53 protein-coding genes, 4 pseudogenes and 1 riboswitch (2 of these 58 running past the window's edge) are annotated in these 57,671 nt (G+C 41.5%); of the genes and pseudogenes, 44 read left to right on the top strand and 13 right to left on the bottom strand.

The window, feature by feature from the left end; genetic code table 11:
* Together J2Z20_RS05565 and J2Z20_RS05560 are read right to left on the bottom strand one after the other, a co-directional pair.
* A protein-coding gene (locus J2Z20_RS05565; RefSeq protein WP_209846237.1) for an NAD-dependent epimerase/dehydratase family protein crosses the window boundary here: on the bottom strand, positions 1-502 show its 5' portion. It extends 422 nt beyond the left edge of the window; only the first 502 of its 924 coding nucleotides appear in the window; the start codon lies at positions 500-502; its stop codon lies beyond the left edge, outside the window.
* On the bottom strand, positions 499-1,434 hold the full coding sequence (locus J2Z20_RS05560; RefSeq protein ID WP_209846234.1) for a glycosyltransferase family protein: 936 nt from the start codon (positions 1,432-1,434) through the stop codon (positions 499-501). Before J2Z20_RS05560 ends, J2Z20_RS05565 begins: the two co-directional genes overlap by 4 nt.
* A 156-nt stretch (positions 1,435-1,590) precedes the next feature.
* Between J2Z20_RS05560 and galE the strand changes: the two genes are divergently transcribed.
* The 5 genes from galE (at position 1,591) to J2Z20_RS05535 (ending at position 7,062) form a co-directional block, all read left to right on the top strand.
* The gene (galE, locus tag J2Z20_RS05555; RefSeq protein ID WP_209846231.1) at positions 1,591-2,583 is read left to right on the top strand and encodes a UDP-glucose 4-epimerase GalE; all 993 of its coding nucleotides are present in this window, start codon (positions 1,591-1,593) and stop codon (positions 2,581-2,583) included.
* A gap of 87 nt (positions 2,584-2,670) precedes the next feature.
* The gene (galU, locus tag J2Z20_RS05550; RefSeq protein WP_245251870.1) at positions 2,671-3,567 is read left to right on the top strand and encodes a UTP--glucose-1-phosphate uridylyltransferase GalU; all 897 of its coding nucleotides are present in this window, start codon (positions 2,671-2,673) and stop codon (positions 3,565-3,567) included.
* On the top strand, positions 3,552-4,520 hold the full coding sequence (locus J2Z20_RS05545; RefSeq protein WP_209846229.1) for a GDP-mannose 4,6-dehydratase: 969 nt from the start codon (positions 3,552-3,554) through the stop codon (positions 4,518-4,520). Before galU ends, J2Z20_RS05545 begins: the two co-directional genes overlap by 16 nt.
* 2 nt (positions 4,521-4,522) lie before the next feature.
* On the top strand, positions 4,523-5,893 hold the full coding sequence (locus J2Z20_RS05540; RefSeq protein WP_209846224.1) for a UDP-glucose dehydrogenase family protein: 1,371 nt from the start codon (positions 4,523-4,525) through the stop codon (positions 5,891-5,893).
* A gap of 683 nt (positions 5,894-6,576) precedes the next feature.
* On the top strand, positions 6,577-7,062 hold the full coding sequence (locus J2Z20_RS05535; protein WP_209846220.1) for a nitroreductase family protein: 486 nt from the start codon (positions 6,577-6,579) through the stop codon (positions 7,060-7,062).
* A gap of 87 nt (positions 7,063-7,149) precedes the next feature.
* Here the strand turns inward: J2Z20_RS05535 and J2Z20_RS05530 are convergent, their stop codons facing one another.
* Complete coding sequence (locus J2Z20_RS05530) at positions 7,150-8,253, bottom strand: MBL fold metallo-hydrolase (protein WP_209846218.1); 1,104 nt, start codon at positions 8,251-8,253, stop codon at positions 7,150-7,152.
* A 326-nt stretch (positions 8,254-8,579) separates the two neighbouring features.
* On the opposite strand from J2Z20_RS05530, the gene J2Z20_RS05525 reads away from it, so the two are divergent.
* The 10 genes and pseudogenes from J2Z20_RS05525 to J2Z20_RS05480 form a co-directional block, all read left to right on the top strand.
* On the top strand, positions 8,580-9,956 hold the full coding sequence (locus J2Z20_RS05525; RefSeq protein ID WP_415640002.1) for a sugar porter family MFS transporter: 1,377 nt from the start codon (positions 8,580-8,582) through the stop codon (positions 9,954-9,956).
* 311 nt (positions 9,957-10,267) lie between these two features.
* A pseudogene (locus tag J2Z20_RS05520) lies at positions 10,268-11,227 on the top strand (ABC transporter substrate-binding protein); the annotation flags it as partial.
* Between the two features lie 84 nt (positions 11,228-11,311).
* Positions 11,312-12,307 (top strand): ABC transporter permease, encoded by a 996-nt coding sequence (locus J2Z20_RS05515; protein WP_209846211.1) that lies wholly within the window; start codon positions 11,312-11,314, stop codon positions 12,305-12,307.
* On the top strand, positions 12,297-13,271 hold the full coding sequence (locus J2Z20_RS05510) for an ABC transporter permease (RefSeq protein ID WP_245251868.1): 975 nt from the start codon (positions 12,297-12,299) through the stop codon (positions 13,269-13,271). Before J2Z20_RS05515 ends, J2Z20_RS05510 begins: the two co-directional genes overlap by 11 nt.
* On the top strand, positions 13,231-14,229 hold the full coding sequence (locus J2Z20_RS05505; protein WP_342454259.1) for an ABC transporter ATP-binding protein: 999 nt from the start codon (positions 13,231-13,233) through the stop codon (positions 14,227-14,229). The genes J2Z20_RS05510 and J2Z20_RS05505 overlap by 41 nt, the downstream gene beginning before the upstream one ends.
* Positions 14,230-15,225 carry an ABC transporter ATP-binding protein gene (locus tag J2Z20_RS05500; RefSeq protein ID WP_245251867.1) on the top strand — a complete coding sequence of 332 codons (996 nt, stop codon included), beginning with the start codon at positions 14,230-14,232 and terminating at the stop codon, positions 15,223-15,225. It begins immediately after the preceding gene.
* A gap of 339 nt (positions 15,226-15,564) precedes the next feature.
* Positions 15,565-16,596 (top strand): ATP-binding cassette domain-containing protein, encoded by a 1,032-nt coding sequence (locus J2Z20_RS05495; RefSeq protein WP_209846208.1) that lies wholly within the window; start codon positions 15,565-15,567, stop codon positions 16,594-16,596.
* Positions 16,593-17,408, top strand: coding sequence for an ABC transporter permease (locus tag J2Z20_RS05490; protein WP_209846205.1), 816 nt, complete (start codon positions 16,593-16,595; stop codon positions 17,406-17,408). Before J2Z20_RS05495 ends, J2Z20_RS05490 begins: the two co-directional genes overlap by 4 nt.
* Before the next feature lie 259 nt (positions 17,409-17,667).
* Positions 17,668-18,096: a VOC family protein gene (locus tag J2Z20_RS05485; RefSeq protein WP_209846202.1), complete on the top strand. Its 429-nt coding sequence runs from the start codon at positions 17,668-17,670 to the stop codon at positions 18,094-18,096.
* Positions 18,097-18,155: 59 nt separating this feature from the next.
* Positions 18,156-18,365: pseudogene (locus tag J2Z20_RS05480) on the top strand (DUF255 domain-containing protein); the annotation flags it as partial.
* 36 nt (positions 18,366-18,401) lie between these two features.
* Here the strand turns inward: J2Z20_RS05480 and J2Z20_RS05475 are convergent.
* From J2Z20_RS05475 to J2Z20_RS05460, 5 genes and pseudogenes are all read right to left on the bottom strand, one after another.
* Positions 18,402-19,064: a recombinase zinc ribbon domain-containing protein gene (locus J2Z20_RS05475; RefSeq protein ID WP_280921737.1), complete on the bottom strand. Its 663-nt coding sequence runs from the start codon at positions 19,062-19,064 to the stop codon at positions 18,402-18,404.
* Between the two features lie 9 nt (positions 19,065-19,073).
* Positions 19,074-19,376, bottom strand: a pseudogene (locus tag J2Z20_RS18115) (recombinase family protein); the annotation flags it as partial.
* A 166-nt stretch (positions 19,377-19,542) separates the two neighbouring features.
* Positions 19,543-20,526, bottom strand: coding sequence for a S8 family serine peptidase (locus J2Z20_RS05470; RefSeq protein WP_209846197.1), 984 nt, complete (start codon positions 20,524-20,526; stop codon positions 19,543-19,545).
* A gap of 8 nt (positions 20,527-20,534) precedes the next feature.
* Positions 20,535-22,364, bottom strand: coding sequence for a hypothetical protein (locus J2Z20_RS05465; protein WP_209846194.1), 1,830 nt, complete (start codon positions 22,362-22,364; stop codon positions 20,535-20,537).
* A gap of 76 nt (positions 22,365-22,440) precedes the next feature.
* Positions 22,441-23,325 carry a hypothetical protein gene (locus J2Z20_RS05460; RefSeq protein WP_209846192.1) on the bottom strand — a complete coding sequence of 295 codons (885 nt, stop codon included), beginning with the start codon at positions 23,323-23,325 and terminating at the stop codon, positions 22,441-22,443.
* A gap of 167 nt (positions 23,326-23,492) precedes the next feature.
* Between J2Z20_RS05460 and J2Z20_RS05455 the strand changes: the two genes are divergently transcribed.
* The 7 genes and pseudogenes from J2Z20_RS05455 (at position 23,493) to J2Z20_RS05425 (ending at position 29,927) form a co-directional block, all read left to right on the top strand.
* Complete coding sequence (locus J2Z20_RS05455) at positions 23,493-23,897, top strand: putative periplasmic lipoprotein (RefSeq protein WP_209846189.1); 405 nt, start codon at positions 23,493-23,495, stop codon at positions 23,895-23,897.
* 613 nt (positions 23,898-24,510) lie between these two features.
* On the top strand, positions 24,511-24,663 hold the full coding sequence (locus tag J2Z20_RS05450) for a hypothetical protein (RefSeq protein WP_209846186.1): 153 nt from the start codon (positions 24,511-24,513) through the stop codon (positions 24,661-24,663).
* Between the two features lie 918 nt (positions 24,664-25,581).
* Entirely contained in the window at positions 25,582-25,842 is a 261-nt protein-coding gene (locus J2Z20_RS05445; RefSeq protein ID WP_209846184.1) for a hypothetical protein, read from the top strand.
* 102 nt (positions 25,843-25,944) lie between these two features.
* A pseudogene (locus tag J2Z20_RS18110) lies at positions 25,945-26,118 on the top strand (DUF255 domain-containing protein); the annotation flags it as partial.
* A gap of 53 nt (positions 26,119-26,171) precedes the next feature.
* Positions 26,172-28,061 carry a thioredoxin domain-containing protein gene (locus tag J2Z20_RS05435; RefSeq protein ID WP_209846181.1) on the top strand — a complete coding sequence of 630 codons (1,890 nt, stop codon included), beginning with the start codon at positions 26,172-26,174 and terminating at the stop codon, positions 28,059-28,061.
* 120 nt (positions 28,062-28,181) lie between these two features.
* Positions 28,182-29,378 carry a chromate transporter gene (locus tag J2Z20_RS05430; protein ID WP_209846180.1) on the top strand — a complete coding sequence of 399 codons (1,197 nt, stop codon included), beginning with the start codon at positions 28,182-28,184 and terminating at the stop codon, positions 29,376-29,378.
* Between the two features lie 84 nt (positions 29,379-29,462).
* Positions 29,463-29,927 (top strand): DinB family protein, encoded by a 465-nt coding sequence (locus tag J2Z20_RS05425; RefSeq protein WP_209846179.1) that lies wholly within the window; start codon positions 29,463-29,465, stop codon positions 29,925-29,927.
* Positions 29,928-29,991: 64 nt separating this feature from the next.
* On the opposite strand, the gene J2Z20_RS05420 is transcribed toward J2Z20_RS05425, so the two are convergent.
* A complete protein-coding gene (locus J2Z20_RS05420; RefSeq protein ID WP_209846178.1) occupies positions 29,992-31,047 on the bottom strand; it encodes an LCP family protein in 1,056 nt (351 codons plus the stop codon).
* Between the two features lie 168 nt (positions 31,048-31,215).
* Between J2Z20_RS05420 and J2Z20_RS05415 the strand changes: the two genes are divergently transcribed.
* The 16 genes from J2Z20_RS05415 (at position 31,216) to rbsB (ending at position 47,420) form a co-directional block, all read left to right on the top strand.
* Positions 31,216-32,463, top strand: a complete 1,248-nt coding sequence (locus J2Z20_RS05415; RefSeq protein ID WP_209846177.1) for an MFS transporter — start codon at positions 31,216-31,218, stop codon at positions 32,461-32,463.
* A complete protein-coding gene (locus tag J2Z20_RS05410) occupies positions 32,450-32,941 on the top strand; it encodes a GNAT family N-acetyltransferase (RefSeq protein WP_209846176.1) in 492 nt (163 codons plus the stop codon). The genes J2Z20_RS05415 and J2Z20_RS05410 overlap by 14 nt, the downstream gene beginning before the upstream one ends.
* A 165-nt stretch (positions 32,942-33,106) precedes the next feature.
* Positions 33,107-34,030, top strand: coding sequence for an ArsR/SmtB family transcription factor (locus J2Z20_RS05405; RefSeq protein WP_209846173.1), 924 nt, complete (start codon positions 33,107-33,109; stop codon positions 34,028-34,030).
* The gene (locus tag J2Z20_RS05400) at positions 34,030-35,256 is read left to right on the top strand and encodes an MDR family MFS transporter (RefSeq protein WP_209846169.1); all 1,227 of its coding nucleotides are present in this window, start codon (positions 34,030-34,032) and stop codon (positions 35,254-35,256) included. Before J2Z20_RS05405 ends, J2Z20_RS05400 begins: the two co-directional genes overlap by 1 nt.
* Positions 35,240-35,416, top strand: coding sequence for a hypothetical protein (locus tag J2Z20_RS05395; protein ID WP_209846167.1), 177 nt, complete (start codon positions 35,240-35,242; stop codon positions 35,414-35,416). The genes J2Z20_RS05400 and J2Z20_RS05395 overlap by 17 nt, the downstream gene beginning before the upstream one ends.
* 30 nt (positions 35,417-35,446) lie before the next feature.
* Positions 35,447-36,199, top strand: a complete 753-nt coding sequence (locus J2Z20_RS05390) for an MBL fold metallo-hydrolase (RefSeq protein WP_209846164.1) — start codon at positions 35,447-35,449, stop codon at positions 36,197-36,199.
* Between the two features lie 18 nt (positions 36,200-36,217).
* The gene (locus J2Z20_RS05385; protein ID WP_209846161.1) at positions 36,218-37,126 is read left to right on the top strand and encodes a DMT family transporter; all 909 of its coding nucleotides are present in this window, start codon (positions 36,218-36,220) and stop codon (positions 37,124-37,126) included.
* A 97-nt stretch (positions 37,127-37,223) separates the two neighbouring features.
* Positions 37,224-37,886, top strand: a complete 663-nt coding sequence (locus J2Z20_RS05380; RefSeq protein WP_209846157.1) for an SGNH/GDSL hydrolase family protein — start codon at positions 37,224-37,226, stop codon at positions 37,884-37,886.
* A gap of 232 nt (positions 37,887-38,118) precedes the next feature.
* A riboswitch (cyclic di-AMP (ydaO/yuaA leader) is annotated at positions 38,119-38,279 on the top strand.
* Between the two features lie 176 nt (positions 38,280-38,455).
* Positions 38,456-40,273, top strand: coding sequence for an APC family permease (locus J2Z20_RS05375; RefSeq protein ID WP_209846154.1), 1,818 nt, complete (start codon positions 38,456-38,458; stop codon positions 40,271-40,273).
* Between the two features lie 50 nt (positions 40,274-40,323).
* Positions 40,324-41,565 (top strand): DUF445 domain-containing protein, encoded by a 1,242-nt coding sequence (locus tag J2Z20_RS05370; RefSeq protein ID WP_209846151.1) that lies wholly within the window; start codon positions 40,324-40,326, stop codon positions 41,563-41,565.
* A gap of 195 nt (positions 41,566-41,760) precedes the next feature.
* Complete coding sequence (locus J2Z20_RS05365) at positions 41,761-42,741, top strand: LacI family DNA-binding transcriptional regulator (protein WP_209846148.1); 981 nt, start codon at positions 41,761-41,763, stop codon at positions 42,739-42,741.
* Position 42,742: 1 nt separating this feature from the next.
* Positions 42,743-43,621, top strand: coding sequence for a ribokinase (gene rbsK / locus J2Z20_RS05360; RefSeq protein ID WP_209846144.1), 879 nt, complete (start codon positions 42,743-42,745; stop codon positions 43,619-43,621).
* A 1-nt stretch (position 43,622) separates the two neighbouring features.
* On the top strand, positions 43,623-44,021 hold the full coding sequence (gene rbsD, locus J2Z20_RS05355) for a D-ribose pyranase (RefSeq protein ID WP_209846141.1): 399 nt from the start codon (positions 43,623-43,625) through the stop codon (positions 44,019-44,021).
* A 14-nt stretch (positions 44,022-44,035) separates the two neighbouring features.
* The gene (locus tag J2Z20_RS05350) at positions 44,036-45,517 is read left to right on the top strand and encodes a sugar ABC transporter ATP-binding protein (protein WP_209846138.1); all 1,482 of its coding nucleotides are present in this window, start codon (positions 44,036-44,038) and stop codon (positions 45,515-45,517) included.
* A gap of 1 nt (position 45,518) precedes the next feature.
* The gene (gene rbsC / locus J2Z20_RS05345) at positions 45,519-46,487 is read left to right on the top strand and encodes a ribose ABC transporter permease (protein WP_209846135.1); all 969 of its coding nucleotides are present in this window, start codon (positions 45,519-45,521) and stop codon (positions 46,485-46,487) included.
* A 15-nt stretch (positions 46,488-46,502) separates the two neighbouring features.
* Positions 46,503-47,420 carry a ribose ABC transporter substrate-binding protein RbsB gene (gene rbsB, locus J2Z20_RS05340; RefSeq protein ID WP_209846132.1) on the top strand — a complete coding sequence of 306 codons (918 nt, stop codon included), beginning with the start codon at positions 46,503-46,505 and terminating at the stop codon, positions 47,418-47,420.
* Positions 47,421-47,469: 49 nt separating this feature from the next.
* Here rbsB and J2Z20_RS05335 read toward each other — a convergent pair whose 3' ends face one another.
* Both J2Z20_RS05335 and J2Z20_RS05330 read right to left on the bottom strand, forming a co-directional pair.
* The gene (locus tag J2Z20_RS05335; RefSeq protein WP_209846129.1) at positions 47,470-47,835 is read right to left on the bottom strand and encodes an ArsR/SmtB family transcription factor; all 366 of its coding nucleotides are present in this window, start codon (positions 47,833-47,835) and stop codon (positions 47,470-47,472) included.
* 3 nt (positions 47,836-47,838) lie between these two features.
* Positions 47,839-48,264, bottom strand: coding sequence for an SRPBCC family protein (locus J2Z20_RS05330; RefSeq protein WP_209846126.1), 426 nt, complete (start codon positions 48,262-48,264; stop codon positions 47,839-47,841).
* 201 nt (positions 48,265-48,465) lie between these two features.
* Here J2Z20_RS05330 and J2Z20_RS05325 point away from each other — a divergent pair, with 201 nt between their 5' ends.
* The 5 genes from J2Z20_RS05325 (at position 48,466) to J2Z20_RS05305 (ending at position 54,769) form a co-directional block, all read left to right on the top strand.
* Entirely contained in the window at positions 48,466-49,476 is a 1,011-nt protein-coding gene (locus J2Z20_RS05325; protein ID WP_209846123.1) for a LacI family DNA-binding transcriptional regulator, read from the top strand.
* Positions 49,477-49,706: 230 nt separating this feature from the next.
* On the top strand, positions 49,707-50,702 hold the full coding sequence (locus J2Z20_RS05320; RefSeq protein ID WP_209846120.1) for an ABC transporter permease: 996 nt from the start codon (positions 49,707-49,709) through the stop codon (positions 50,700-50,702).
* Positions 50,703-50,779: 77 nt separating this feature from the next.
* Positions 50,780-51,667 carry a carbohydrate ABC transporter permease gene (locus J2Z20_RS05315; protein WP_209846117.1) on the top strand — a complete coding sequence of 296 codons (888 nt, stop codon included), beginning with the start codon at positions 50,780-50,782 and terminating at the stop codon, positions 51,665-51,667.
* Between the two features lie 84 nt (positions 51,668-51,751).
* Positions 51,752-53,392 carry a type 2 periplasmic-binding domain-containing protein gene (locus tag J2Z20_RS05310; RefSeq protein ID WP_209846114.1) on the top strand — a complete coding sequence of 547 codons (1,641 nt, stop codon included), beginning with the start codon at positions 51,752-51,754 and terminating at the stop codon, positions 53,390-53,392.
* A 21-nt stretch (positions 53,393-53,413) separates the two neighbouring features.
* Positions 53,414-54,769, top strand: coding sequence for a glycoside hydrolase family 30 protein (locus tag J2Z20_RS05305; RefSeq protein ID WP_209846111.1), 1,356 nt, complete (start codon positions 53,414-53,416; stop codon positions 54,767-54,769).
* Between the two features lie 237 nt (positions 54,770-55,006).
* Here J2Z20_RS05305 and J2Z20_RS05300 read toward each other — a convergent pair whose 3' ends face one another.
* On the bottom strand, positions 55,007-56,365 hold the full coding sequence (locus J2Z20_RS05300) for an Nramp family divalent metal transporter (protein WP_209846108.1): 1,359 nt from the start codon (positions 56,363-56,365) through the stop codon (positions 55,007-55,009).
* 225 nt (positions 56,366-56,590) lie between these two features.
* Positions 56,591-56,797 (bottom strand): DUF1657 domain-containing protein, encoded by a 207-nt coding sequence (locus J2Z20_RS05295; protein ID WP_209846106.1) that lies wholly within the window; start codon positions 56,795-56,797, stop codon positions 56,591-56,593.
* A gap of 192 nt (positions 56,798-56,989) precedes the next feature.
* On the opposite strand from J2Z20_RS05295, the gene J2Z20_RS05290 reads away from it, so the two are divergent.
* Positions 56,990-57,671, top strand: the 5' portion of a protein-coding gene (locus tag J2Z20_RS05290) for a DUF421 domain-containing protein (protein ID WP_209847322.1). 179 nt of this gene lie beyond the right edge of the window; only the first 682 of its 861 coding nucleotides appear in the window; its start codon is at positions 56,990-56,992; its stop codon lies beyond the right edge, outside the window.

The raw sequence follows: 57,671 nt of genomic DNA, 5'->3' as shown, positions 1-57,671 counted from the left end.
AATATCTAAGGATGGTATAGGAGAGATCAAAGAGCTCATGAAAGAGACGAATGTAAGCTTCTGAAGTATATTTGGATAGACCGTAAAATGATAGCGGTTGTATTGGAAAGGACTCCAAAATACTGCAGTCGCCAACTTCTCCATAGACTGCGCATGATGAGGCGTAGATGATTTTTTTGACAGCAAACTTACGGCAGCAGATGAGCAGACGAATCGTTCCCATAATGTTACTGGCGGCATCGGTAAACGGATCATTAAGGGACAAGGCTACCTTGACTTGTGCGGCTTGATGGATAACATAATTCGGAGATTCTATTTTAAAAATCTGTTCCAACTGGGGTGAGTCCAGATCGACTGCGTACATTTTTACGCCTGCAGGTATGTGCTTGCGGTCTCCAGAGGAGAAATTATCGCAGACCACTGTCTCGTATCCTTGTTCCAGCAGCAAATTTACAATATGGGATCCAATAAAACCGGCTCCGCCAGTGACAAGAACCTTCATGACGGTACCCCCCGCATAAATTGCTTCATTAAATATTCTTCATAATCGAAATTTTTGTAGCTCCACGGGATATTTATATATTTGTAATAACCCATTCTGATATATTCGGTGATAAAATCCTCTACCAGCGTGTAAATATAGTCGGATTTGTTAGGTGCATGTAATCTCATACTATTGTCTAACCACTTTCCTAATCCCGAAAAATGGAAAAAGACTAGAGGCTTACCGTTAACCATATATTGATTTGTTTCGTTGCGAGTTAATTTCCTTTGTGAGAGATTCCAACTCGCCATGTTGTACCCGGGATCCTGCAAAATATGCACTCCATCAAAAAAGCAAGGCACAAGATCCAGCCACTTCTGATCGAGGAACAATCCTTCGTCAGGATCGGCATAGCAAAAATCGTAGCTGCGCTCAGCCCACCATTTGAGAAACATTATAGATTCCTCCGTTTTTCGTAATCCTAGAAATCCGGCCTGATATACACCGTCCTTCAAGTTTACGATCTCTTCGTCAATAGAATTAAGAATATCTTGCGGTTCCAGACGATGAGGGGTAAGCAGGATGGAATGTTTACTCAATTGCTCTTCAAGTCGATCTAATGGACTGTACACATATAAATCGGAATCTAAATAAAGATAATTCTTTTCGCTTCTAAAAACTTCAATTGCGTATAGAAGAAGGTACGGTTTTAGTGCACAAGCTGCTTCGTACAGGTTATACTTTGAAACAAATTTATAAAAGTTCGGTACATTCAAATCTTTCGCACGTACAACATGATCAAAATAAGGGAAATTCAGCGCATCCGGATGGATCTCCTCTTCAACCAAACATAATACGAATTTGCAATGATTCGAATGAACTTTTACGGATTTCGCCAAAGCTTTGGCCATGGAAAGATGATTACCGCCTGCAACGGAACAGATAATCATGTAATTCACCTCTTTTATATTTAATGATTCAGCTTCTTATATACTTTATTCAGTCTATTTTCATAATGAAAGGGTATTTACTGGTGTCGAACAAAAATAGATTCAATATGATATACCAACCAGCTTTCATAGGGAGAGAAATAGAGGAGGGATACGATGATTTTAGTTACCGGAGGAGCGGGGTATATTGGTAGTCATGTGGTAAAACAGCTTCTGGATCAAAATATTGAGGTTGTGGTTCTAGACAATCTATCGACCGGTCATCGTCAAGCGGTAGACGATAGAGTTGTGTTTTGGGAAGGCGATGTCAAGGATGAACAAACGTTAGAACAACTATTCAAGACTTATTCGATCGAGGGGGTGATCCATTTTGCATCCAGCTGCTTGGTTGGCGAATCTGTCCTTCAGCCTCTGAAATATTATGAAAATAATGTAAGTGCGACGACCATACTGCTGAAAGTGATGCTTCGGCAACAAATCAAAAAATTGATATTCTCTTCTACTTGTGCAACTTACGGCATTCCGGATACTGACATTCTTCATGAAGGGAGTCCGACGAATCCGGTTAATCCGTACGGACGATCGAAATTAATGGTTGAACAAATTTTAAGCGATTGTTCCAAAGCATACGATCTTTCTTTTATTTCGCTTAGATATTTCAACGCTGCTGGAGCGCATTCGTCTGGAATGATTGGTGAATGTCATGAACATGAAACACACCTGATTCCAAACGTCCTTCTTCACTTATTAGGGAAGCAGGACAAAGTTTCAATCTTTGGGACTGACTATGATACGCCAGACGGTACTTGCATTCGCGACTACATTCATGTCAATGATTTGGCAGACGCTCATATCCGGGCTCTACAACGATTGCTTGGCGGAGAGAAGATGACAGCAGTTTACAATCTGGGAACTGGTTCAGGGTTTTCTGTAAAAGAAATCATAGAAATGTGTGAACAAATAACAGGCAAAAAAGCGAATGTGGTCTATGCGGCTCGACGTCCTGGGGATCCTGGGCGCTTAGTTGCTTCTTATGAAAAAGTAAACCGTGAGATGGGCTGGAAACCTCAATATACACTAGAAGATATTATTCGTACCGCATGGAAATGGCATCTGCATCATCCATACGGCTACTTGAAGGAAGAATAGTTGCATCTATCATATCGGCGTGAACTCTCTATTAACAGCGGTGGAATCAGATCCAACCATAATTCAGAACGAAGGAGAAGAGAGACTTTGAGAAACAACAATATCAAGAAAGCGGTTATTCCTGCAGCTGGTCTCGGAACTAGATTTCTCCCCGCAACCAAAGCGTTACCAAAGGAAATGCTGCCCATCGTGGATAAACCAGCTATCCAGTACATCGTGGAGGAAGCAATTGAATCAGGAATTGAGGATATTATTATTGTAATCAGCAGCAGTAAACAGGCGATTAAAGATCATTTTGAAAGAAACGACAAGTTGGAACTCAATTTATTTAAACAAAACAAGCATGAACTCTTGAAAATTGCAAAGGATATTTCCAGTTTTGATATCAAATATGTGAGGCAGAACCAGGCACTTGGACTAGGTCATGCGGTATGGTGTGCCCGGAATTTTGTCGGTAAAGAGCCGTTTGCCGTGCTTTTGGGAGATGTCATCACGGTGGACAATTCCCCATGTCTTAAACAGTTAATCCAAACCTATGAACAACTGCAGTCTTCGGTAATTGCAGTACAGACGGTTGATTGGGCAAATGTCTCAGGCTATGGCGTCATTGATGGGGAAATCGTAAAAGATGAGCTTTATAAGGTTAATAGATTAGTAGAAAAACCGAAAATCGATCCCCCATCTAATCTGGCGATCATTGGTAGGTATATTTTAGAACCGGAGATTTTTGACATATTGGAACAGTTTTCGCCTGGGCAGGGTGGAGAAATCCAGCTTACAGACGCATTACAAGAACTTCTAAAGCAGAAGGATTTATACTCACAAACATTTCAAGGGAAGCTGTATGATGTCGGGGATAAGCTGGGTTATTTAAAGGCTATCGTGGATTTTGGACTGAAACATGACACGCTGCAAAAAGGTTTTTACGAATATCTCAAGCAAACCGTGCTGGAAAGGGATGGTTCCCAATGCGTAAAGCACTAATTACTGGTTCTGCAGGATTTCTCGGTTCTCATTTAGCGAGTCAGTTGATTCACAAGGGGAATCAGGTCATTGGGATTGATAATTTGTCAACAGGAAAAATGGAGAACATCAAGCCATTAATAGAATCAGGTCAATTCGAATTCATAAATTCGGACATCACCTCAAGCGACGTGTTAACTTTGGACGCCTTGACGGGGATCGGAGAAATCTATCACCTGGCTTCTCCTGCTTCTCCACGATTTTATCAAAAGGATCCTTTCAAAACGATAGCGGTGAATACCATTGGTACGAATTATTTGTTGGAATTAGCCAGAAGAAATAATGCAAAAATCGTATATACAAGTACAAGCGAAGCATATGGTGACCCGGAGGTGCATCCTCAGCATGAAGAATATCATGGAAACGTAAATACGTGGGGGCCTAGAGCCTGTTACGATGAGTCGAAAAGACTAGGGGAAGTATACTGTTACGAATATTATCACCGCTACCAGCTACCAGTGAAAGTGGCACGCATTTTTAACACATATTCGGCTGGCTTGCGAAATGATGACGGCAGAGTGATTTCGAATTTTGTAATGCAAGCTCTTCAGCAAAGAGATATTACCGTTTATGGTGATGGATCACAAACCCGTTCATTTTGTTATGTGGATGATACTATACAAGCCTTGCTGCTTATGATGGAATCGGACAAAGCAAACGGTGAGATCATTAACATCGGTAATCCTATAGAATATTCCATTCTCGAGCTAGCGAATTTAGTTAAAAAATTAACACATTCATCGTGTAAAATCACCTTCCGTCAGCTTCCAAAGGACGATCCTAGGATGCGCCGTCCTGTAATAGAAAAAGCAAAAAAATTGTTGGGTTGGGAGCCAAAAATCAGTTTAGAGGAAGGATTATTGCGCACGATCACAGTATACCGATCGCAAATTGAGAAACAGAAAGGAGGATGAACATGAATATCGTTTGTATCGGATCAGGCTATGTCGGTACAGTGACCGGGGCTGCCTTCGCCGCTTTAGGCCAGCATACTACGGTCATAGACATCGACTCTGAGAAGGTCCAGATGATTAATAGCGGAAAAAGCCCCATCTTCGAACCGGGATTGGATGCATTACTCAAGCATGTCATAGACCGGAAGCTATTAAATGCATCGACTTCTTATAATGAAGTTTCTAACGCTCATATCGTGTTTATTACAGTCGGCACTCCGGCGGAGGCAGACGGGACGGCAGGGTTGAAGTATGTAAAGGAGGCAGCGCGATCTATCGGCGAACATTTGAATCCGGAGCATTTCACTGTGATTGTCAATAAATCTACCGTTCCAGTCGGTACTTCCGATCTTGTAGCGTCGATCATTGAAGAAGCTTCGACATTAAGTAACAACAAACAATTTACCGTTGTCAGCAATCCTGAATTTCTACGGGAAGGTTACGCGCTAGAAGATGTGTTTTTCCCGGACCGAATTGTAATCGGCACAAATCATCCCGAAGCAAGAACCGTCATGAGGAAATTGTACCATGACCTGTTTGAAAATATAAATTACAGTGAACTGTCTAAGATAGTTGCTGTTAAGAGGAATCCTAAATCCCCGAAGGCAGTATATTTTGAGACTGATGCAAAAAGTGCTGAAATGATTAAATATGTATCGAACGCATTTTTGGCCATTAAAATCAGTTATATCAATGAGGTCGCAAGACTTTGTGAAACGCTTGGGGCAAATGTTCTGGATGTAGCCAAAGGCATGGGCTTGGATTCTCGTATTGGCGAAAAGTTTCTTCAAGTATCCAGCGGATGGGGTGGCAGTTGCTTTCCCAAAGATACGTCAGAATTACTGGAAACGAGCCGGAAATACGGAACAGATCTAACATTAGTGGAAGCCGCTATTGAGTCTAATTTGAAAATGCATGAAAGCTGCATCATCAAGCTTAGACGCCAGTTAAAAACGTTACATGGAAAAAACATCGGCATTCTTGGACTTACATTTAAACCGAATACGGATGATGCGCGTCATACGCAGTCTTCTTACATTATCAGCAAATTAATCGCAATGGGAGCAAACATCTCGGCTCATGACCCAAAAGGAATGGCCATGTTTCGTAAGTTAAACGAACATTTACCGATCCGCTATTGCTACAGGGCTGAAGATGTAGCTGAGCGAGCGGACGCGATTGTTTTAATTACGCATTGGAACGAATACGCTGCGCTGGATTGGAATCTAGTACATCAGAAAATGAGGTCTCCGTACCTATTGGATACCCGTAATTTTTTGGTCGGACATCGATTAAACGAAGCGGGATTTATTTATGAAGGTGTAGGGATATGACTTCAAAACATGTGGAAACACAGATAACACTATCCGTCTTGATCATGCGTCGAACCGAAAAGACGGTCACGCTAGCATTTCCAAGCTGATTGGTGAAAGGTATCAAATCATTTACTAAAAGAGGCTTGTTATTTGCGTGCAAAAAAAAGCTGATAATTAGTATTAGACCATTTGTAATATCTAATCCCCGCTTATATTTCCTAACGAGCTACCTGATGTGATGGGGGTTCGGATGAAATCATTGTTGAATTCAAGGAAATCGAAAACGTGAATAAGTTATACTCATTCTAAAGGATGGCTAATGTTTTTCAGGAGATGCTCCCACTGATTGGAACAATATATCGTGATTGAGTAGCGATATATACGAAAAGAAAGATTCAAGGAATTCATTACCGATTACCAGCCAATTCGTTTTTCTGAAAATTTTGATATAACAACAAAAATGGCATGCCAAATTGATTGTTAATTTGCAGGCCATTTTGCGTGTCAATATTAATTTTGTACCTCAAAAGAGAACCTGTTAATATATTCATTCAGTCAAAGAATATTTATTTTGCATATGATATGAGAAGTGGATTGAAAAGCAGAAATCGGTATACATCATTGGTGACATGGCTATATTTGATTGAGAGGGTATATCTAAAGCTGAATATGAATAAGGAAATAGAAGGAGAGAGCCAAAATTGGAAATACAACAATTAATTGAGAGTCGTCGGAACATCAAGAAATTTAAACCGGACAAGGTAGATTTAGAGCAGATAAAATCTTGGCTGCACTCGGCAAGTATGGCTCCGAACCATAGACTTACAGAGCCGTGGGAAATTTTATTTGTAGGAACAGAGGCAAGGGAAAAATTAAATCATAAACGCAATTTTGGAGATGCTCCTGTTGTATTAGCGATTTTGTCCAAGCGCGGCTCCTCAAAAGTAGAAACCGATGAGAATATGGTTGCTGTTTCGTGTTTTATTCAAAATTTTAATCTTATAGCGTGGTCATCAGGAATTGGTACGTCTTGGTCTTCTTTAGGCATCACTCCGACAGCTAGACAAATATTAGGAATTACAGAGGAATACGATGTAGTCGCTTTATTGGGAGTAGGCTATCCAGAAGAGGTACCTATTGCTAAAGAACGGACACCAATTGATAGGAAAATACATTTTGTAAAATAATACAAGTTACACAATTTTCTGCAGTATACAAAACAGGCGATCTCTCTCGAATAAATATCGGAAAGGATCGCCTGTTGTTTTCAAAGCTTAATCAGCTAATCTCCACCAAGTAGAGGTAGGATATTCAGATGAGCCTACAATCACTTTCTCACCAATTTTCGGGGTAGAGATGGCCACGCCCCGTTCCTTGGCTGCTTTCAGGACACGTTCAATCGGGTCTGTCCAGTCATGGAAGGATAGTGTAAAAGCCGCCCAGTGAACTGGAATCATGACTTTCCCCTTTACATCAAGGTGTGCTTGAACTGTCTGTTCAGGAAACATATGTATATTTGCCCAACGTTTATCGTATTGTCCGCATTCCATGAGTGTCATATCGAAAGGTCCGTATTTCTGTCCAATCTGTTTAAAGTGCGGGCCATATCCGCTATCCGCACTGTAATAGATTTTCGTATGTTGTCCAATAATGACCCATGAACACCACAACGTTGAGTTCCGATCCAATAAACTTCTTCCTGAAAAATGTCTAGCCGGCGTGCTGACAAAAGTAAGACCAGAAAATTCAAATTCATCCCACCAATTGCATTCTTTAATTCGGGTAGATTCAATGCCCCATCTCTCAAGATGACTGCCAACGCCGAGTGGCACGATGAATTGATTAACCTTATCTTTTAGCTTGAGCACAGATTCATAATCCAAATGATCGTAATGGTCGTGAGAATAAATGACGGCATCGATCAGAGGCAGTTCTTCAATTTCAATAGGCAGTACTTTACTGTATCGACCGCTTCCTACGAATGGGAACGGAGAAGGGGATTTGCCGAGCATCGGATCTAATAATAAAATTTTTCCTTCCATTTCGAGCAGGAGAGCAGAATGACCAAACCAAGTTATTTTGGTTTTATCATCTTTATGAAATGCTGTTCCCGGACGTTCAATTGGAATAGAGCCATGCGGTTTGGAATTTGGATTGCCTTTAATATATTCCTTCAATAAAGAGAGCGTTGTACTAAAATTGTTATCCATCGAAGATGTAGTTATTTGATTTACAAATTTACCGTTAGCGAAGTTTTCAAGTTTGTTGTATGTTTTTACCTTTTCTTTTGATGGTTTTTGCCCGAAAGTCGGATACAACTTCATAAATAGAACAGCTGCGATGATAACGCCAACGATTACACTGATTAAAACCAACATACGAACTCATCCCTTTCTACAATCCCAGCCGCAATCAATGCAAATATTGGCAAATATTGTCCGATTTTGCCGAATTGTTATGCGTCAATTATATATGATCCTGGAGTGTCGTATCAAATGGACATCAGCAATGTTTTTTATCGATAGCAAATAATTTTGGCTTTATTGGGAATGTTTAGAATATGGGCGATAATTTCGTTAAAACTTTTGACAAAAATAACGGTTGCAACTATTATTAATAAATGTCTTTTAATAGACCGCAACCGCGACTGCAAGGGCTTGCAGTACCAGATCTCACCAAATTCATACTATTAAAAGGAGCAAGGATTTTGAATACTACGAAGTCAAAAAGAAAATCGTTTTCCCAAATTGCGACTTTTTACGCTGTTGTAGCTGCCATCGGCGGTTTTCTATTCGGTTATGATACCGCTGTTATTTCCGGCGCAATGGGCTTTATTCGAGACCGGTTTGACCTAAGTGCCGGTATGCTCGGATGGATGGTTTCAAGCCTAATCGTCGGCGCTACAATTGGTGCCGCATCTTCTGGGGTATTAAGTGATAAATTCGGTCGTAAGAAAATGCTAATCGTTTCGGCTATTTTGTTCGTCATTGGTTCTGTTGGTTCAGCTATTCCGACTAGTGTGACAGGTTTGGTTGTTGCCAGAATGATCGGGGGGCTTGGAGTTGGTATGGCTTCCACGTTATCCCCACTATATATTGCTGAAATTGCTCCTGCCCGAAATCGTGGCCGGTTAGTGTCCATTTACCAATTCGCCGTAGTTACCGGCATATTTGTTACATTTTTTATTAATGCGGCAATTGCAGGATACGGCGATGATGCGTGGGATATCTCTTCAGCTTGGCGCTATATGTTAGGTTTTGGAATTGCTCCAGGACTGATCTACATTCTGCTTCTTTTGTTTATCCCAGAAACTCCACGCTGGCTTATGAAACAAAAACAAGAAGTCCGCGCACTGGATATCCTTGAAAGAATGAATGGTAAAGAAGCTGCCAAATCAGAGCTTCATGAAATTATGAATTTGAAGGAAGAAGAAGCGGCTTCCATTAAAGAAGTATTTAAACCGGCTCTTAGACTGCCGCTCTTGGTGGGTGTCATTCTCGCTATTCTTCAGCAGATTACGGGAATTAATGCGATCATGTACTATGCTCCTGAAATTTTCAAACAAACAGGTGCCGGTACAAATGCAGCGCTAACTCAGACGATACTAGTAGGCGTTGTCAATTTTGTGTTTACGCTGGTTGCGCTTTGGCTTATCGACATCATTGGCAGAAAGGCTCTGCTTCTGATTGGATCCGTATCCATGACGATTTGTTTGTTTGCTGTTGGTTATGGCTTCCATTCCGGGAATATGTCCGGATACCTAATCTTATTCTTTATTCTTTTATACGTAGCATCGTTTGCCATTTCCTTCGGTCCTGTCGTGTGGGTTATGATCTCAGAATTATTCCCAACTCGTATTAGAGGCCGTGCAACAGCGATTGCATCGTTCTGTTTGTGGCTGGCTGATTTTGTAGTTTCACAGACATTCCCTATGCTTTTGGAGGGAATCGGTACATCCGCAACGTTCTGGATGTTTGCTGTGATATCTTTCATTGCCGTTATCTTTTGCATCAAATTCGTCCCTGAGACGAAAGGTAAATCACTTGAACAAATCGAACGTCTTTGGGAAAGCAAACGATAATATCGCAGAGATCAGGTAATCATCGCGGTTGATATAATCCCCTTAAGGTAGATAGTAATGAGTTACAAAATTACTGATCGCCTGAGGGGATTTTTTTCATGCAAATCTAACTAAAAGCAAGTGAATGAAGTGATTTGATTTAAGCTGACACCAAAATAATTCCAGAATCTCCCGGTCCATCTAAACCCTGAAACAGATGTGCGTCCTACAAAGACCGGATAGAACCAGAAGCGTTGACCATTCCTTAGCCATATAAAAGTATTTCGATATAAACATCTTCTAATCGCTTCGATGCCGCAAACTATAAAGTTCCAGAAATTATATTCAATGCTTACAACTCAAACGAAAGTGCTCAATTAGCTTTGGTAAATGGGGAGCTTGATTGGGCAGGAATGTTTATACCAGACGTTGACAAAGTTTATGCATCTAAGGACCCAGACTTCCACTATTGGTTCCCAGCAGGTTCAGCTATTCAGCTGTATCCTAACTTAAAGAATCCAATTCTTAAAGATGTTAATGTCCGAAAAGCTATAAACATGGCAATTGACCGTGACAAGATTGGCAAACAAGCTGAGTACGGCTATACTGAGCCTCTTAACCCAACTGGCGTACAACCTCGTGATAAAGATCTCATCGATCCTAAATATGCAAATCTTACGTTTAAACAGGATTTAACAGGTGCTGAAAAGCTGCTGCAGGATGCTGGTTATAAAAAGGGCAAGGATGGTATCTATGTTTCACCAGCAGGCCAAAAATTAAGCTTTACTCTTCAAGTGGTTTCAGGATGGTCAGACTGGGTTCAAGCTTGTATGTTGATCTCTCAAGATCTGAAGCAAATCGGAATGGATGTAAAAGTTCAACAACCGCAATTTGGAGCTTATCAAAGCAATCTTCAAAATAAAAAGTTTGACCTAGCCATTGGCTGGACGAATACAGGAGCAACATCTTACAAAACATTCAAAGATATGCTTAGTAAAAATGGTGGCTGGAATCCTGAAGGTTGGGATGACCCAGCGACAGAACAAGCTTTAAATGATTATAAATCAACTACGGATCTAGCTAAACAAAAAGAAGCGATGGCCAAAATTGAAGACATTATGATAAATCAAGTTCCAGTCATGCCTTTATTCTATGGTGAGACTTGGTACGAATATACAACGAAAAACTACACAGGCTGGCCAAATGCAGATAATCCATATAATTCACCAGCTGTATTCACTTGGCCGCAAGCAGCCATTAACCTTTCTAAATTAACACCAGTAACCAAATAATTTTAGCCCAAAAGGGGAAGAGCTTTTCTTCCTCTTTTTTTAAAATCTGATTGAAATCGTTTTCTGAGAAGGAGGGGAGCCCCCATGCGCTTCATTTTGAACCGACTTGGTTTTTTTGTTCTGTCTCTTTGGGCTGCCATCACTATTAACTTTATACTTCCACGCCTGATGCCTGGGAACCCAGCCGATATTATTTTTGCAAAGTTTCAAGGTCAGTTAGATCCCGCCTCAATTGCAGCCATGAAAAAAGCGTTCGGTCTTACCGATAAACCTATGATTATCCAGTATTTTGAATATTTAAGAGGACTACTCACAGGGAACTGGGGTCTATCCTTTGGCTATTATCCAACTCCTGTAATTGATATCATCAAACATAGCTTGCCTTGGACTATTGGTCTTGTCGGTCTAGCCACAGTATTAGCAGTGTTCATCGGAACCTCGGCAGGAATTTATATTTCTTGGAAGCGTCAAGGCTTTTTGGACAACACACTTCCACTCCTGACAATGGGTATTCAAGCCTTGCCTTATTTCTGGGTTGCCCTCTTATTTTTATTCGTGTTTGGCTTTAAGCTAAACTGGTTTCCTATGAATCACGGGTATGATAATGGTCTAACACCTGAATTCAGTTGGACATTTTTTTCAAGCGTCCTTTATCATGGATTCCTCCCAGGCATCACGATTTTGCTTGGTTCACTAAGTGGTTGGTTAGTAGGTATGCGTAATAACATGATAAATACACTTGGGGAAGATTATGTAGTATTTGCTGAAGCCAAAGGAGTAAGCCCTTCACGCCTTATGTTTACTTATGCTGCTCGCAACGCCATTCTTCCACAGCTTACAAGTTTTGCGATTGCGATTGGCAACGTGGTTAGCGGATCGATTTTAACGGAGCAGGTGTTCTCTTATCCAGGCATCGGGGGGCAATTAACTAACGCAGTTCTTCTAGAGGATTTTCCATTAATCCAATCATCGTTTCTGTTAATTGCAGTCGCTGTTCTAGTTGCAAACCTAATCGTAGACTTGCTCTACAGCCGGTTAGATCCACGTGTAAGGACGGGAGGAATCACTAATGGGTCATAATCCAGAAACTGTTCAACAGATGAATGAAACTCCGCCCATTTATACGAATGCAAAGAAAAGATGGGTAGATCGAATGGTCTTTTTAACTCCATTTTTAAAAAATAGGAAAGCCTTAACGGGGTTAATCCTGTTTTTCGTTTTTATTTTTGTCGCCATCTTTGCTCATTGGATTGCTCCTTACAGTCCTGCCAATACGAATTTTATGATGAGCTTGGGACCGACTTCAAAGCATTTATTTGGAACAACCAACACGGGTCAGGATATCTTTTCAGAATTTATTTTTGGTGCAAGAACGACCATTGTAGTCGGGTTTGGAGCAGGTCTGATTGCTACCTTTCTTGGTCTGCTTATCGGGATAACTGCTGGATACAGAGGGGGCTGGATAGATTCAATTCTGACGTTTTTAATGAATTTGTTCCTCGTTCTTCCTGGGCTAGCTCTATTGATAGTTATTGAATCCTATGTGAAAAATTCATCACCTTATACCAATGGGATTATTATTGGACTTACCGGCTGGGCATGGGGAGCGCGTGTCTTTCGAGCTCAGACCATGTCATTAGTCAATCGGGATTTTGTTGTTGCGGCAAAGATGTCGGGAAAATCTGATTTAAACATCATGTTTACTGAAATTTCTCCCAACATGATGTCCATTATTGCCGCCAACGTGATTTATGCGACATTAGGAGCCGTGCTTGCTGAATCAGGTCTTGCATTTTTAGGTATTGAAGATATCAACTCCATTAGCTGGGGGACGATGCTATATTGGGCAAGTCAGAGCGGAGCGATGTTAACAGGAGCATGGTGGTGGATCATACCACCTGGCCTTGGCATTGGATTAGTTGGTTTGAGTCTTGTATTAATGAATTTTGCGATTGATAGCATTACAAACCCGCGGTTAAGCTCGCAGAAGAGGAGGAGACATCGTGTCAAACAACAATCAACAACAACCAGCACCAGTGCTTGAGCTGAGAAATGTCTCTGTTGGCTATGAATCGGCGCACGGAATGGTTCAAGCCGTTCGAAATGTTTCATTAAAAATTTATCCAAACCAAATTGTAGGTCTGGTTGGCGAGTCGGGATCAGGTAAAAGCACATTGGGCAATGCGATCATGGCTCTTTTAAAAAATAATGCGGTTCTCTTAGGCGGAGAAGTACTTGTTCAGGGTCAGGATGTTTACAAGCTGAACAAAAAGGAACTTCGAAAATTTCGTTGGAATCGAATGTCGATGGTTTTCCAAAGTGCAATGAACGCGCTTAACCCTGTATTAACCGTAGAAGAACAGATTGCAGACGTGTTCACCTATCATCGTCCAGCTATGTCTAAAAAGGAAATATATGATAAGGCAGTTGCGTTAATGAAAATGGTAAGTATTGATCCAAAGCATTTGAAAAGTTATCCTCACGAATTATCTGGGGGAATGAGGCAGCGAGTAGTTATAGCTATTGCCCTTGCCCTAGAGCCAGATCTTGTCATTATGGATGAACCAACTACAGCTCTTGACGTTGTCGTTCAAAAATCAATTTTAGACAAAATAAAAGAACTGCAGCGCGAGAAAGGGTTTGCTGTGTTATTTGTTAGTCATGATTTTAGTTTGGTTGCTGAACTAGCAGAAAAAGTAGCCATTATGTACGCCGGACGCTTTATCGAGATTACGGATAGTAAGAAGTTGAACCTTTTGGAACGTCATCACCCGTATACCGAAGGGCTTCTCGGTGCTATTCCAGAATTAACTGCTGAAACAGTAATGATTGAGGGAATCCCAGGGAATCCACCTGACCTTATTAATCTACCAACAGGATGCGCTTATCATCCTCGCTGCAAATATGCATTTGAGTCCTGTAAAACGATTCATCCAGTAGAAAAGAATGTTGATGGACGTCTGATTGCTTGTCATCTGTACGAAGAAGAGGTGGTGAGATAGATGGCAATGAAGCAACCCAAGCCCCAATATGAACGGGATTTGATTGTTGAAGTAGATGATCTCGTCGTCAAATTTCAAGTACGAGGTGTGTCGGGGCAACAAACGATTATTCCGGTAGACCATGTTCATTTTTCGATTCGAAAAGGGGAGGTTCTATCTCTCGTTGGTGAATCAGGAAGTGGCAAAAGCACGATTGGCCGCTCATTAGTTAGAATTTTGCGTCCAAGCGGGGGTACGATCCGTATCAACGGAAATGACATAACATCTATACGGGGAAAGGAACTAAAGGGATATCGAAAGGATGCTCAAATGATATTCCAAGATCCATTCAGTTCGTTAAATCCGGTCAAAACGGTTGAAAAGCATTTAACTTTTCCATTAAAAAAACACCAGGGTTTTAAAGGGAAGGAACTATCACAAAAAGTAGGGGAGCTCCTTCAGAAGGTTGGCTTGACACCTGTTAATGAAATACGAACGAAGTTTCCGCATGAACTTTCGGGCGGACAGCGTCAACGATTGGCTATCGCTCGTGCCCTTGCTGTAAATCCAAAATTTGTCGTGGCTGATGAGCCTATCTCGATGTTGGATGTATCCATTCGTGCCGGGATTTTGCAACTAATGAACGAGCTCAAGAACGATTTTGGACTTTCCTATCTATATATCACTCATGATTTGGCATCTGCAAGATATTTCGGAGATCGAATCATGGTGATGTATGGTGGAAAGGTAATGGAACTGGCGGATTCTAAAGAATTGATAAAACTGCCGCTCCATCCATATACAAGACTGTTGCTAGCAGCAACCCCTGGGAGTCATATTGACATGAATTTGACAGACCAATCCAACGAACCCCCAAATCTAGCTATTGACAGGAAAGGCTGCCCGTTTGCTTTCAGATGTCCATCGGCGACAGATATTTGCCGTGAAGAAATGCCTAGCCTTCAAAATAAAAGCCAAACGGGAGAGCATTTCGTGGCGTGTCATCACAGTTTATAGTTTCTATGATGCAACGTTTCGATGACGAATGGAAGAGCATACACAGTACCTTGCAAGCTTTCGCTGACACCTCCTGCGCTATGCATCTAGGTCTTTCGATCACGGTTAGATCGATTTTACCAATCTATTGTGAATTGTAGTGAAGACAACGCCCGATTCCGCGCGAAGCGGGCTTTTTTGTGGTCTTTCTCCTTCTAGAGACCGAGATATAAACCGTTCTTCGGTAGGTTTAACGGATGTTAGCAATTAATTACAATGCAAATAGAGTACAGTTTAAATTCAGTTTATATTTGTGAGTTACTATTTCAAAGAATTAGTTATATTCAAGGAGGAATCGTAATGAATCATATACTCAAAAGGGGAACAGGTCCAGGTAATGGCGATTGGGCCGTAGAAGCAAGCGGACTCGTTAAAGCTTTTGGAGATAATCGTGCGGTGGACGGTGTGAATCTGAACGTACAAACCGGTACGATCTACGGCGTACTTGGTCCAAATGGAGCAGGCAAGACTACAACAATTCGAATGCTGGCAACATTATTGCGACCGGATGCAGGTTCGGCACGCATTTTCGGGCACGATGTAGTAAAAGAGTCGCAGGTCGTACGTCAATTGATCGGGGTGACAGGTCAGTATGCATCGGTCGACGAGTCACTGAGCGCAACAGAGAATCTGATCATCTTCTCCAGGCTGCTTGGGCTGGGGCGTGCTGAGGCGCGGCGCAAGGCTGCAGATTTATTAGAGGAATTCGGTTTAACGGAGGCAGCGAAGCGCCCCTTGAAAAATTTCTCCGGAGGTATGCGTCGCCGGTTGGATCTAGCGGCAAGTCTCATTGCACAGCCTCCGCTCATTTTCTTGGATGAACCGACTACAGGACTGGATCCTCGTACGCGCACACAGATGTGGGATACGATTCGCAGGTTGGTGAAGACGGGGTCAACCGTGCTTCTAACAACGCAATACCTCGATGAGGCTGATCAATTGGCTGACCGGATCGCTGTTATCGATCGTGGACGAGTCGTCGCAGAGGGTACGGTGGATGAACTGAAGGCATCCGTCGGCACTTCCTCGCTGCAATTGAGAGTCCAAAATCAACAGGCCATCAAGGAAGCCCGTCAGATCGTAGAGCAGGTGCTTAAAGTCCGCTCCAATGTGTCGGCGGAAGCTGGAAAGATCACTGCTCCGATGGCGGACGCCGACCTTGTTACCGATCTGCTCGTCGCTCTCCGCGCGGCGGGAATCCACTTGGCCGAGATGAGCGTCCAGAAGCCTACCCTTGATGAGGTGTTCCTGACCATTACTGGCCACGGTGTAAAAGAAAACGAGTCAATGAAGTCTCAAAAATCGAACGTAGTGGAGGAGGTAAGAGTATGAGCAGTACATCATTGAAGAGGGAAACCAGTCAACAACTGAAAAATTATGCGGGTTTTAGCCAGACCGTTCGCAACTCATTGACGATGGCCTATCGGGGGCTGCTGAAGATTCGGCGCACCCCTGAGCAATTGTTCGACGTTACTCTGCAGCCAATTCTTTTTACTCTGATGTTCACTTATATCTTTGGCGGGGCGATCTCCGGAAACGTACACAATTATTTACCGGTCATCATTCCCGGGATTCTAGTGCAGACCGTAATCACCACCTCAATTGTCACTGGCGTTCAACTGCGTGAAGATATGGATAAGGGTGTATTCGACCGGTTCAAGTCACTGCCCATAGCTCGTATAGCCCCTTTGGCAGGAGCCTTGCTTGCAGATACGATTCGATATGCAATAGCAACAGTACTAACCTTTGTCATGGGGTATATAATGGGATATCGACCTGACGGAGGATTGGGTAACGTCGCCATCGCAGGGATTCTCGTCATTGCGTGTTCCTGGGCCATCAGCTGGATATTCGCCTTTTTTGGCGTGATTGCGCGCACTGCTTCAAGTGTACAAGGGATCTCAATGCTTGTGCTGTTTCCGCTCACTTTTCTCTCTAATGCATTCGTACCGGTGAAGACGATGCCACACTGGCTTCAGTGGTTCGTGAACATCAACCCAATCTCTCATCTTGTTTCAGCCGTTCGAGAACTTGCTAACCATGGAACCGTTGGCGGGGACCTTGCCATCTCTCTCATCGGCGCTGGTTTTATTGTGGCGGTCTTCGCACCGCTGACTGTCCGTGCCTATATGCGCCGCACATAGATGAATTTGGGCAGTGTAACTAACCAAAACAAGTAGAGATGGATTGCTATACTCATCATCAAAACTCATGTCCGATAGACATGGTTTTTTTTTCATTGCACCACCAATTGTCGTTTTAATCTAAGAATATTTAACAAATTTTTGAAGTCGATACCTTGGTGTGATAAACTAAATGCGAAAGCTTCACAGAGGATATCGAATCATAAGCAGTCTATAGCTCTGGTTAAATTTAACGAACGGAAAAGAAGGAGTGAATCTAATGGCTGTTGACATTTATCTCAATTTTAATGGGAACTGTCGTGAAGCAGTAGAGTTTTACGCAAAGGTTTTTGAGACGGAAAAACCAAAAATTATGACTTTCGGAGAAGCGCCGCCTGATCCGAATTTTACACTTCCTGATGAAGCGAAAAACTTAGTTATGCACTCTCGGCTTACGATTAATGGAAGCACTGTTATGTTTTCTGATGTTTTTCCTGGTATGCCTTTTGTAGTTGGAAACAATATCACCCTTTCAATCAGTAGTAAGAATATGGATGAAATTAAATCATTATTTAATAAACTAAAAGAAGGCGGCTCAGTAGGTATGGAGCTTCAAGAAACATTTTGGAGCAAATGCTATGGCAATTTAACAGATAAGTTCGGGATTGGATGGCAATTTAATTACGACAGCGGAGAAACTGGATGGTGAAATAATACAGGGCACTGATCTACACGATCAGTGTCTTTTCAATTACATATCGATCAATAATGACGTATATCCTACTTTTCGGAGGGATAATTTTGGTTAAAAATGGTCGTAAAACTAATCGTTTAATTCATGAGAAATCACCATACCTGCTCCAGCACGTCTATAATCCCGTTGATTGGTTTCCTTGGGGTGAAGAGGCCTTTGAAAAAGCAAGACATGAGGATAGACCTATTTTCCTTAGTATCGGCTATAGCACTTGCCATTGGTGCTAGTTCTAGTAATACTCCGGTTATCATTACTTTGAGTTAGAGGTCCCACATAAATTTAATGTCAAGTACAAAATCGTCACCTTCTCTAATGTAAAATATTTTTTCAATGATTGTTTTCAGCAGGTTATTCACATCTTCGGGATTGCTTGATTCAATTGAAAAATTTTCATCGAAATCCGCAAATCGATCTCGAAGATCTTTACGTCCCTCTGCAGATGTGTATTGATATTGTTTTTCAAGACTCCTTAAATTGTTCTGCGTAGACTCAAGTTCCTCTTTGTTTTTTTTGATGTCTTTCATAAACTCCTCATCTGAAATTACACCGAGTCTGTACATATTCCGTATTCGACCGAAACCATCTTCCAAGTTTTTTAAACTCTGTTTGTGAGCTGTTATTTGTTTTTGCATTAGCTGCAGTGCTTTGTCTCTTTTCTTATTTTTATTATGGTCTAGTTGCTTTCTATAGGCCTTCACTTTTTTATCAATCGCATCCAATACATCCTGCGCTTGGATACCGGGATTTCCACAAACAACGCCTGTGTCGGACATGGACTGACATTTCTTCACATAGAGTTTTTCTCCGTCTTTTACCTTCCTACGGTTACAGGTCATTGCACGACCGCATTTTTTGCAAAAAAGAAGACCACTAAGAGCCTGTTTACTTTTCTTTGTATGAACAGGAAAACGACTATTCTGCATAAGTTTTATTTGAATGTCATTGAATTCTTCTACCGTGATTAAAGCTTCGTGCGCATCGTCGTAGATAATCCATCTTTCTTCTGGATTTTGCCTTACATCTGGTTCTCTTCCTCTGTCTTTATGACCGCTACCAGTCGTTTTCCCAAAAACCACTTTTCCAAGATAAACCTGATTCTGCAGCATACGGAGAATTGTGTTGTCGTGCCATGTCCGTCCTTTCGGTGCTTTTAACCGTTGAGCCCGGAGAAGTTGCGTGATTTTCCAAATGCCCATACCATTGAGATATGACTCAACAATAAATCTATAAGTCTCATTTTGCTCAGGATCTTTTTCAAGTTTTCAAAATGGAGAGTGCCAAATAACAACAGCACAGATGTTGTTGTTATTTGGTTGGTTATCGGATATCAAATAATTGTTGCCTTATTTGTTATCAAGAAATCACTTAATTTTGAATTGAGTTAATTATTAATTGTATAGTTTATTTAAAATACAATTCTCCTTTGCCTTGATCAATAGTTCTTTCTCCATTCAAACTCACTACATTTTCCCTTAGTATTTGCTTAACCGTATCGGCATTTGTGAATTTTTCAAATAAGATTGTCGCTATGCCAGAAACAATTGCTGCAGAATAAGAAGAGCCTGAACCAATCGTAAATCCTGTAGGATTTTTATAATCAAATGAATTAATATCAACCCCTAAAGTTACTAAATCAGGTTTAAGAGAATGTGAAGTATTTAATCCTCTGCTGGAGGAGATGGTGATTTTATCATCCTTAATTGTTAAAGATCTGTTATTATTCACTGAACCAACTGTTAAAACATCTTTGCTCATTGCAGGGTATAAAATTGATCCCTCTGCGGGACCACTATTACCAGAAGAACAAACAACAAGAATACCTTGGTTTTTAAGTTTTGATAAAATCTTAAATATTGGATCTTCGTCAGAAGGTGCGCTTATTCTGTTTTCAACTCCAATCGATAAATTAACAACTTTTATATTGTACTTATCTTTGTTATTAGATATCCAGTTTAGAGCGTTTAAAAGCGTTGATTCATCCGTTTTTCCTTTATTATCAAGAACCTTAAGTATGACGAAATTACTTTTGGGTGCAATCCCGGTCACTTCACCACTTGAACCAATTAATCCTGCTATAAACGTGCCATGTCCGTAATCATCATAAAAATCTTTTTGCCCATTTACAAAATCTTTAAAAGCAAGTATACGTTGTTTTTGAATACCATTATGAGATTCAATACCTGAATCTACAATTGCTACCGTAACGTTACGCCCCTTTAAAGTTGAATAAGTTGATTTATTTAAACCGATATATTCTCTAATTCCAAAACCTTGAGCAGTGATTCCAGGTTCTTTTGAGGATGAAATTACTAAAAAAAATACTAGAGGACACAACAATCCAACAAAACTACAAATATAAGGTATTATCATTATCTTTTTTCTCATAAAAGTTTCTACTTACCACTTAGATTTGAAGTTAGTAAACAACCATAGTAAATCGATTCCAAAGAAAGATATTTTGAATTAAAATTGAATCCGGTCAAGCTATTAGTTGTTAAAGTGTTTCTGATTTTTTTGTGTATTAGAGTTTTAAATTCTTTAGTCAGCACACCTTCTTTATCTAATAAATCAAAAGCTTGATAAGTAGAAACAAGGTCGGGGCTTTTTGATACATACTTAGATTTAAACATTCCATTTTGAGCCAATGATTTTACACCATTTATAATTCTAGCTTTAATATCTTTATTGTTAAAGTTAATCCCTTCAATCAATGTGTATATTTTGGACATCTTCATGTTTTTATAAATAGTCTGATTTTTATCAACTATTTTAATATAATTTATAATCTTGTCCCTTAGTTTATTGGAGATGGAGTCATTAATGAGGTTTTTAACTTTTAAACCTATATAATAACTTGATAAATTTCGATCTAATTGACTCAGGTCTTCATTGTTTATATCTTGTAGATAAGAATCAAGACTTTTACTTAGAGCTTCTTTATCTCCATTATTCATAATATTTACGTCCAAAACTTTAAAACTAGCTAGTAAATAATAGATACTCTCTAGCTTCTCAAGATTAGATATTTTTGAGTCCTCCTTTACATTCCTCTCATAAATATTTACCAGTAAGTTCTCCATATTTTTTTCATCGAATTTATAATTAAACTTTTTTGCTAATGCAATTCCATAATAGTTTTCAATTAAGTTCAGCTCAACCGTTCCATTTTTATTAAACCCACTATTTATCGTATGTTCTATATAATTGATTATTTTTTCTTGATCAGGATATGCATAGCCAAGGTCCTTATAAACTTTTATCGCATTAGCGAGTATTAAAGGTTCTATATTAAACATTTGTTCATTATTCATAAAAAATTTGTCTAATTGTTGCTTTGTAACTGTAAATTTATGGTTGAAATAGGAGTCCACCTCAATTATTCTTGACAAGTATAGAATGGAATTCATATCTCCTGACTGTAAAAAAAATTCATATTTATTATTAATATAATCGATCCATTTCTCCTTACCTTCTAGTGGTAAGCTATTATTTGTATAACCTAATTTTTTTAATATTGAAATAACCATACCACCGGTATCTAAAGATTGAACTGGGTTATTAATTGAGAATAAGTCATTATTTTTTGTTAAATCTAAACATCTATCCTTAATTTTTTCTTTAATTTCTTTATCAATCGAAATATTTAGTTTGTTATATCCATTTATGATTTCTAATGTCATGCTTAATTTACTATTTATATTTTCTTTCTTGTTACTAAAAAAGAAGAGACCATCCTCTTCATCAAAGTGACTTAAAAGTTTGTTTTCATATTTTTTCAAATCCTCATGAGAGTAATCAAGAAGATCATATAACTCTATTTTATAGATAGCATCAAGAACTTCGGGGATATTATTTGTGGCAGTTATTTTTGAGTTGAGATATTTCTTAAAATCATTCTGTATTTCTGCTTTAGAAAAGGGGTAGTTGAAATTTTCCATTAACTGAATAGTCCAATAAAAATTATATAAGTTAGGATATGGATTTGAAAGACCAACATCAGAAAACTCAATAGGAATTTGATATCCGTAATAGGATTTTTCCAAAGATTTTTGAACAAATTCCTCTTTCCAAATTTCTGTGTCAACTTCTGCGTCCTGAAGCTTTAACCCAGAGTCTATAAACATTACTTTCATATTACCTCTACTTAAAAAGTATGTACCTAATAAAGCTGCTGCAACAAGTATTAAAATTAAGCAATAAATCCAGGTGTGTTTTTTAAACATATTAAAGGCCTCCTAGTAATAGAAGCTAACTTACTGCAGTCGCAGTAAGTTAGCTGTAAGTTAATTCTATATTAGCTTAGGAAATACTAACGGACTTTGTAGCCGAACCCCAAACATGATATCCACCAGTAGTTGCAACAGAGGAGGCGGTGTGTGTATATTTTGTAATGTTATCTGTTTTCACGTAAACATCACCATATGACTTACTATAATAATTGTATGTCCCTTTGGATGGCCATGAAATTGAAAGGGTTGCTGTAGAGGTACCTTTTGTTACAGAACTAGAAACTCCTCCACTAACAGATGTTGTGGTTCCTCCAGATACCGTAGCTGTTACGCTTTCAGTGCTGGAAACAGTATCATAATCTACTTGAAAGTTATCTGATATGCTGTCTAATGTAGTCCAGTAAGTATAACTTCCATTAGTACCTTTAAACCATTGAATTGTACCGTTACCATTTGCTCTTAGTTCTTCTTGTCCACTCCAAGGATCTGTATCAGTAACAGTATCGGTGAAATGAGTTTCAAGGTATCCAAGCGAAAGGTCTGTTGCACTTTTTAAACCTGTATTGTTCCAAGCCTCGACTGTTTGTTGTGCTGACAACCCCTCAGCTTTTCTAAGGAAACGTTCTTTATCCACATCTGTCTTAATTTTTTCGGAGTAAGTATATGCATAAATTCCATTGCCGTTATCTGCTATAATCTCGAAATCAGGATCATTTTTGATTTTATTGTAAGTTTCTAGTCTTTGAGCTTTTTCTTTACTCCCTTGCTTAATAAAATTAATAATACTTGGATCATTTAATTGATCTTGTGTGTAATTTAAATTAGAGGAAGTGATGAAATTTTTGTCTTCAATACTGAGAGAAGAATTCGAATTATCAGCAAAAACAAGTGAGCTACCGCCCGTCAGGGATACTGCTAAAACTAACGGCGTTAATATTTTTGATTTAATTTTCAATTTTTTCCTCCAAATAATATATTTAACAAGGGCGCCTTTGTTATATTTCCAATATTATACATGTTATAAATAGGAGTTAATACTAAAATTTTACAAATATTTGTTTACATTTATTGAAAAACACATATAATAATTAAAAACTAAAACTTTAGGGAAGGGGGGAATTTATGCGAAGAATTTTTATAATCGCTCTTTTACTCTTGACCAGTTGCTCATCAAAAGAAAACGCTATAATCACTAGCAATGATATAACTACCACGGTAACTACCTCCAAAGATCAAAAATACATTGAGAATGTTGGTTATTCTGTGTCCCTTGAAAATAAGGGGAAAGATGATTTACACATTATTGAAGTTGAACCAGTGCTGAATGAAGTTATGAAAACAAAAGTAAAAGAAATACCGCTAAATATGGTTAATTTATCGATACCTGTAAAAGGAAAAGTGTTAGTAGAGGGGAAATTCAATTTAATACCTGAAACAACCACACAAAAAGAAGCAACAAAGGAAGAGATCTTTAAGGGGCTTAATCTTAAGTTGCAGAACGGAGAGATCTTGTATATTCCCCTTTAATTTTGAATGACCAAGTTGATGATGGAGTGAATGAATAAAGCCCCTGACATTTAGCTGGGGCTTTATTCTGTCTATCCTTAACTAATTCATTATGAAACATAAGGATGTTGTTTGCGCAGAAATTAAAATTACAATGTCACTATACCGCTTGTGTAAAAATGAACTTGAAAAGGAACATGATTCAGAGCAAAGCCAGACTATAGGCGACGCAATGAACTGATTAAAAGTAAAACGTATTTTACGGATGTAGGACTCTGTTTTTCTTTCCATACCAATAGATTGAAAGTCTGGATGGTTTCTGAGGAAGAATAGTTTACAAAAACTCACCTCGACTCAACTTGCGATAGACGCCATTGAAGAGAGAAATACATACTCGATAATGGTCTATCCTAGGCTAAAATTTTTAGTAGCAACCTGAGAAATTCTTCTTGAATCAGATCCCAAATTCCTACCGGTAAACACTCAAGAAGCTACATCTACACCTTGTAAAAATTTAGAAATTTTTACTTTGTCGGGGGAATTTTGAATGAGTTGATTTATCAGGGGCTTTGATTACCCTAAAAGAGATAGTGAAAATGCATGATCAATTATCTCACTGGATTTCAAATCCTAGATGAACCACCAACCGATATTGTTGGTTATCATTCGCAACTCGAAAGATAAATGGCAAATTGAAGCGAAGGGTGAGACCTCATCAGTCGGGCTTGGCCTTCGCACCGGTTTAGGGCAATTGATTCAAAGAATACATGACGAAGAGGCGATGTGATCTTTGGTTGTTCCCGATGTCCCTAGCAGCAAATTAAAAAGAATCCTGACTGGGTATTGAAGCCGTACCAATTAATTTCGTATACGTAAAGGAAGACGGCAGCATTAAGATAGAGTGACGAAACGGAGCTTGGTATCCAACACCACCAGGAACACCAGCAGTTGCTCAGCTCTCATGAAGACACGAGAGCATCAACTATCTGGAACTCTATTGCAGTAAAATCAATTCCCAAATGCATGCCAAAGCTCACCCACATCAAATATGGTAGCAAATACAAATCAGAGCGCCCATTATTATCTGGGTGTTCTTTTTTTGTGCTCAGTGATTGCTGGGCGACCTTATTTAGGAGGCGAGCTATGGCCCCTGACAAATCGAAGGATCGTTTGCCATGATGTGCATTGATTTGAGAGGATGAGTTGAGCTTACTATGTATTTTGCGATTTACAACCTTGATAAGCTACGAGTCAACTTGTTCAGTTTAAATAACTTTCTGAACGTTGACCACAAGTTTGGCAAACTTAAAAGTCAAGATATTTATTTGTATCAATGTATAATTTCAATATATCAACTCTTTCATTTCGAAGTGTATTAATCCTATTTTAACCTTTTTTGAGTACAAAAACTTTTATTTCGCTTTGTGATCATGTTGATGAACATGAACTCCAATGAGAATTTGACCGAGTGGTTCTTGGGCAATGAGGATCCAATGGGTAGATTAGACGTGAGCATGTTCTACTCCTTATTAATTTTAAATCAGGACCTATTCTTTTGTAATCTTTGACCATAGAAATCGGGATCTGTTAAATTGGTTTCATAGCGAAGATTTAATACTACATCACACATACTAGATTACCCACCCGTTTACATGGAAGGAACTAAAGTTCATCGTCCTTCCTCTTCTCAAAAAGGGGTGATCACATGACCAAGAAGCTGACATCAAGCATCGAAGCAAAAAAAGTAATATCCGCTAAATTCAGCGGGGGATCGAGTTGCACCGCTGTGCAAGAAGGGTCCAGGGACTTAGAAATTGAAACGTATAGAATCGGTAAATACAAATGCACAGTAATATCAAACAAACCGAGTCAGCGAGCTATCGAATCGTTTATCGAGCTCTACAACAATTTGTTTGAAAAGGAGGTTTCCCGGGATAACTATGACCAAGACGTTTTGTCTGAATAAGACTGGCGTCTTTTCTTTTTTTAATTTTGGTTTTTGAAATTTGAAATGGGTATAATTAATGGTATGCATTGGTAAACCAAACTAAAAGGAGACGTGATAAGGATGCTCGATCACACAGAAAAGCATAAAAGCAGACCAAACAGATTGATAAATGAGAAATCCCCATACTTGCTTCAACACTCTCATAATCCTGTTGAATGGTTCCCTTGGGGAGAGGAAGCTTTCTCCAAAGCAGCGAGGGAAAGCAAGCCGGTATTCTTGTCCATTGGTTATTCCTAGCTTCGGCTATAAATTGGGAGTATTAGTCCACCTGCCATTGGTGCCATGTCATGGCTCATGAATCTTTTGAAGATGAAGAAGTAGCAGAATTACTTAACAAGAATTACGTATCAATCAAAGTGGATCGTGAAGAGCGTCCCGATATTGATCAGCTTTATATGACGGTATGCCAGACATTGACTGGGCAGGGAGGGTGGCCGCTTACTATTATTATGACTCCAGACAAAGAGCCATTCTTCGCTGGAACTTATTTTCCTAAGAAACGTTGGTATGGTCGAATTGGTTTAATGGAAATTCTGTCCCAAATCAAAGAGAAATGGAACAATGATCGTGAACATGTGGCAGAAATTAGTCAGCAAATTGTACAGGAAGTGGAGAGAAGAGTAGGTTCGGCAAGAAAAGGAAGCTTATCTGAAGCTATTCTAGATAAGGCATTTAATCACTACAAGCACACTTTTGATTCTGTGTATGGTGGTTTTGGGGAAGCTCCTAAGTTTCCAACTCCACACCAACTAGCCTTTTTGATGCGTTATTATGATCGAGCGGGTGAGAAAAAGGCACTGGAAATGGTGACTACAACCCTGAATGCAATGCACCGCGGAGGTATCTATGACCATATCGGATTTGGATTTTCTCGTTATTCCGTTGACGAACGATGGCTCGTTCCTCACTTTGAGAAAATGCTTTACGACAACGCATTGCTCGCTTGGACGTATCTTGAGGCGTTCCAACTGACAAAAGATAATCATTTCTTAACAGTCGCTGAGTCAATATTGCAATATGTACTGAGAGATATGGCTCATGCTGAAGGTGGATTTTATTCTGCAGAGGATGCCGATTCGGAGGGGGAAGAAGGGAAGTTCTATGTATGGAAGCGGGATGAAATCATAGAACTGCTTGGAAAAGAGGCAGGCGAGCTTTATTGCGAACTATATGATATTACCGATAAAGGGAACTTCGAAGGACACAACATCCCGAACTTAATCCAGCACGACATCGCTAAGTTCTCTGAGCAACAAGGAATTGAAGTTCGAGAACTACAAGAGCGAATTGAACGTTCCCGTCAGAAGTTGTTTCAATACCGTGAAGGGCGGGTTCACCCGGGCAAGGATGATAAAATCCTTACCGCTTGGAATGGGCTCATGATTATGGCTATGGCTAAAGGATCGATCATAACTGGGAAGCACGAGTACCTTGAAACAGCAGAGCGCGCAGTAGACTTTATTCGCAGTAATTTAATCCGTGAAGATGGAAGATTGCTTGCTAGATACCGAGATGGTGATGCTGCTTTCCCAGCCTACTTGGATGATTACGCTTTTCTAGTGTGGGGGCTGATGGAACTGTATGAAGCTTCCTTCAAGCTGGAGCATCTTAGTCTTGCCATAGATTTAACTCACAGGATGATTGACCTGTTCTGGGATGAACAGTCTGGCGGATTCTATTTCTACGGGAATGATGGAGAACAGCTATTTGCACGAAGTAAAGAAATATATGACGGAGCAATGCCTTCCGGCAACTCGGTGGCTGCGTATAACTTACATAAGCTTGCGAGGTTGACCAATGATGAACGCATAATGAATATTGCGCGGCAGCAGTTAGAAGCATTTGCAGGAGCAGTCTCATCATATCCGACAGGTCACGCTATGTATCTTATTGCATTAGATTATGCGTTCAGCCCCTCAAGTGAAATCGTTATTGCAGGCGAGCTGGCTGATTCTGTGACCTTGCAGATGTTAGAGGCTATTCGGGGCGGCTTCAGACCTCATACTTCTGTTATTGTGGTGCCTAGCGGAGATAAGAAGAACATGACAAAAGCGATACCGCTTGTGCAAGATAAAAAACAAATTGGCGGTAAAACAACCGCCTATGTATGTGAAAACTTCTCATGTCAATCACCTACAACAGATGTAGAGGTATTAAAGACGCAGCTGCAAAAGTGATGAATAATGAACAATTAAAAGTGATGGTGCTTGATTTATAGTTAAGATTTAACATTTACCTGTTATGCTAAATAGAAAGTCATAGGACTGTCTTTAATATGCAAGGAGTGTTTGTCATAAATGAAAACGAACAGTAGAGCAGCTCAGCTGATTGAAGTATTACTGGTTTCTACAAAGCTAGGACTCACCTCGTTTGGAGGTCCAACGGCTCACTTAGGTTATTTTTATAACGAATATGTTCATAAGAAAAAGTGGTTAGATGAAAAAAGTTACGCTGATTTGGTTGCACTTTGTCAATTCCTTCCCGGTCCGGCAAGCAGTCAAGTAGGGATAGGAATAGGTACGATTCGTGCAGGAGTGCTCGGCGGCCTAGTTGCATGGTTAGGCTTTACTTTGCCCTCTGTTATCGTATTAGTTCTATTTGCACTATTGTTGCAAGGATACAATGTCAGCGGTGCTGGGTGGATTCATGGGCTTAAAATCGTAGCGGTTGTGATTGTTGCTCAAGCGGTACTTAGTATGGGGCAAAAATTAGCATCAGGCCGAACTCGAGCTACCATTGCTGCATTAACAGCCGTTATTACGCTTTTGTGGCATACTTCGTACACTCAGATCGTACTCATCGTGCTCGCAGGTATAGCAGGTATGTTGATTTATAGGCACAATGAAAGTTTGGATAATACAGGTCGTACTATTAATCTCACAGTTCCCGTAAATCGGAGATTTGCAATTAGTTGTCTCGGTTTATTTTTTGGTTTTCTCATAGTTCTGCCGATCCTTCGTCAATGGACAAATAGTGAGTGGATCACGATGTTTGACAGCTTCTACCGTGCAGGAGCGCTCGTATTCGGCGGCGGTCATGTCGTATTGCCTCTTCTTCAAAATGAGATTGTTCCATTAGGGTGGTTAAGCAAAGAAGACTTTCTAGCAGGATATGGTGTTGCACAAGCAGTACCCGGTCCCTTATTTACATTTGCTGCTTATTTGGGAGCGATGATCACGGGCATACCTGGAGCCATTGTTGCGACGATAGCGATATTTCTGCCTGCGTTCTTGCTCGTCATTGGAGCACTTCCTTTTTGGTATGCTGTACGGAATAATTCTCGCGTTCAAGGAATATTATTCGGTGTGAACGCAGCCGTAGTCGGTATTTTAATGGCTGCTCTATATGATCCGCTATGGATCTCATCGATCGTCCAACCCGTCGATTTTGCCTTAGCGGTCGTCCTCTTTCTTCTGCTTCAGTTTTGGAAAATGCCGCCATGGTTTGTCGTTGCGATCGGGTTGATTGGTGGATATTTCACTTCATTTATGTAATCACTTCTGATATGCTTCTTGTTAATATTGTAAAAGACCCAGATCCCGAGGGATATTGTCAATTCAAATAGAGGAGATGAATCATTGGAGAAATTATTCAGGTACAACTGGATCGTGAGAGATGAATGGTTTGACCTTTGCAGCGAATTGCCTCATGAAGAGCTTGTTCGTGAACGTATAGGTGGAACAGGCTCCATTCTAAAGACACTATTCCATATCGCTGACGTAGAGTGGAGCTGGATTCGTGTCTTACAAGGCGAGCCTGTATTCGATCCGGATTTTAATGATTATATGGAGCTGGCACGAGTTAAGAAGTTCTCGGACGCCTGCCGTCTGGAAGTTGAGCGCTTTGTCGTTAAGTGGACAGATGATTTAGAGAAGAAAATATTGATTACACCGTGGGACAAATCTGAATCTTTTACATACGGCGAAGTGATGAGGCACGTCATCGCGCATGAAATTCATCACATTGGCCAATTATCCATCTGGTCTAGAGAATTAGGGAGAAAACCTGTATCCGCCAATTTCATTGGTAAAGGGCTTGTTTAAGAGGCTGGTATACAACCAGAAATTGAAAGAGACCAAACTAGTTTTAGCTGGTCTCGGAATGAAGTTAATTCGACTTAGGTATCATTAAATTCGCTTCGTCGGTATTTGGATTCATCCAATTCTGAAGGAGCTCTTTTACGTAATTCAAATCCTGCTCATCAATGATATAATAATAAACACCATCGACCTTAGCGTCGCTTCCTCGCAGCATATAGCTTTCAATTTGCGGTGTTTGACCACTTTTAAATATATCTTTAGCCAGTTCAATCATAAAATTAGACTTCATATTCGTTGTAAAGTTGCTGCCGGCGATTTCAAGAAGTTGTGGAAGCTTTGTAATTTGATTCAAGGACAGAACTCGGTTCATCAGGGAGTTCAAGAAAATACGTTGTCTTTCCGTGCGATTCATATCGGAATCTTCCCGGTAGCGCACGTAATTTAATGCTTCTTCGCCGGTATAAATAGGTTTGCCAGCTTTGATTATAAACTTCTCATGGATTTTTTGCCGATTAACAATATCTTTCGTAATTGGCAATTCTACGCCGCCTAATGCATCTACAATTTCAGTCAAACCAGCAAAGTTAATCGTAGCGTAGTAATTGACTGGAACCTGAAGCAAATTTTCTACCGTATCCACACTCATTTTGGCTCCGCCGTAAGCGTGCGCTGCGTTTATTTTCGTTTCAAAGTCTTTTCCGACGATATAGGCTTTCGAATCCCTTGGTATAGACAAGAGAAGGATTTTATTATCTTTCTTACGCATTACGGAATAAATGATCGAATCTGAGCGAGCGGCCTCATTCTTTCTTTGATCAATGCCTAGCAGAAGTACGGAGAATGGGGAGAGGCTTTGATCTGCTGGCTGCGTTTGCTCCTGCTGCTGTTCAGACTCGCTGCCGATAGGTTTATATGAATTGTCCAAAGTGGCTTCCACCTTGTTAGATATGAAAGTGTCGAATAGTAAAATAGCAAGTTCTTTTCGAAACATAAAACTTCCGATACAGATCAAGACTAAGGAACAAGCAATAGCTGCCCATATTTTACGTTTTCTTATCGTTTGATTTCTGTTATTCGCAGTTCTTTTTAAAGGCTTCGTTCCTATATTATCTTCTAGTTTCATATCAAGAGCCTCCTTATGTTGGACAAATCTCTACGTAAACTACCAAATAATGATATATAATAACATATTTTTTGGAAGGATGTGTTTTCGTTACCCCATTTGTGTTAATGATGATATACTTTCTACATCAGTCATTACATAAGTGAACGTTAAGGAGACCAGACTAACATGTTTAAAAATAAAGCAAGCTACTGGACGTTCAGCGGTTTTTTCTATTTTTATTTCGTTTCGTTTTCATTTGCGATGTCTTTGTTTGGCATTTGGCTCAAGCAAGCAGCAGGACTAGACGGTGCGCAGACTGGAATTGTTTTTGCTATCAACTCAGTAGCCGCGCTTTGTATTCATCCGCTGTATGGTGTGCTGTCTGACAAACTGGGATTACGCAAGCATTTACTTTGGCTCATTATTGTTCTTCTATTATCTGCTGGCCCTTTTGTGGAATTTGTGTACTCCCCTTTATTGCAAAAAAATATTTGGCTAGGCGCACTCGTCGGAAGTCTGTACTTAGCCGCAACTTTTACTTCCGGTAATGCGGCTATTGAGACGTTTGTTGAAAAGATTGGTCGAAAAGATGGTTTTGAATACGGGCAGGCGAGAATGTTCGGTTCGTTAGGGTGGGCCACTGCTACTTTTTTCGCTGGGCAGACGTTTAACATAAGCGCAAATTTAAATTTTTGGATTTGCTCTATCGGTGCTATCATTTTAGGAATTTTGTTTTACTTCTCCCGAGTTGATTCTAATCAAGAACAGACTCCGCAAGCGAAGTCAGATGGCATTAAGCTAAGTGATATTACCGAACTTTTAAGGAATCGGAAATTTTGGGCTTTTGTGATGTATATCGTTGGAGTCACGTGTATCTTTACGATTTATGATCAGCAGTTCCCAGTTTATTTCTCTTCGTTATTTGAATCGCCAGAGATCGGTAACCGCATGTACGGCTATTTAAACTGTGTACAGGTGCTTGCTGAAGCAGGCTGCATGTTCATCGCTCCAATGATTGTGAGTAAAATTGGCTCTAAGAGAGGGTTGATTCTTGGCGGAGCGCTTATGTGCATACGGATTACGTGCTCAGGACTTGCCGAGGATCCATGGCTCGTGGCGGCGACTAAATTGATTCATTCATTTGAATTACCTGTTATGTTCATTTCCATTTTCAAATATATTGGCTATCACTTTAATAAACGGGTATCATCGACCATGTATTTAGTAGGCTACCAATTCAGCGGCACTTTAGCGTCAGTCGTACTTGCACCTGTAGTTGGTCAATTATATGACAGTATAGGGTTTTCTCGAACTTATTTAATGATGGGCGCATATGTGTTTGTCTTTACAGTGATTTCGGCTTGTACATTGTCAGGGACCCGCACGGAGCGGGATTTAAATGAAACAAGAGGTGTTCTGCATGTTGAGCATTAGAGAGGCGCAGCTGAATGATTTACCCGAGATGCTAGATATTTATAACGAAGCCATTAGAAATTTAGTGTCCACGTTTGACTTAGAAGAACAGACGCTAGAGCAGCGAACAGTATGGTTTCAGAAATACGGTGGTAAGTACCCGTTAATTGTCGCTGAGCTAGATTCTCAAATTGTTGGGTATTGCTGCCTGTCTTCATTCCGTGAGAAGCCAGCGTATTCGAGAACTGCTGAGCTGTCACTTTATATTGCTGATGGATATCGCGGACAAGGAATAGGTTCGACACTGCTTAAGGAAATCATCGACCGGGCTAAGCAGCTAAGTTATCATACAATCATTGCTGGTATTACAGGCGGCAATGAAGAAAGTGTTAAGCTCCATCTGAAATATGGTTTTGAATTCATCGGGACATTCAGAGAAGTAGGGTATAAATTCGGCGCATGGAGAGATGTAATGTTCTATCAATTATTGCTTGAATAGAAGAGTGTACATATGATGAAAAGAAGCTTGGCAGAAGCGCTGAGTTTCTTTTTTTTGTTGTCCTAATAAATTTCAAATTGGTTATGATTGACAATTTATAATTTGTTATATAAAATTAGAACGATATTCTTGTTATAAAAATTTATAACGAAAACGGTGAGCAAAATGAATTCTGTGAAATTAAGTATCGATTACGCACCTGCGTATGAATTAATCGTCAGTTTATATCAGTATGTTGATTCTCAGACATCTTCCGAGAAGCACATTCAAGATCATCGAAAATGGCGTGAGCAAGTTCGGGAGCGTCTATCTGAAGAGACTGCTGCATTACTGAACGATACTAGGTTAGAGGTATTGCATCGGTTAAGCCTGTTAATATGGCAATGTCCTGGTGATCGGTCGGTTTCAACTTTCATTCATTGGTTAAAGGGTCTTTCGCCTGGCGAAATTTATGATTGCATGATCCCTTGGATACAACACTTCAATGAAAATATGTCTGCGATGCAGGCGCATGTGACAGAGGTATTAACGAGATGGAACGATGAATATTTCGGTGAAATTGAAAGAGAGATAAGTCCTCAATTAGAAGAAAGTGCACGTTATGTTCAATCGCTTATTGATGAATTAACGAATGAGGAGATCATCGACCTTGTAACGATGGGTCTGGAAATTGTTCCAGAACCAGAGACGGAGCAAATCATTCTTGTTCCTCAGCATCATTCAGCACCGTTCAGTATTATCGACTATTATAAGGGGCTTATTGTCTGTCAATATCCTGTAAGCTCTGAGTCTAAGGATGAATTGGAGCCGCCAGCCAAGCTTCTTAGAGCTTTCAAGGCACTTGCGGATGCTAATAGGTTGAAAATTTTAAAATTAGTAGAACAAGAGCCGCAAACATTGAAATCGATAGCTGCCCATTTACAGCTGGCCAAGAGTAATGCGCATTATCATATCACCTCACTGCGTCTTTGCGGAATGATCAAGGCAAGGTATGGGAAGAGCGGAACAGAATATTATACAAAGCGTCATCTGACCTTTGAAGAAATTCCAGCATCTCTAAGAGCGTATATTGGAGGGGATAACCTCTAATGAAGACGTTTAATTCACTTCATCCTTTAGTCAGAGTTATATTAATCGGTTCACTATTAACAACGCTGTTTCGTTCATTCAGCTATCCGTTTCTTACGATTTACTTAACTGAACGAACGGAAATGTCCTTAACAACGATTGGTTTCGTTGTAGGTTTGGGTGCATTTTTTAGTACGATTGGCGGATTTGTTGGAGGAGCGTTCTCCGATCGGCTTGGACGAACACGCTTAATGCTTCTATCGCTTATATTTTCGAGTGTTGAGTTTTTTGGGATAGCCATCTTCAGTCATGTCGCAGTGATCGCTATGCTGTTCTCGATTGGAGGGTTTTTGGGATCGTTCTTCAGTCCTGTATCACGGGCGTTAACAGCGGACTTAACCCAGCCTGAACTGCGAATGAAAGTCCATTCGCTCCGTTATCTTGCCATTAATGTAGGTTATTGCGTTGGACCACTGCTAGGTTTATATCTGGGAGTTGTAGGGGGAAGCTTTTCGTTCTACTTATTAGGGATTGTATATTTGGCATATGCAGGTGTGCTGGCGGTATTGTTTAATCGTCTTGGACCATCTGCTGCGCTTTCACAGGAGGATCGTCAAAGAGAACAACGAATTTCTTTGAATGAAGCATTTTCAGTGCTTTGGAGAGATCGCTCTCTGCTCATGCTTGTTATTGGAGGGATTCTAACAACATCGGTTGAAGGACTGTGGTCTGTTTCTATGGCAGCTTACTTACCCGAAAAGTTCTCGAATGGGGAGCAGCTATTGGCAACTTTATTAACGATTAATTCGGTTACCGTGATCATTTCTCATTTCCTTCTTACCAAAACAATTGAGAAACGACACCCTTTTGCGCTCGTCCTCGTCGGCAGTTCGCTATTTGCTCTAGCTGAGTTGGGGTACGCGGCAGCAGGGACTCCTTGGCAATTTTCTATCATCATGGTTGTTTTTACGATCGGAGAAGTATTGATTGTTCCTGCGATGTATTCGATGTTAGATCGTATTGCGCCGCCGGCCATGATTGGAACGTATTTTGGTGCTTTTGCACTGATTGAATTTGGTAATTTTACTGGACCGTGGGTGTCTACTTATCTTCTCACAAACTGGGGAGGGCAGATGATGTTTGTAGTTCTTGCCTTCGTGTCAGCAAGCAGTATTGTGTTCTATAAATTAGGAAGTGCCCCTCAGCGTGTAACGGAAGTTTCATTATCTCATGAAAAAGGAGCTTGAGCTGGCTGAGCTAGAAGGCATCAAAGTTTATACACTTCGTCAGATGTGGACGGCCTATGAAGAAGCTAAGAATCCGTATCTATTTATAGGTTTTGCGAGTCTAACATTTGATCAGATTGAACAAGGAATTAAGAAATTAAGTGAAATTTGGTTTCGTTAATAGGTACCTTATTCGAACGGAGGAAAAGACATGAACATCCAGCTCGTAAGACATGCAACGCTATTGATTAGCTATAACGGAAAGAAGATTGTTGTAGATCCCATGTTAAGTCCTCAAGGCGCGATGGCCACAGTCGCGGGTGCTGCAAATTCTTACCCAAACCCAACAGTTAACTTGACAATCGATATCTCAGAATTGCTGAGGGCAGATGCTGTCCTGCTTACACATTCTCATCGGGATCATTTTGATGCGGTGGCAGCGACCCTGCTGCCGAAGGATATTTTATTTTACTGTCAACCAGAGGATGAGCTGCTTGTTCGTTCGCATGGTTTTCATAGGGTTGAGCCGGTTACACAGTCAGTAAAATTCGAGAATATTCAGATCATAAGAACGTCTGGACAGCATGGTTCAGGTGAACTTGGTCAGAAGATGGGGCCTGTATCAGGGTTCATTCTACAATCAGCTCATGAGCCAACTCTTTATATTGCCGGTGACACGATATGGTGTACAGAAGTGAAGGATGCCGTCTCCGAATATAAACCGGATGTGATCGTAGTATTTGCTGGTGCCGCGCAGTTCTTGGAAGGTGGACCTATTACGATGACACCGGAGCACATTAAGAAGGTTTGTAAGCATTCGGCAGATTCTAAGGTGATTGCGGCTCATATGGAGTCATGGAGTCATTGCTTATTGACAAGACAGGAATTGTTAACTTTTATAAGCGCAAACAATTTACAAGAACGAGTTATCGTTCCGGCAGATGGTGAAGTCATTCATTTCTAGGAGAGGGAAGAAGAAAAGATGGGGAATAGTCAGAAAGGTACATACATGGTTCTTATTTCAGCAGCAGGGTTCGGATTAATGGGGATATTTGCGAAATATGCATACAAGAACGGTGTAACGATCAGTACTTTATTGTCATATCGATTCTTAATTGCAGCATGTTTATTCTGGTTAACGGTTTTGTTGACTAAACAATGGTCTCGCCTAACAACGAAAGAGATGATTACGCTGATGGGTATGGGGGTTGGTGGATACGCCGTTATGGGTACCTTGCTGTTTACCTCTTTCTATTATATTTCACCTTCGCTGTCTGAAATATTGTTCTATTCTTACCCAGCGATGGTATGTATACTCTTACGATTCACCTCCCGTGAGCCGATTACAACTGGGAAAGTCACTGTCTTGATTTTCAGCTTTATCGGGATTCTGCTCGTTATGGGTTCGAGTTCGGTTAAGTCTAATTTGCTTGGCGAACTGTTAGCGTTCGGTTCTGCACTTGTATACTCGATATTTATTGTCATCAGTAATCGTCTGGTTAAACATATACCGCCATTGATTTGCTCATCTTACATTACGACTTCTGCTGGTATTTCTTTGCTGCTTTTGGGTCTTGTTAAAGGGGATATTCATTTTATAAGCGGTACAATAAGCTGGCTAACATTACTCGGCGTAACTGTATTCTCTACGTATATTGCCATTCAATTCTTTTTTGAAGGTGTAAAAAGAATTGGATCATCTCGTGCCGCCATTTTAAGTACATTCGAGCCAATCGTAACTCTATTTGCAAGCTTTCTTCTATTACATGACCGTCTCAGCGGAAAACAGTGGCTAGGAGTTTCCATCATTGTGGCGAGTCTACTATTGATGGAAATAAAACAAATCATACCACTGTGGACATATATTAGACGAAAAGTTGAATCTCATTAATGGATGAAATTCACTTTGTGGAAATATAAGGTTGATTTCGAGTTTCTACAGTATAATGATGGTATATGATGAGTTAGAGAAGAAGGAGAGTTGGACGATGAAGCTGCATGCGAGTGATACACTGCTTTTTATTGGAGACTCGATAACGGACTCTGGACGGGCAAGACCAGTTGGTGAAGGAGGATACGGCGCACTTGGTAACGGATATGTATCTCATGTAGATGCTCTCCTTAGAGCGGTATATCCTCAACTTGGAATAAGGGTGCTTAACACTGGTGTTAGCGGTGATACAGTCCGTCATCTTAAAGCGCGTTGGCAGAGCGATGTACTAGATTTGAATCCTGACTGGCTATCCATCATGATCGGCACCAATGACGTATGGAGACAATTTGATAGACCGCTTAATACGGATCAGCACATCTATTTGGATGAATATGAGAGACTACTTCGTGAGCTTATTTCGGTTGCACTGCCTCATTTAAAAGGACTCGTATTGATGTCGCCTTTTTACTTGGAGATGAACAGCGATGATCCTATGCGTGCAACGATGGATGTGTACAGAGGTGTTATGAAGAAAGTTGCCTATGAAGTGGGTGCGATCTTCGTCGATACTCAAGCAGCTTTTGATCAGTTTTCTGAGCATGTGTACCTATCCTCGTTATCGATGGGCTGGGATCGCGTACATCCAGATCAGCCTGGACATATGATATTAGCACGAGAGTTTCTTCGCAGTATTGACTTTTCTTGGAATGGTGAATAAACAGTAATATAGATACGTCTGTCTCATGGCAGGCGTCTTTTTTTCGTCAAAATCAGAGAATAAACGTGAAATAGGAAGATAGGAGAAGATTTGTGTCAATGTAAGCGCTTATTAATAGTGAATAGGTGAATATAAACCGCCATTTTACGCTTCGATGTTTCTTTACAGTCATTAGGGAATTGGAGTATGATTCAATTCGTGATTGATGCAGAAATTTGTATTGTATCTTAACATCCTTTAACCGCTGAATTCTGTTCACAGGAACGGGGAAACCAAAGAGACGAATCTTGCAGATGAAGTCTCGGGGGTGAATCACTTGTATTTATTAAAGTGTAGGGCTACTTTCGTGCCCGAATCCGTCAGCTAACCTCGTAAGCGTTAGAAAGAGGGAATTGTCGTGAGCTGCCAGCGAGTACGCCTCGGTAAGCCGCGGGAAGGTCCTACTTTCCTGCGGCTTTTTTCTGCCTGCTCGTAAATGTCAGCGAACATCAACCATACGTAAAAGAGTTATAGGGGCTGTACATTATAGTAAAACTTAAGCCCAATGGACAAGAAGAGGAGTAGGAAACATGGTCAGCAGGATTAAACGGCTATTAATTGGTCGTCCTATGAAGAGCACTGAAATTGAGGGGGAGAAGCTTAGTAAGCTTAAAGCGCTTGCGGTACTGTCATCAGATGCGCTTTCGTCTGTGGCATACGGTACAGAGCAAATTTTACTTGTATTAATGACTGCCGGTTTTGCAGCGCTATGGTATTCCATTCCGATATCCGTTGCTGTACTTGGACTTTTATTGATTTTAATATTATCATATCGCCAGACAATCTATGCTTATCCGACAGGCGGCGGGGCTTATATTGTTGCCAAAGATAATTTAGGGGTTTCAACTGGACTGCTTGCTGGCGGGTCACTTCTAGTCGACTATATTCTGACGGTTGCGGTTAGTTCTTCAGCGGGAACAGAAGCGATCACCTCGGCTTTCCCATCTTTACATGATCACCGTGTTCTGATCGCGGTATTGATGATTCTATTTCTGACAATCATGAATTTAAGAGGCATTACGGAAACTGCTTCCGTGCTTGCACTGCCTGTATATTTGTTTGTCATTTCCATTTTTGTACTCATTGTCTCAGGTATCATTAAATATGCAACAGGCGGCGTGCACGCTGAAGTGCATGAAATGAGCTCAGCCGTTTCGAACATCAGTTTATTTTTACTCTTAAAAGCTTTCAGTTCGGGGTGTTCTGCGCTCACTGGAGTTGAAGCCGTCTCGAACGCAATTCCTAACTTTAAAAAACCTGCCGAACGCAATGCGGCTGCTACTTTATTGATGATGGGTACCATTCTTGGTGTGATGTTTATCGGCATCAGCTTGCTCGCTTACTGGTACGGCATAGCACCTAATTCGCACGAAACGGTTGTTTCACAAATTGCAGAGACCACGTTTGGCAGAGGAGCGATCTATTATTTTATTCAAGGAGTAACGGCTCTCATTTTATTTCTGGCTGCTAACACCGCTTATTCTGCATTTCCTTTGCTTGCCTTCATGCTCGCTAAGGACAAATATATGCCGAATATGTTTATGGTTCGCGGCGACCGTTTAGGCTTCTCTAACGGGATTATTATTTTAGGTGTCTTATCGGCGCTGCTTGTGACCGTTTTTCATGGAAATACAGAGAATTTAATACCGCTTTACGCTGTTGGGGTGTTTATCCCGTTTACTCTGTCTCAGCTTGGTATGATGGTCCGTTGGATTAATCAGAAACCTAAGGGCTGGTTGTTCCGTTTTATGATTAACACAATCGGGATGCTTACAACCCTTTCCATTACATTGATTTTTATCTTTACGAAGTTCAGCCAAGTATGGATGGTATTTATTTTTCTGCCTATCGTCATTCTGATGTTTTTCAGAATAAATCGTCATTACTGCAACATCGCAGACCAACTTCGAATTAATATTGAGCAAGATAAACCTGTCATTAAAGGAAGTACGATCGTCGTGCCTGTTGCCGGTATTACTAGGGTGGTTATGCATTCGCTTAGCTACGCGAAGTCTCTGACAGATAATGTGGTTGCTGTGTATGTTGGATTTGATGATGAGAGTATTGAACGAATGGAGAAAAAATGGGAAGAATGGAATCCAGGGGTTCGTTTGATCACACTTCGTTCCAGCTATCGGAGTGTAATCAGGCCACTGATGAAGTTCATTGAAACGGTAGAATGGAAAACTTCCGAAACGGATCACATTACGATTCTCATTCCGCAGTTCATTACAAAGCATTGGTGGCACTATTTGCTTCACAATCAAACAAGCATTTTGCTTCGCGCATTTTTAATTACACAAAAAGATGTCGTCATCGCTACAGTCCCGTACCATCTTAAACGATAATAGGGAGAAACTTCCAGAATCTACTTTTCTTTTTGAAGAGGAGGCCGTATATGAACTCAAAATACTTAGCAGGGATTTCGTTAGCTATAATGGCTTCCGGCTTTATAGTCACTTTATTACTTCCGGAGTATCCAATTGTCTTTCTGTTAAAAGGCGGATTTGAAGCGGGCCTTGTCGGCGGAATTGCCGACTGGTTTGCCGTGACGGCACTGTTCCGTCATCCATTCGGGATTCCGATCCCGCATACTTCCTTGCTGCTTAGAAATCGCGACAAAATTGTCCAATCTGTCATTTCGGCGATGGAAAATGAGCTTCTAAACAAGCAAAGTATTGAAGACAAGCTAAGAAAAATGAATATATTTCAAATGATTTCATCTTTACTAACGAAGCTGCTGAGCAAGAAAAGAGTAAGATTAGGAATAATAGATCAGCTCATTCAGATCATTCTTCGATTACCCATTGAAAAGGCGATTCCGTCGATTCAATCTGGGCTCATATCATATACACGCGAAGTTGACTTGAAGCCTGCAGCTGAGCTCGCCATGACGAATTTGATGAATAAAGGATATGACGAAAAGGCTCTAGATTACGTCCTTAATGAAGCTTCCAAGTGGGCAGAACGGCCAGATACTCAGGTGCTGTTAAGTCAATTTGCGAGTGACAAACTGTCCGAGCTCAAGATGGGCGGCTTTATGGGATTCGCTGTTCAGGCATTTGTCGGATTCATGAATGATGAGAAGCTAGGTGCCATGCTCCAAAATATACTGCTTTCCGGAATTGACAGCTTACGTGAGAAAGAAAACACCTACCGCGAAACAATACTTCGGGAAATCCGTATTCAGCTGTTCCAACTAGCGGACGATGATGCACGTTTGACACAGTTGAAAGAATGGATTGCAAGCGTATTGGAAGGGGATAAAGCCGAAGAGTTTCTGCACTCACGGATCGCAGAGTTTCGTCATCTCTTGATCTCCAAGCTGGAGGAACAACGAGAAAATGGAGGCAAAGCGGTATTTTCAACCTATCGCTATATCGTTCGAAAATTAAATGAAGAACCAGAATGGATTGCAAAATGGGAAAACCAATTTCTCTCCTACCTGATTCGATTCGTAGAGAATAACCATTACCGAATTGGCCAATTAGTCAAAGAAAATGTGGACAAGATGGACGATCAATCACTTATTCGCATGTTCGAAGAGAAAGTAGGAAAGGACCTGCAGTGGATCCGAGTCAATGGTGCAATATGCGGTTTTGGCGTAGGGATCATTCTTACTTTGATTCAGTTATTGTAATATTGAAGAGAAAACCGACATTCTTATCGAGTGTCGTTTTTTTTATTAAATCAGGTTCTCATCCTTTGTCTTGCTCAGCTACTCTTGATTTCCGATAAGTTTCGATTTGTAATTCAAATTAAATAGTTGCCAAAAGAAATTTATTATGATAACGTATACATGTAACCGGTTACACAAAGAGGTGAATCGAAAAGAATGGTCACGATTAAAGATGTTGCCAATATGGCCGGCGTTTCTGTAGCGACAGTCTCACGGGTTATCAATGAAACCGGCTACGTCCATGCGGATACACGTAAGAAGGTGGAATCTGCTGTACAGCAATTGAATTTTAAGCCAAATGAAGTTGCGCGATCCCTTTACAAACGAAAATCTAGATTAATCGGACTTCTGCTGCCTGACATTACAAATCCTTATTTTCCGCAATTGGCGCGCGGGGTAGAGGACCGGATGCAGGAGAACGATTTTCGATTAATTTTTGGAAATAGTGACGAGAACAAACAGAAGGAAATGGATTACATCCAGACATTTATTCAAAATAATGTCGTAGGTGTTATCTCATCTACAAACTATCCTGATACGGATACTTACTTGAAGCTGAAAATTCCAGTGGTGTTTCTGGACCGGACGCTCGGCGACAGTCCTTCCGTCTATTCAGACGGTAGAGAAGGCGGGCGCTTGGCAGCACAAGAAATGTTAGCTCGCGGAAGCAAGCGAATTACAATCATGCAGGGACCTGCGCATATCAGGCCTGCACAAGATCGATTTCAGGGAGCGATAGAAGTTCTTGAAGAATCGGGACTTCCATACCATATCATCCGTACCTCTTCATTTTCTTTTCACGATGCAGAGTCGTCGGCAAAGGAATTGTTCCATAAATATGCGGGTACAGACGGGATTATCGCAAGTAATGATATTGCAGCTACAGCCGTATTGCATGAGGCCCTTAGATTAGGGCTAAAGGTGCCGGATGAGGTGCAGATTATTGGATTTGATGATATTCCACTAAGCAGACTATTGTCTCCGTCTTTATCTACTATTCGTCAACCGTCCTATGAAATGGGACGTGAAGCGGCAAACTTACTTATTCAGCTCATAGAACAAACGAATGTAGCAAACAAAAATATCCAATTTCCTGTTCAATTCGTAGAACGGGATACGACAAGAAAGGTGGATTAGCATGGTGAAAATATGTGTGATAGGAAGCTGTTCAATGGACTTGGTTGTAACTGCTGCTACACGCCCGGGAGCTGGTGAAACAGTTCTTGGAGAGAGCTTCAAAACCGTACCAGGAGGTAAGGGAGCAAATCAGGCAGTTGCTGCAGCTCGTCTAGGAGCTGAAGTAACGATGATCGGCCGTGTAGGAGATGATCACTTTGGAACAACCATTTTAAATAATCTTAAAGCAAATAACATTATTACAGACTATGTGGAACCGGTTACAGGCATGGAGAGCGGAACAGCTCATATTGTATTGGCTGAAGGAGATAACAGTATTGTCGTTGTTAAATCGGCGAATAATGAAGTAACTCCGGCCTATATTGATAAAGCTCTGGATGTAATAAGAGACTCGAATATCGTGCTGATTCAACAGGAAATCCCTGAAGAAACAGTAGCCCATGTTAGTGAAATCTGTGCAAATTTGGGTGTTCCACTGCTGCTCAACCCAGCGCCTGCCCGTTATATCAAGGATACAATTATTGCGAATGCTGCTTATTTTACTCCAAACGAACATGAGGCTGCTATCCTCTTTAACGGAATGCCTTTGTCACAAGCGCTGCGTAAGTACCCGAACAAACTGATCGTTACTGAAGGCAGTAAGGGTGTCCGTTATTATGATGGTCAACAGGAAGTTGTTGTCCCTACCTATAAAGTTGAAGCTGTGGATACCACGGGTGCGGGGGATACGTTTAATGCAGCCTTTGCAGTCGCTATTGCTGAAGGTATGGCGCTCCAGGATAGCTTGAAGTTTGCCAACCGCGCGGCTTCACTGTCCGTCATGAAATTTGGAGCACAGGGCGGAATGCCAACACGTCAGGAAGTGGAGGAGAACCTTTAACATGAAAAAACAAGGGATTTTGAATAGCCATATTTCCAAAATATTAGCCGATCTAGGGCACACTGATTATTTGGTCGTTTGTGACGTGGGACTACCCATTCCGGCTGGTGTTCCTAAGATTGATCTAGCGCTTAAACTGGGTGTTCCAAGCTTTCAAGATGTCGTCAATCTTATAGCGGAAGACATGGTGATTGAGAAAGTAATTGTGGCTGAAGAGATGAAAACGGAGAATAAAGAGGCTTTACAATATATGCAAGAAACATTTTCTGAAACTATTATTGAAAGCGTTACCCATGAACAACTAAAAAAACTGTCCCACAATGCTAAAGCTGTTATTCGAACAGGCGAAGCTAAACCTTACTCAAACTGCATTTTACAAGCAGGCGTCCATTTTGGCTGAAAAGGAGGACCACCATGCAAATTCAAATGAAAAACATTCACAAGGCCTTTGGCACGAACCAAGTCTTGACAGGTGTGGATTTTGATCTCCGTGACGGAGAGGTTCACGCCTTGATGGGAGAGAACGGCGCAGGCAAATCTACGCTAATGAATATTCTTGTTGGGTTGCATCCACTCGATAAGGGTTCGATTAAGATAAAAGGTCAGGAAACTTATTTTAAGAGCCCCAGAGAGGCTGAACAAAATGGGATTGCCTTTATTCACCAAGAGCTTAATATATGGCCAGAAATGACCGTGCTGGAAAACTTGTTCATCGGTAAGGAAATGACGACCAAATTGGGCTTGTTGAACTTGAAAGAAATGAAAGCGTTAGCAATGGAGCAATTCAGAAAATTGTCCGTTATGATTTCTTTAAATCGAATTGCAGGCGAATGTTCAGTCGGTGAACAGCAGATGATTGAGATCGCCAAGGCACTCATGACGGACTCCAAAGTCATTATCATGGACGAGCCTACAGCCGCTTTAACAGAAAGAGAAATTCAGAAACTGTTCGAAGTGATTGCCTCCCTCAAAAGGGAAGGTGTATCCATCATCTATATTTCTCACCGGATGGAGGAGATTTTCACCATCTGTGATCGAATTACTGTCATGCGGGATGGAAAGACCGTTGATACAAAAGAGATTCCCGATACCAATTTTGATGAAGTCGTGAGAAAGATGGTAGGCAGAGAATTGACCGAACGTTATCCGCTACGTAATCCTAAACCAGGGAAAGTGGCGCTTGAAGTAAAGAACGCTTCACATAAGGGTCATTTCCAGAATATCAGCTTCGCTGTTCGATCAGGGGAGATCCTAGGCTTCTCTGGCCTGATGGGATCAGGACGTACCGAAATTATGAGAGCCATCTTCGGGCTAGATTCCCTTGATGACGGCGAAATATGGGTAAATGGCAAGAAGGTGAACATCCGTACACCTAACGATGCGATCAAACTAGGGATTGGATTTATTACGGAAGATCGGAAGGATGAAGGCTTAATTCTTGATTTTTCCATTCGTGAGAATATGGCTCTAACGAACCTTCACAGCTTCGCTCCCAAAGGGATTATCTCTGAGAAGAAAGAAAAAGAGTTCGTTGATCTGTTAATCAAGCGGTTGAAGATCAAAACACAGTCTGGAGAAACGGCGGCAGGTAATTTATCTGGGGGAAATCAACAAAAGGTAGTTATTGCTAAATGGGTAGGGACTGGTCCCAAAGTACTCATTCTTGATGAACCTACCCGTGGCGTGGATGTCGGGGCTAAGCGGGAAATCTATGAACTGATGAATGAGCTGACAGACCGCGGAGTTGCTATTATTATGATCTCTTCAGAGCTGCCAGAGGTTCTTGGTATGAGTGACCGAATTATTGTCATTCATGAAGGCAAGATCAGCGGTGAACTCAGCAGAGAAGAAGCTAATCAAGAAAAAATTATGACATTAGCTACAGGAGGTCAGTAAGATGACAACAATGAACGAAGCAAAGACAGATAAAGGCTTTCATTTATCACAATTCACTCAAAAGTTGGGTCCGCTGTTGGGTTTAATTATTTTGATCATCATCGTTTCGATTTTAAATCCAAGTTTCTTGGAACCGCTTAATATTCTAAATCTGCTCCGTCAAGTTTCAATCAATGCGTTAATTGCCTTTGGGATGACCTTTGTAATTTTAACTGGAGGAATTGATTTATCCGTTGGCTCCATCCTTGCATTATCCAGTGCTTTTATAGCAAATATGATGGTTGCTGGTTTCAATCCGATCTTCGCCATCCTTGTCGGTTGTTTACTGGGAGGAGTCATGGGGATGGTTAATGGTCTTATGATTACAAAAGGAAAAATGGCTCCTTTTATCGCTACACTAGCCACAATGACAATATTCAGAGGATTGACGCTGATCTATACGAACGGTAATCCAATTACAGGATTGGGAGACAGTCTGTTGTTCCAATTATTCGGCCGTGGATACGAACTTGGAATTCCTGTTCCGGCGATCACCATGGTCATTACCTTCATCGTGCTGTGGATCATCTTGCACAAAACACCTTTTGGCCGCAAAACGTATGCTATTGGCGGTAATGAAAAAGCATCCAAAATTTCTGGTATTAGAGTATCTCGTGTCAAAATTTTAATTTACTCCTTAACAGGCGTTCTATCTGCCTTGGCTGGTGCAATTCTGACTTCTCGTCTTAACTCAGCCCAACCAACAGCAGGGACATCCTATGAATTAGACGCCATCGCTGCCGTTGTACTGGGTGGGACAAGCTTATCTGGAGGACGAGGTCGTATCGTAGGTACTTTAATTGGTGCCTTAATTATTGGAACACTGAACAATGGACTTAATTTGCTAGGAGTATCTTCTTTCTACCAAATGGTTGTAAAAGGGATCGTTATTCTCATTGCTGTGTTAATAGATCGTAAGAAAACCGCCTAAGAGGGGATGACTAACATGAAAAAGATCTCACTTATTCTAGTATGTATACTAATGATAGTGATAACCGGCTGTTCTATGGAACCGCCACAATGGGCTAAACCTAATGCCAACGGTAACCACAAGCAAATCAAGATCGGATTATCGATCTCTACACTGAATAACCCCTTCTTCGTTTCTTTACGAGATGGAGTAGTTAAGGAAGCCCAAAAACAAGGAATGCAAGTGATCGTAGTTGATGCACAGAACGATTCCGCTAAACAAAGCAACGATGTGGATGATTTGATTCAGAAGGGCGTAAACGTACTGTTAATCAACCCTACAGACTCCTCTGCGATCTCGACAGTTGTACAGACCGCTAACAATATCGGCATTCCAGTCATTACATTAGACCGTTCTTCAGACAAAGGTGATGTTAAAGCACTGGTTGCCTCGGATAATGTCAAAGGCGGGAAGATGGCTGCTCAATATATCGTGGATAAAGTGGGGAAAAATGCGAAAGTAATAGAGCTCGAAGGGGTACCAGGAGCATCCGCTACTCGTGAACGGGGCAAAGGATTCCATGAGATCGCAGACAAAGAGCTTAAGGTGATTGCGAAGCAGTCTGCTCATTTTGACCGAACTGAGGGTTTGAACGTGATGGAGAACCTTTTGCAAAGTAATCCGGATGTACAGGCTGTATTTGCTCATAATGACGAAATGGCGTTAGGAGCGATTCAAGCGATTCAAAGCGCAGGTAAAGACATTCCGGTAATCGGCTTCGATGGTAATCCAGATGCGCTAAAATCCATCAAAGCTGGGAATCTAACGGCAACGATCGCGCAACAACCTCTGTTGATAGGACAGATGGCTGTCCAAGCAGCTAAAGATGTACTTTCAGGCAAGACCGTTCCGAAATCGATTCCCGCACCGCTTAAACTGGTAACTAAAGAGTAAGATTTTAGAGTTTTTTAGTATATGAAAAAGGGAAGAGAAAACCGACATTCTATTGAATGTCGGTTTTATTTGCATCTGTATCCTTTGAGTCTTCAGACTCCACGTAGTGTTTGAGTGCGGCCATTTTATTTTCCCAGAATCGCTCGTAATAAGAGAGCCAGCGCTTCAGTTCGAGCAGCGGTTCTGGGTCAAGACGATATCTAGTTTCGCGGCCGACTTTCCGCTCTTTGACGAGTCCTGCATCCGCCAAAATATGCAGATGTTTGGATACCGCTGTCCTGCTCATCGGAAAGTGTCCGCTAATGGCCGTCACAGGCATTTCCCGATCTCCAAGCAGACTTAGCAGTTTACGGCGCGTCGGATCGGCGATCGCTTGAAAGACATCATGTTTCGAAGACGGCGATGGAGCACCCATTACTTACGCCCCTAAATATTCGCCAAGTTTCTTTTTGAGCCCAGCCCAGCCATGATCCATACGATCGCGAACAATGGTGTGAGTTTCTCCGAATTCGGTAACTTTGTTTACATCCCAGCCGGAATGAATAACCGTAAACTGTGTTTTACCATTCAGATCAACTAATTCAAAAGTAAGAGTCCAGTCCTTGCCCCATTTAAAAGAGAGGCGATTCGGAGGATCGATTTCCGTTACTTTGCATGGGGACATGCCGTATGGACCTGCATTTAAATGAAACTCATAACCTAATACAGGCTGAAAATCATTTGGCATAAACCATGCTGCAATTCCTTCTGATGTAGCAACTGCTTCCCATACTTTCTGAATAGGAGCGTTAAATACCTCGGTCTGACGGATGTCAGGAAGCGTATTTTGAATATTGTTTTCCATTGCTGTAACCTCCACTTAGGTCTATTATTCTGCGAATTGTATTTTTTAAAACGAAACCGTTTAGTTTCGCATTGATTATATGACACCATTTGGTTTCATGTCAAACCAAAAATAAACAATTGAGGAAAAAGATATTGAAATGAAAGCGCTTATATAGTATATTCAAAACATAAAAACGTTTTTATAAAAGGAAGACGGCATATGGCAAAGGTAACGATCAAAGATGTAGCAAGGGAGGCGGGTGTATCTATCTCGACTGTCTCTAATGCACTAAATGATGTGGATGTGTTAAATCCAGAGACCAAATCGCATGTTCTGAATGTAGCGAAGCGTTTGAATTATGTTCCGAACCTGAACGGCAAACTGCTTAAATCAGGCAAGTCAAAGATGCTGGGCTTCTTCACTACGAGTGTGTCGGGTCCGTATTTCTATACTCTGGTAGAGACGATGTCGCGTGAATGCGATCGCCATGGATACGGGCTGAACATTTTTGTAACGAAGGACAAGCAGGTGATCATGAGCAACATTTTGGGCGGACGGGTTGACGGTGTCATTATTTATGAAGAATTGGGGATCGACGACATGGATATTGCCTTAATCGAAAAAAACAAAATCAAGTCAGTATTCCTTGATCGCGAGATACAGAATGAAACCATGGGAAGCATTATCTTCGATTCCTATGTCGACGCCTACGAAGCGACGAAATACTTGATTAGTCTTGGCCACAAGAAAATCGCATATATTTCGGGCGTAGAGACGATGTTTGACAGCGAACAGCGGAAAGCCGGTTATCTGGCAGCGCTACATGACTATGGTCTTACCGCGGATGAGGGTTACATTCTTCAAGGTTATTTTGAAGAAGAAGGCTCATATAACGCGGTGAAATCGTTCGTGAACATACACTCGGGCAAGCTGCCTGACGCTTTCCTGGCAGGTAATGACTTGAGCGCCATCGGCGCCATGCGTGCTCTCAAATCGTTGGGCTACGAAATCCCACGGGATGTGAGTGTGGTCGGCTTTGACGATATTGACATTGCCCAGTATTTCTCGCCTCCGCTGACAACGGTGCGCAATCAGATTGCAAGGCAGGGCATGCTTGTAGTGAATCATTTGATTCGAATGATTCAGAAGAAGGAGCAGGGCAGACATGAGAAGCTGCAAGGCGAACTCATTGTTCGTAATTCCAGTCAGATCAAGATGGTACGGGATTGAACACTCTAACAGGGCACTCCGCATTCCCACTTTAGTAAAATAAACAGCGATTACAAAGTATCGTTCCGCATGATGTCTAAACCAGATACATCCAAGGTAGATTACCATTTGCTTTTATAGCAGCTGGAATTAAATAAATGCAGAATGCTGATTAAAAAAGGCATTAATTTTTGCTCGAAAATAAAAACGTTTTTATTATTTCGGGCACTTCTTAAGGGGGAGTGAAGTACATGAATAAACCGGTTGCGGTTCCATCGGCTGAAGGTTCTACCGGGATTCTCAAGCCACCTGGCAAGAAACCCGCAGGGCAGCGCGTAAAGGAGTTTTGTGTGGATTTTGTAAAGCAGTGGGAGCTTCAATCTATGATCCTTCCAGGAATTCTTTTCATGATTATTTTCAACTTTATCCCTATTTACGGACTGACGATTGCATTCAAGAGCTACACGGTGATTGATACGATTGACAGTGCGCCTTGGGTGGGTTTCGACAACTTTCGGATTATTTTGACAGATCATTACTTTTGGGATTCCGTTGTGAATACACTCGGGATCAGCTTTCTGAAGCTGGCGATCGGGTTTTTCGTTCCGATTATACTGGCTATTATGATCTATGAGTTAAGCGGCAGCAGGTTCAAAAAATTCGTGCAGACCGTATCATATCTACCTCACTTTTTGTCCTGGATCGTACTCGGCGGCATGCTCATTACTTGGGTTTCCACGACAGGCTTGTTTAATGAGGTATTGCTGTCACTCGGATTGATATCTAAGCCGCAGAACATTTTGCTCGATCCGGATAAATATTGGTGGATTGCCGTTCTGTCGGATATATGGAAGGAAGCAGGTTGGGGGACGATTCTGTATCTGGCTGTCATGTCTAAAATTGATCCTACTTACTACGAAGCTGCCAAGATTGACGGTGCAAACCGGCTTCGTCAGATCTGGAACATTACCATTCCGAACATGAAGATGATCATTAGCTTGAACTTGATTCTTACGGTGAGCGGACTGCTCGGCTCCAATCTCGATCAGACACTGGTCCTGATGAACTCGCAGAACCGCGAAACAGCAGAAGTCATCAACTCTTATGTGTACCGTATGGGGATGACGCAGGGTGACTTCTCCTATGCCACTACAGTGGGACTCGGCGTATCCATCGTATCTGTGATTTTGCTAGTGACAGCAAATAAAATAACGAGCAAGCTGAATGATAATCAATCCGTTTTATAGGCTTTTGTTGCGTAAATCCAGTAAGCATATAAATCGAAACATGCAAAATGCCAGGTTCAAAGAAGGAGGTCAATTCCGTGAATTCGAAGGCAGTTAAAGGAGATATCGACAGTCGAATCTTTAATGTGGTCAACATTACGCTGCTCATCATTACGATGATTGTGATCATTGTTCCGCTGTGGAACGTGATTATTTCATCCTTTGCTTCAAGTAAGGCTTTGGCGCAAGGAGGGTACATGTTCTGGCCGTCGGATCTGTCCCTGGAGAACTATCAGGCCGTGTTCAGAGACTCTTCGATTTGGCAGGCATTTTTTATCTCGATATCCAAAACGGTGCTTGGTGTTGTCACTCACGTATTTTTTTGCGCAATGGTGGCGTATGGTCTTAGCAAAAAATACGTGCGCGGCCGCAAGCTGTATGTGTCGCTCGGCGTGATCACGATGTTTTTCTCCGGCGGCATGATTCCTACATACTTGTTAATCAAGGACCTCGGTCTCTTGGACAGCTTCTGGGTGTACATCATTCCGGCACTGCTCAGTTACTACGATGTGGTCATTCTCATGAACTTCTTCCGCTCCGTACCGGAAGCACTTGAGGAATCAGCTAAGATCGACGGTGCAGGTGATTGGAAAACATTTACAAAAATTTTCATTCCGCTGTCCATGCCGGCAATGGCGACTATTGCCCTTTTTAACGGAGTGAATCAGTGGAATGACTTTATGACGACCAAGCTCTATATAACGAACGAAGCTCTGTATCCCTTGCAGATGAAGCTGTATGAAATCATAGTGCAGTCACAGACCCAATCCATGCAAAATGTTGCGGGATCGGTTGTGATCGAAACAGCCACCAAAGGGGTACAGCTCGCAACCATCGTCATTACCACTCTGCCGATCATCATCATCTATCCGCTGCTGCAGCGGTATTTCATCTCGGGCATGATGCTGGGTGCGGTAAAAGAGTAGAAGGCAACACGGGAAACACCACATAGATTCAAGCAGGCTTCGCAAGTGTAGTAAGCGCTTTATATCCAAAAGGAGGGTAAGCAAATGTCAAAAAGAAAAAACGTTTTTGGCAAAAAAGGATTCACCCTGATCGCTGTGATGATGACGGTTATGCTGCTGGTTAGTGCGTGCAGCGGCGGAGGCTCAGGAAAAAAAGGGGAGAACTTGGAATCAATCCAAGGCCGCTACACACCTGATGCCAATACACCTGCGTGGAAGCTGGATAAAAAAGAAGAGACTACGAAGCTGACTTGGTATGTGAATGCAGACTGGTGGAACACCGATTTCGGCAATGATGTCGTGACCAAGAAGATTAAACAGGACCTTAACATTGACATCAAATTCATTACCGGTGACGATACCAAGCTGAATACATTCTTCGCGGGCGGCGATATGCCGGATCTGATTACAACCTTTGGCATTAACTCCCCTGTGGTGCAAAAAGCATCGTCATGGGCGCTCCCTCTAGACGATCTGGCTGCAAAATACGATCCGTACTTTAACAAAGTTGCTGCACAGGATACCCTCAACTGGTTCAAGCTCGCTGACGGTAAAACCTACGGTTATCCCAACTACTCCAATACGAAGCAAGACTATGATAAAGGAACCATTCCTGCCAAAACTGCATTCATCATCCGTAAGGACGTGTATGAAGCTCTTGGAAGACCTAGCATGAGTACGCCGGAGGAGTTCCGTTCTGTCATGAAAGACATAAAAGCGAAATTTCCTGAAATGATTCCATTCGGATTCAACTCCATTGGTGAAGGTACAGGGTCTCTCGGCGATGTGCTTCAGGATTTCATCGGAGTACCGCTTGAGGATCAGAACGGCGGTTTTTACAACCGCAACCTGGACGAGGACTACCTGACCTGGCTCAAAACGCTGAATCTGGTACATCGTGACGGCAACATCAGCGATGACAGCTTTGCCGATAACGGAACAGCCTTTGAGGAAAAGGTGAAATCCGGTAAATATGCTACTATTCTGCTCGATGGTACCCCGCAGCAAGGTGGTAACCTGCAGATGTTTATGTCTGCAAATCCCGGCAAAGAGTACATTGCGATTGACGGTCCGAAGAGCACGGTAGGCAACAAACCGAAACTGAACCAGTCTGGCATTTCTGGCTGGATGATCACATTCATCACCAAAAAGAATGTAGATCCCGCCAAATCGATACAGCTGTACACATACTTGCTGAGCGAAGAGGGACAAATGCTAATGAACTACGGGATTGAAGGCGAAACTTACGTGAAAAACGCAGACGGTAAAGTTCAATTCACACCGGAAGTCAAAGATCTTCAGCAGAACAATGCAGATAAGTTCAAGAAAGATTACCGCATGGGCGAATTTATGTTCTTCGGTCATGACAGACACAAAGCACTTAGTAATGACGCATTCCCTGAATCCATCAAGCAAATGCAAGAGTGGGGGAAAGGCAAGCTGGTACCGCACTTCATTCTGGAAAATATTGATCCAAATCAAGGAACGCCGGAAGCACGAGCACTTTCCGCAATCAACACCAAGTGGAACAGCTCTATGGTCAGCATGATCCGCGCGAAAGACGATGCGCAGTTCGAGGCTGTGCTGAATGATTACAAGAAATTCTTGCAAGACAACAACTGGGATAATATCGTAAAAATCCGCAGCGATAAAATGAAGGCCAATAAGGAAAAGCTCGGTTTGTAAACGGGATATGGAGGGAACATCATGTCTAACTTAACGATCTATGAATCTAACGGAGAACATTCCTTGTTCGTGAAAAAAACAAAAGATCAGCTTGCAAAGGCTGACGCGCAGGCTAAGGTGCATACGATCATCATAGATGATAGTGTGCAATATCAGGAAATGGACGGATTTGGGGCATCCTTTACCGATTCTGCCGCGTATCTAATCCATCAGGTGCTGTCACCGGAGCAGCGGGTGGAGCTGATGTCGAAGCTCTTTAATGCCGAGGAAGGAATCGGCCTGTCCGTCATCAGAAATCCGATGGGGGCCTCTGACTATGCCCGCGATTTCTACAGCTACAATGATCTACCTGAAGGGGAAACCGATCCGCTGCTCCAAAAATTCTCTATCTCACACGATGAGGAGGATATTATTCCTCTCTTGAAAGAGGCGGTGAAGCTGAACCCGCACCTGAAGCTGATGGGCTCCCCGTGGAGCCCTCCAGGGTGGATGAAAACGAGCGGCTCCATGATCGGGGGAGAGCTGATTAAGGAATATTATCCGGTGTATGCCGACTATTTTGTACGCTATATCGAGGCTTATGCACAGCATGAGCTTCCGGTATATGCGATTACGCCGCAGAATGAGGCCCTGTATTCACCGGGTCATTATCCGGGCATGATTTTCCCTGCGAAGGATCAGAGCCGGTTCATTAAGGATCACCTGAAACCAAAATTTGACAAGCACGGCATAGAGACCAAAATTCTTTGCTATGATCACAACTGGGACATGTCGGAATATCCTTTGACTGTCCTTGAGCAGGCGCAGGATGCCGTCGACGGCGTAGCCTGGCACTGGTATGGAGGCCATCCTTCTGCACAGAGTGAAGTATTCAAGGCATTCCCTGACAAAGAGGTACACTTTACGGAAGGGTCCGGCGGCGAATGGATTCCGCCGTTCGAGCAGGCCTTCTCGAATGTGATGCGCACGGGAATCGAGATTTTGCGCAATTACAGTAAATCTTTTGTGCTGTGGAACATGGCGCTGGATGAGAAGAACGGTCCGACCGTTCCGGGTTTTGGCAACAGTACCTGCCGCGGTGTAGTTACGGTTAATCAGGAGACGCGTGAGCTAACATATACCTTGGACTACTATGCTCTGGCGCATTTCAGCAAGCACATTCGTCCGAAGGCGGTGCGCATTGGCTCGAACAGTGATGAGGCCGTCCGCTCCGTGGCCTTCAAGAACACCGACGGTTCCCTTGCGGTTGTCCTGTTCAACGACAGCAGAGAGGCAAAGGGCGTAGAAGTAAAGCTGCCATCGTCGGAAGCCGTGAGCTTCAGTATGGAAGCGAAGAGTGCGATAACACTTGCTTTATATTTAGCAGTTGAAGAATAGCGATGGATAAAACCGGCAAGTCTCGAACCTGAAGGGAAGTAGTCTCGATCTCAATCCTGCATTTCCCTCGGTCCCAGACACGCCGGTTTTGTTGTTTGTATTGCCCTGCCTGAAGGCAAAATTAAATCCGACTTCGAAATGCTCGTCAAAAACTATACTCTAGGTATAGTATCATCGGCTGTCTGCCTACGCTGGCACCGTACTCCGGCATCGGTCCGCTAGTCAGGGCATAACTTATTAGCCCAAAAATGTGCCATAAAGCAAATATGCGTTGAGCACAACGATAATCGAAGCAATGACCCAAGAGATTGAAGAGAGCCATGTAGGAGCTGTAAACTCACCCATCTTTTTACGGTCGGAAGTGAATTTGACGAGCGGAATAACGGCGAATGGCAATTGCAGAGACAGGATAACCTGGCTCAAGATTAACAATTCACCGGTTCCTTGTTCCCCATAAATCGCAGTTACAATAACGGCTGGAATAATCGCAATTAGCCGAGTAACGAGTCTTCTTAGCCAAGGCTTCATTCGAATATTAAGGAAGCCTTCCATCACAATTTGCCCGGCTAACGTTCCTGTTAAGGTAGAGCTTTGTCCTGAGGCTAGTAAAGCAATGCCAAACATGACACTGGCCATACTTGTACCCAGAATAGGCGTCAGTAATTGATAGGCGTCTTGAATTCCTGCCACATCTGTATGCCCTGTAGAATGAAAGGCCGCAGCTGATAAAATTAAAATTGCTGAATTAATAAACAGGGCAAGCGTTAGCGCAATTGTAGAATCAAGCGTTGCGAATTTGATGGCTGAGCGTTTATCTGCGGATGTATCCTCATATTTTCGCGTTTGAACGATCGAGGAATGCAAGTATAAGTTATGCGGCATGACTGTTGCGCCAAGAATCCCTAAGGCAATGTATAACATCTCTGGATTCTTAATAATTTCAGCCTTCGGTACAAATCCACCGAGTATACCGCCCATATCAGGTTTAGACAGAAACATCTCTACACCGAAGGCTACGAAAATTGTACCGATGAGTGATATGACAAGAGCTTCAATATAACGGAATCCTTTGTTTTGCAGTAATAGAACTAAGATGACATCGAGTGATGTAATAAGAACTCCGTACAGCAATGGTATTCCAAAAAGTAAATTTATAGCAATTGCCGACCCGATTACTTCAGCTAAATCACAAGCAGCAATAGCCAGTTCGCATAAAATCCATAGAGTAAAGTTTACAGGCTTATTATAGTGGTCACGACACGCTTGTGCGAGATCTCTGCCTGTAGCAATGCCAAGTCTAGCGGCTAGCGATTGCAGTAATATAGCCATTATATTTGATATAAGAATGACAGACAGCAAAGTATAGTTAAACGTCGCACCGCCTGCAATGTCAGTTGCCCAGTTTCCAGGGTCCATATAACCTACTGCAACTAAATATCCTGGCCCTGCAAAGGCAAGGAATTTACGGAATATACTTCCCTTCTTAGGAACATGAAGCGATTTATGAACTTCAGGCAAGCTTGGAGCGGTTCTTTCTTTTCTAAAACCGGAATTTGTAGATGTTAAAGTTGATGATTTTTGAATATCAGTTTTCATACGAACACCTTCTTTCATCTAACCAATAGTGTTTCTCTAAGGCAACTTTTATAGTAAAAAAAGACAATCACTATACTAGTTACCTGATCTCTAAAATCTATCATAAAACAAATTTTGTTTTATTACAACAAAAAAGTTTACCTAGTGCAAAAAATATAAAAAACAAGAAGAAGAGGGCGCTCCACTCGAGTATTTACGTCATGGATACCCTCTTCTGTTAATTACTTAAAATCCTTTATACTGCGGTTCTTCGTTTTCTAGTTGTTGAACGCGGCTTTCAACTTGTTGAACGATGGATTGCGTTTGCTGAGCAGCGTTTGTAAATAGATTTTTCGCTTGTTGGTTTTGTGTGCCCAGAGCGAATTGTTCTAAGCTTGCTTGTGCGCTTTTCAGTGAAGCTAAGCAAGTTTTGACATCAGATGCAATTGTCATGACAAGATCACCTCCTCGTGAATTTCACATGAGATATTTTGGCCTGAAATTTTCTAATCATTCAGCAAGTTCACAAGAAAAAATAACCAATTATCCTAATATTTCATGTCATAAAAACATTCCATAAGTAAATAATTTTGGTGTTCACTGTTGATGTTAAGAGGAGGTTATGGAATGCCACAAATGTCACAAATGCCAGAATGGATAGAAGTCATTGTTCGAACTTTAGGGGCTATCATTGGTCTATTTGCGTTAACAAGGCTCTTAGGTAAGAGACAAATATCTCAATTATCTTTCTTTGAATACATTACAGGGATTACCATTGGCGATTTGGCAGCTTACATATCAATGGACCTTAAAAACGATTGGTACCTCGGTTTGATCTCGTTAGCTGTCTGGGTTCTCGTATCGCTGGGTATCGAATTTTTGCAAATTAAAAGTAAAATTGCTCGTAATTTTATTGACAGCAAGGGCACCGTTTTAATAAAAGATGGCAAAATTCTTGAAGATAACTTAAAGAAAGAACGTTTGACGAACGAAGAATTGATTGAACAATTAAGGAAGAAAAATGTATTCAGAGCATCTGAGGTTGAATTTGCAGTCATTGAGCCAAGCGGAGAAATTAATGTGCTCGTTAAGAAGGAATACCAACCTTTAACGCCATCGGATTTAGGTATAAAAGTATCACCTGAGAACGAGCCGCAAACCGTAATTTTAGACGGCAAAATTATGGACGAGCCGCTCGCAACACTTGGATACAATCGTAAATGGTTAAATACAGAATTAGAAAAAATAGGGGTTTCTGTTGATAACGTCTACCTAGGTCAAGTCGATACATATGGACAACTGTATGTGGATTTGTTTGATGATGAGA

The organism is Paenibacillus sediminis (assembly GCF_017873765.1).
Taxonomy (GTDB): domain Bacteria; phylum Bacillota; class Bacilli; order Paenibacillales; family Paenibacillaceae; genus Paenibacillus_AG; species Paenibacillus_AG sediminis.
This window is presented reverse-complemented; position numbering and strand designations above follow the sequence as displayed.

What these genes read in the sequence shown, in the direction of transcription:
- J2Z20_RS05560 (WP_209846234.1), bottom strand. Translation starts at nt 1,434, where the DNA reads ATGATTATCTGTTCCGTTGCAGGCGGTAATCATCTTTCCATGGCCAAA.
- galE (WP_209846231.1), top strand. Translation starts at nt 1,591, where the DNA reads ATGATTTTAGTTACCGGAGGAGCGGGGTATATTGGTAGTCATGTGGTA.
- J2Z20_RS05545 (WP_209846229.1), top strand. Translation starts at nt 3,552, where the DNA reads ATGCGTAAAGCACTAATTACTGGTTCTGCAGGATTTCTCGGTTCTCAT.
- J2Z20_RS05540 (WP_209846224.1), top strand. Translation starts at nt 4,523, where the DNA reads ATGAATATCGTTTGTATCGGATCAGGCTATGTCGGTACAGTGACCGGG.
- J2Z20_RS05530 (WP_209846218.1), bottom strand. Translation starts at nt 8,253, where the DNA reads ATGTTGGTTTTAATCAGTGTAATCGTTGGCGTTATCATCGCAGCTGTT.
- J2Z20_RS05515 (WP_209846211.1), top strand. Translation starts at nt 11,312, where the DNA reads ATGCGCTTCATTTTGAACCGACTTGGTTTTTTTGTTCTGTCTCTTTGG.
- J2Z20_RS05510 (WP_245251868.1), top strand. Translation starts at nt 12,297, where the DNA reads ATGGGTCATAATCCAGAAACTGTTCAACAGATGAATGAAACTCCGCCC.
- J2Z20_RS05500 (WP_245251867.1), top strand. Translation starts at nt 14,230, where the DNA reads ATGGCAATGAAGCAACCCAAGCCCCAATATGAACGGGATTTGATTGTT.
- J2Z20_RS05495 (WP_209846208.1), top strand. Translation starts at nt 15,565, where the DNA reads ATGAATCATATACTCAAAAGGGGAACAGGTCCAGGTAATGGCGATTGG.
- J2Z20_RS05490 (WP_209846205.1), top strand. Translation starts at nt 16,593, where the DNA reads ATGAGCAGTACATCATTGAAGAGGGAAACCAGTCAACAACTGAAAAAT.
- J2Z20_RS05485 (WP_209846202.1), top strand. Translation starts at nt 17,668, where the DNA reads ATGGCTGTTGACATTTATCTCAATTTTAATGGGAACTGTCGTGAAGCA.
- J2Z20_RS05475 (WP_280921737.1), bottom strand. Translation starts at nt 19,064, where the DNA reads ATGCAGAATAGTCGTTTTCCTGTTCATACAAAGAAAAGTAAACAGGCT.
- J2Z20_RS05470 (WP_209846197.1), bottom strand. Translation starts at nt 20,526, where the DNA reads ATGAGAAAAAAGATAATGATAATACCTTATATTTGTAGTTTTGTTGGA.
- J2Z20_RS05465 (WP_209846194.1), bottom strand. Translation starts at nt 22,364, where the DNA reads ATGTTTAAAAAACACACCTGGATTTATTGCTTAATTTTAATACTTGTT.
- J2Z20_RS05455 (WP_209846189.1), top strand. Translation starts at nt 23,493, where the DNA reads ATGCGAAGAATTTTTATAATCGCTCTTTTACTCTTGACCAGTTGCTCA.
- J2Z20_RS05450 (WP_209846186.1), top strand. Translation starts at nt 24,511, where the DNA reads ATGAACCACCAACCGATATTGTTGGTTATCATTCGCAACTCGAAAGAT.
- J2Z20_RS05445 (WP_209846184.1), top strand. Translation starts at nt 25,582, where the DNA reads ATGACCAAGAAGCTGACATCAAGCATCGAAGCAAAAAAAGTAATATCC.
- J2Z20_RS05435 (WP_209846181.1), top strand. Translation starts at nt 26,172, where the DNA reads ATGGCTCATGAATCTTTTGAAGATGAAGAAGTAGCAGAATTACTTAAC.
- J2Z20_RS05430 (WP_209846180.1), top strand. Translation starts at nt 28,182, where the DNA reads ATGAAAACGAACAGTAGAGCAGCTCAGCTGATTGAAGTATTACTGGTT.
- J2Z20_RS05420 (WP_209846178.1), bottom strand. Translation starts at nt 31,047, where the DNA reads ATGAAACTAGAAGATAATATAGGAACGAAGCCTTTAAAAAGAACTGCG.
- J2Z20_RS05415 (WP_209846177.1), top strand. Translation starts at nt 31,216, where the DNA reads ATGTTTAAAAATAAAGCAAGCTACTGGACGTTCAGCGGTTTTTTCTAT.
- J2Z20_RS05410 (WP_209846176.1), top strand. Translation starts at nt 32,450, where the DNA reads ATGTTGAGCATTAGAGAGGCGCAGCTGAATGATTTACCCGAGATGCTA.
- J2Z20_RS05405 (WP_209846173.1), top strand. Translation starts at nt 33,107, where the DNA reads ATGAATTCTGTGAAATTAAGTATCGATTACGCACCTGCGTATGAATTA.
- J2Z20_RS05400 (WP_209846169.1), top strand. Translation starts at nt 34,030, where the DNA reads ATGAAGACGTTTAATTCACTTCATCCTTTAGTCAGAGTTATATTAATC.
- J2Z20_RS05395 (WP_209846167.1), top strand. Translation starts at nt 35,240, where the DNA reads ATGAAAAAGGAGCTTGAGCTGGCTGAGCTAGAAGGCATCAAAGTTTAT.
- J2Z20_RS05390 (WP_209846164.1), top strand. Translation starts at nt 35,447, where the DNA reads ATGAACATCCAGCTCGTAAGACATGCAACGCTATTGATTAGCTATAAC.
- J2Z20_RS05385 (WP_209846161.1), top strand. Translation starts at nt 36,218, where the DNA reads ATGGGGAATAGTCAGAAAGGTACATACATGGTTCTTATTTCAGCAGCA.
- J2Z20_RS05380 (WP_209846157.1), top strand. Translation starts at nt 37,224, where the DNA reads ATGAAGCTGCATGCGAGTGATACACTGCTTTTTATTGGAGACTCGATA.
- J2Z20_RS05375 (WP_209846154.1), top strand. Translation starts at nt 38,456, where the DNA reads ATGGTCAGCAGGATTAAACGGCTATTAATTGGTCGTCCTATGAAGAGC.
- J2Z20_RS05370 (WP_209846151.1), top strand. Translation starts at nt 40,324, where the DNA reads ATGAACTCAAAATACTTAGCAGGGATTTCGTTAGCTATAATGGCTTCC.
- J2Z20_RS05365 (WP_209846148.1), top strand. Translation starts at nt 41,761, where the DNA reads ATGGTCACGATTAAAGATGTTGCCAATATGGCCGGCGTTTCTGTAGCG.
- rbsK (WP_209846144.1), top strand. Translation starts at nt 42,743, where the DNA reads ATGGTGAAAATATGTGTGATAGGAAGCTGTTCAATGGACTTGGTTGTA.
- rbsD (WP_209846141.1), top strand. Translation starts at nt 43,623, where the DNA reads ATGAAAAAACAAGGGATTTTGAATAGCCATATTTCCAAAATATTAGCC.
- J2Z20_RS05350 (WP_209846138.1), top strand. Translation starts at nt 44,036, where the DNA reads ATGCAAATTCAAATGAAAAACATTCACAAGGCCTTTGGCACGAACCAA.
- rbsC (WP_209846135.1), top strand. Translation starts at nt 45,519, where the DNA reads ATGACAACAATGAACGAAGCAAAGACAGATAAAGGCTTTCATTTATCA.
- rbsB (WP_209846132.1), top strand. Translation starts at nt 46,503, where the DNA reads ATGAAAAAGATCTCACTTATTCTAGTATGTATACTAATGATAGTGATA.
- J2Z20_RS05335 (WP_209846129.1), bottom strand. Translation starts at nt 47,835, where the DNA reads ATGGGTGCTCCATCGCCGTCTTCGAAACATGATGTCTTTCAAGCGATC.
- J2Z20_RS05330 (WP_209846126.1), bottom strand. Translation starts at nt 48,264, where the DNA reads ATGGAAAACAATATTCAAAATACGCTTCCTGACATCCGTCAGACCGAG.
- J2Z20_RS05325 (WP_209846123.1), top strand. Translation starts at nt 48,466, where the DNA reads ATGGCAAAGGTAACGATCAAAGATGTAGCAAGGGAGGCGGGTGTATCT.
- J2Z20_RS05320 (WP_209846120.1), top strand. Translation starts at nt 49,707, where the DNA reads ATGAATAAACCGGTTGCGGTTCCATCGGCTGAAGGTTCTACCGGGATT.
- J2Z20_RS05310 (WP_209846114.1), top strand. Translation starts at nt 51,752, where the DNA reads ATGTCAAAAAGAAAAAACGTTTTTGGCAAAAAAGGATTCACCCTGATC.
- J2Z20_RS05305 (WP_209846111.1), top strand. Translation starts at nt 53,414, where the DNA reads ATGTCTAACTTAACGATCTATGAATCTAACGGAGAACATTCCTTGTTC.
- J2Z20_RS05300 (WP_209846108.1), bottom strand. Translation starts at nt 56,365, where the DNA reads ATGAAAACTGATATTCAAAAATCATCAACTTTAACATCTACAAATTCC.
- J2Z20_RS05295 (WP_209846106.1), bottom strand. Translation starts at nt 56,797, where the DNA reads ATGACAATTGCATCTGATGTCAAAACTTGCTTAGCTTCACTGAAAAGC.